54 protein-coding genes, 1 pseudogene and 1 riboswitch (2 of these 56 only partly in view) are annotated in these 55137 nt (G+C 74.0%); of the genes and pseudogenes, 30 read left to right on the forward strand and 25 right to left on the reverse strand.

Annotated features, from left to right (window positions below; genetic code table 11):
* Window positions 1-22 carry the 5' end (the start) of a type II toxin-antitoxin system Phd/YefM family antitoxin gene (locus IEZ04_RS27125; RefSeq protein ID WP_189219596.1) on the reverse strand. 254 nt of this gene lie to the left of the window's left edge, so the window shows 22 of its 276 coding nt (coding positions 1-22); the start codon lies at window positions 20-22; its stop codon lies off the left edge, out of view.
* A 93-nt stretch (window positions 23-115) separates the two neighbouring features.
* On the opposite strand from IEZ04_RS27125, the gene IEZ04_RS27130 reads away from it, so the two are divergent.
* From IEZ04_RS27130 to IEZ04_RS27145, 4 genes are all read left to right on the forward strand, one after another.
* On the forward strand, window positions 116-757 hold the full coding sequence (locus IEZ04_RS27130; protein ID WP_189219597.1) for an ATP-dependent Clp protease proteolytic subunit: 642 nt from the start codon (window positions 116-118) through the stop codon (window positions 755-757).
* A gap of 7 nt (window positions 758-764) precedes the next feature.
* On the forward strand, window positions 765-1073 hold the full coding sequence (locus IEZ04_RS27135) for a hypothetical protein (protein WP_189219598.1): 309 nt from the start codon (window positions 765-767) through the stop codon (window positions 1071-1073).
* A gap of 538 nt (window positions 1074-1611) precedes the next feature.
* Window positions 1612-2085 (forward strand): C40 family peptidase, encoded by a 474-nt coding sequence (locus tag IEZ04_RS27140; RefSeq protein ID WP_189219599.1) that lies wholly within the window; start codon window positions 1612-1614, stop codon window positions 2083-2085.
* Window positions 2086-2211: 126 nt separating this feature from the next.
* The gene (locus tag IEZ04_RS27145; RefSeq protein WP_189219600.1) at window positions 2212-2772 is read left to right on the forward strand and encodes a DUF6328 family protein; all 561 of its coding nucleotides are present in this window, start codon (window positions 2212-2214) and stop codon (window positions 2770-2772) included.
* 38 nt (window positions 2773-2810) lie between these two features.
* Here IEZ04_RS27145 and IEZ04_RS27150 read toward each other — a convergent pair whose 3' ends face one another.
* A complete protein-coding gene (locus tag IEZ04_RS27150; protein WP_189219601.1) occupies window positions 2811-3272 on the reverse strand; it encodes an ATP-binding protein in 462 nt (153 codons plus the stop codon).
* A gap of 249 nt (window positions 3273-3521) precedes the next feature.
* Here IEZ04_RS27150 and IEZ04_RS27155 point away from each other — a divergent pair, with 249 nt between their 5' ends.
* Complete coding sequence (locus IEZ04_RS27155; RefSeq protein WP_189219602.1) at window positions 3522-4382, forward strand: helix-turn-helix domain-containing protein; 861 nt, start codon at window positions 3522-3524, stop codon at window positions 4380-4382.
* Window positions 4383-4391: 9 nt separating this feature from the next.
* Window positions 4392-4616 (forward strand): DUF397 domain-containing protein, encoded by a 225-nt coding sequence (locus tag IEZ04_RS27160; RefSeq protein ID WP_189219603.1) that lies wholly within the window; start codon window positions 4392-4394, stop codon window positions 4614-4616.
* Between the two features lie 68 nt (window positions 4617-4684).
* Here the strand turns inward: IEZ04_RS27160 and IEZ04_RS27165 are convergent, their stop codons facing one another.
* Complete coding sequence (locus IEZ04_RS27165) at window positions 4685-5812, reverse strand: 8-amino-7-oxononanoate synthase (protein WP_189219604.1); 1128 nt, start codon at window positions 5810-5812, stop codon at window positions 4685-4687.
* 196 nt (window positions 5813-6008) lie between these two features.
* On the opposite strand from IEZ04_RS27165, the gene bioB reads away from it, so the two are divergent.
* The 12 genes from bioB (at window position 6009) to mug (ending at window position 18573) form a co-directional block, all read left to right on the forward strand.
* Window positions 6009-7070 carry a biotin synthase BioB gene (bioB, locus tag IEZ04_RS27170; protein WP_189219605.1) on the forward strand — a complete coding sequence of 354 codons (1062 nt, stop codon included), beginning with the start codon at window positions 6009-6011 and terminating at the stop codon, window positions 7068-7070.
* Complete coding sequence (locus IEZ04_RS27175) at window positions 7063-8343, forward strand: adenosylmethionine--8-amino-7-oxononanoate transaminase (protein ID WP_189219606.1); 1281 nt, start codon at window positions 7063-7065, stop codon at window positions 8341-8343. The genes bioB and IEZ04_RS27175 overlap by 8 nt, the downstream gene beginning before the upstream one ends.
* On the forward strand, window positions 8343-9059 hold the full coding sequence (gene bioD / locus IEZ04_RS27180) for a dethiobiotin synthase (RefSeq protein ID WP_189219607.1): 717 nt from the start codon (window positions 8343-8345) through the stop codon (window positions 9057-9059). The genes IEZ04_RS27175 and bioD overlap by 1 nt, the downstream gene beginning before the upstream one ends.
* Before the next feature lie 132 nt (window positions 9060-9191).
* The gene (locus IEZ04_RS27185; RefSeq protein ID WP_189219608.1) at window positions 9192-10079 is read left to right on the forward strand and encodes an LLM class F420-dependent oxidoreductase; all 888 of its coding nucleotides are present in this window, start codon (window positions 9192-9194) and stop codon (window positions 10077-10079) included.
* A gap of 57 nt (window positions 10080-10136) precedes the next feature.
* On the forward strand, window positions 10137-10562 hold the full coding sequence (locus tag IEZ04_RS27190) for a GNAT family N-acetyltransferase (protein WP_189219609.1): 426 nt from the start codon (window positions 10137-10139) through the stop codon (window positions 10560-10562).
* Window positions 10563-10638: 76 nt separating this feature from the next.
* On the forward strand, window positions 10639-12012 hold the full coding sequence (locus tag IEZ04_RS27195; protein ID WP_189219610.1) for a hemolysin family protein: 1374 nt from the start codon (window positions 10639-10641) through the stop codon (window positions 12010-12012).
* Window positions 12009-13031 (forward strand): hemolysin family protein, encoded by a 1023-nt coding sequence (locus IEZ04_RS27200; protein WP_189219611.1) that lies wholly within the window; start codon window positions 12009-12011, stop codon window positions 13029-13031. Before IEZ04_RS27195 ends, IEZ04_RS27200 begins: the two co-directional genes overlap by 4 nt.
* Window positions 13032-13109: 78 nt before the next feature.
* On the forward strand, window positions 13110-13949 hold the full coding sequence (locus tag IEZ04_RS27205; protein WP_189219612.1) for an SGNH/GDSL hydrolase family protein: 840 nt from the start codon (window positions 13110-13112) through the stop codon (window positions 13947-13949).
* A 320-nt stretch (window positions 13950-14269) separates the two neighbouring features.
* Complete coding sequence (locus IEZ04_RS27210) at window positions 14270-15178, forward strand: zinc-binding dehydrogenase (protein WP_189219613.1); 909 nt, start codon at window positions 14270-14272, stop codon at window positions 15176-15178.
* A 71-nt stretch (window positions 15179-15249) separates the two neighbouring features.
* Entirely contained in the window at window positions 15250-16167 is a 918-nt protein-coding gene (locus IEZ04_RS27215; RefSeq protein WP_189219614.1) for an AraC family transcriptional regulator, read from the forward strand.
* Between the two features lie 388 nt (window positions 16168-16555).
* Complete coding sequence (purB, locus tag IEZ04_RS27220; protein WP_189219615.1) at window positions 16556-17998, forward strand: adenylosuccinate lyase; 1443 nt, start codon at window positions 16556-16558, stop codon at window positions 17996-17998.
* Between the two features lie 62 nt (window positions 17999-18060).
* On the forward strand, window positions 18061-18573 hold the full coding sequence (gene mug / locus IEZ04_RS27225; protein WP_189219616.1) for a G/U mismatch-specific DNA glycosylase: 513 nt from the start codon (window positions 18061-18063) through the stop codon (window positions 18571-18573).
* A 13-nt stretch (window positions 18574-18586) separates the two neighbouring features.
* On the opposite strand, the gene IEZ04_RS27230 is transcribed toward mug, so the two are convergent.
* Window positions 18587-19030: a hypothetical protein gene (locus IEZ04_RS27230; RefSeq protein ID WP_189219617.1), complete on the reverse strand. Its 444-nt coding sequence runs from the start codon at window positions 19028-19030 to the stop codon at window positions 18587-18589.
* 167 nt (window positions 19031-19197) lie between these two features.
* On the opposite strand from IEZ04_RS27230, the gene IEZ04_RS27235 reads away from it, so the two are divergent.
* The gene (locus IEZ04_RS27235; protein ID WP_189219618.1) at window positions 19198-20355 is read left to right on the forward strand and encodes an ROK family transcriptional regulator; all 1158 of its coding nucleotides are present in this window, start codon (window positions 19198-19200) and stop codon (window positions 20353-20355) included.
* Window positions 20356-20377: 22 nt separating this feature from the next.
* Here IEZ04_RS27235 and IEZ04_RS27240 read toward each other — a convergent pair whose 3' ends face one another.
* On the reverse strand, window positions 20378-21163 hold the full coding sequence (locus tag IEZ04_RS27240) for a GntR family transcriptional regulator (RefSeq protein WP_189219619.1): 786 nt from the start codon (window positions 21161-21163) through the stop codon (window positions 20378-20380).
* A 272-nt stretch (window positions 21164-21435) separates the two neighbouring features.
* On the opposite strand from IEZ04_RS27240, the gene IEZ04_RS27245 reads away from it, so the two are divergent.
* The 3 genes from IEZ04_RS27245 to IEZ04_RS27255 all read left to right on the forward strand — a co-directional run bounded on the left by IEZ04_RS27245 (window position 21436) and on the right by IEZ04_RS27255 (window position 26555).
* Complete coding sequence (locus IEZ04_RS27245) at window positions 21436-23037, forward strand: alkaline phosphatase D family protein (protein WP_189219620.1); 1602 nt, start codon at window positions 21436-21438, stop codon at window positions 23035-23037.
* A gap of 214 nt (window positions 23038-23251) precedes the next feature.
* Window positions 23252-24724 (forward strand): GNAT family N-acetyltransferase, encoded by a 1473-nt coding sequence (locus tag IEZ04_RS27250; protein ID WP_189219621.1) that lies wholly within the window; start codon window positions 23252-23254, stop codon window positions 24722-24724.
* 139 nt (window positions 24725-24863) lie between these two features.
* Window positions 24864-26555 (forward strand): DUF885 domain-containing protein, encoded by a 1692-nt coding sequence (locus tag IEZ04_RS27255; RefSeq protein WP_189219622.1) that lies wholly within the window; start codon window positions 24864-24866, stop codon window positions 26553-26555.
* Window positions 26556-26621: 66 nt separating this feature from the next.
* On the opposite strand, the gene IEZ04_RS27260 is transcribed toward IEZ04_RS27255, so the two are convergent.
* From IEZ04_RS27260 to IEZ04_RS27305, 10 genes and pseudogenes are all read right to left on the reverse strand, one after another.
* Entirely contained in the window at window positions 26622-27467 is an 846-nt protein-coding gene (locus IEZ04_RS27260) for an SDR family oxidoreductase (RefSeq protein WP_189219623.1), read from the reverse strand.
* A gap of 47 nt (window positions 27468-27514) precedes the next feature.
* Window positions 27515-30514 carry an AAA family ATPase gene (locus tag IEZ04_RS27265; protein ID WP_189219624.1) on the reverse strand — a complete coding sequence of 1000 codons (3000 nt, stop codon included), beginning with the start codon at window positions 30512-30514 and terminating at the stop codon, window positions 27515-27517.
* A complete protein-coding gene (locus IEZ04_RS27270) occupies window positions 30511-31674 on the reverse strand; it encodes an exonuclease SbcCD subunit D (RefSeq protein ID WP_189219625.1) in 1164 nt (387 codons plus the stop codon). The genes IEZ04_RS27265 and IEZ04_RS27270 overlap by 4 nt, the downstream gene beginning before the upstream one ends.
* 85 nt (window positions 31675-31759) lie before the next feature.
* On the reverse strand, window positions 31760-32386 hold the full coding sequence (locus IEZ04_RS27275) for a YigZ family protein (RefSeq protein ID WP_189219626.1): 627 nt from the start codon (window positions 32384-32386) through the stop codon (window positions 31760-31762).
* Between the two features lie 21 nt (window positions 32387-32407).
* Window positions 32408-32956, reverse strand: coding sequence for a SixA phosphatase family protein (locus tag IEZ04_RS27280; RefSeq protein WP_189219627.1), 549 nt, complete (start codon window positions 32954-32956; stop codon window positions 32408-32410).
* Window positions 32953-33630 (reverse strand): hypothetical protein, encoded by a 678-nt coding sequence (locus IEZ04_RS27285; protein ID WP_189219628.1) that lies wholly within the window; start codon window positions 33628-33630, stop codon window positions 32953-32955. Before IEZ04_RS27285 ends, IEZ04_RS27280 begins: the two co-directional genes overlap by 4 nt.
* Window positions 33631-33772: 142 nt before the next feature.
* Window positions 33773-34603 carry an ABC transporter ATP-binding protein gene (locus IEZ04_RS27290; RefSeq protein ID WP_189219629.1) on the reverse strand — a complete coding sequence of 277 codons (831 nt, stop codon included), beginning with the start codon at window positions 34601-34603 and terminating at the stop codon, window positions 33773-33775.
* Window positions 34600-35634: a FecCD family ABC transporter permease gene (locus IEZ04_RS27295; RefSeq protein WP_373296371.1), complete on the reverse strand. Its 1035-nt coding sequence runs from the start codon at window positions 35632-35634 to the stop codon at window positions 34600-34602. The genes IEZ04_RS27290 and IEZ04_RS27295 overlap by 4 nt, the downstream gene beginning before the upstream one ends.
* 23 nt (window positions 35635-35657) lie before the next feature.
* Window positions 35658-36689 (reverse strand): ABC transporter substrate-binding protein, encoded by a 1032-nt coding sequence (locus tag IEZ04_RS27300; RefSeq protein ID WP_189219631.1) that lies wholly within the window; start codon window positions 36687-36689, stop codon window positions 35658-35660.
* 70 nt (window positions 36690-36759) lie between these two features.
* Window positions 36760-36944: riboswitch (cobalamin riboswitch) on the reverse strand.
* An 8-nt stretch (window positions 36945-36952) separates the two neighbouring features.
* Window positions 36953-37653: pseudogene (locus IEZ04_RS27305) on the reverse strand (LysR substrate-binding domain-containing protein); the annotation flags it as partial.
* 30 nt (window positions 37654-37683) lie between these two features.
* Between IEZ04_RS27305 and IEZ04_RS27310 the strand changes: the two are divergent.
* Window positions 37684-38007, forward strand: coding sequence for an EamA family transporter (locus tag IEZ04_RS27310; protein ID WP_373296368.1), 324 nt, complete (start codon window positions 37684-37686; stop codon window positions 38005-38007).
* Between the two features lie 22 nt (window positions 38008-38029).
* Here IEZ04_RS27310 and IEZ04_RS27315 read toward each other — a convergent pair whose 3' ends face one another.
* Complete coding sequence (locus IEZ04_RS27315; protein ID WP_189219632.1) at window positions 38030-38224, reverse strand: hypothetical protein; 195 nt, start codon at window positions 38222-38224, stop codon at window positions 38030-38032.
* Window positions 38225-38403: 179 nt separating this feature from the next.
* Between IEZ04_RS27315 and IEZ04_RS27320 the strand changes: the two genes are divergently transcribed.
* Window positions 38404-38811 carry a CoA-binding protein gene (locus IEZ04_RS27320; RefSeq protein WP_189219633.1) on the forward strand — a complete coding sequence of 136 codons (408 nt, stop codon included), beginning with the start codon at window positions 38404-38406 and terminating at the stop codon, window positions 38809-38811.
* 70 nt (window positions 38812-38881) lie between these two features.
* On the opposite strand, the gene IEZ04_RS27325 is transcribed toward IEZ04_RS27320, so the two are convergent.
* A complete protein-coding gene (locus tag IEZ04_RS27325) occupies window positions 38882-39358 on the reverse strand; it encodes a hypothetical protein (protein WP_189219634.1) in 477 nt (158 codons plus the stop codon).
* Between the two features lie 751 nt (window positions 39359-40109).
* Here IEZ04_RS27325 and IEZ04_RS27330 point away from each other — a divergent pair.
* The gene (locus tag IEZ04_RS27330; RefSeq protein ID WP_189219635.1) at window positions 40110-40568 is read left to right on the forward strand and encodes a MarR family winged helix-turn-helix transcriptional regulator; all 459 of its coding nucleotides are present in this window, start codon (window positions 40110-40112) and stop codon (window positions 40566-40568) included.
* 33 nt (window positions 40569-40601) lie between these two features.
* On the opposite strand, the gene IEZ04_RS27335 is transcribed toward IEZ04_RS27330, so the two are convergent.
* From IEZ04_RS27335 to IEZ04_RS27350, 4 genes are read right to left on the reverse strand one after another with little or no spacing between them, the layout of a single operon-like run.
* Window positions 40602-42065 (reverse strand): alpha/beta hydrolase, encoded by a 1464-nt coding sequence (locus IEZ04_RS27335; RefSeq protein ID WP_189219636.1) that lies wholly within the window; start codon window positions 42063-42065, stop codon window positions 40602-40604.
* A 54-nt stretch (window positions 42066-42119) separates the two neighbouring features.
* Complete coding sequence (locus IEZ04_RS27340) at window positions 42120-43628, reverse strand: tripartite tricarboxylate transporter permease (RefSeq protein ID WP_189219637.1); 1509 nt, start codon at window positions 43626-43628, stop codon at window positions 42120-42122.
* Between the two features lies 1 nt (window position 43629).
* Complete coding sequence (locus IEZ04_RS27345; RefSeq protein ID WP_189219638.1) at window positions 43630-44187, reverse strand: tripartite tricarboxylate transporter TctB family protein; 558 nt, start codon at window positions 44185-44187, stop codon at window positions 43630-43632.
* Complete coding sequence (locus IEZ04_RS27350; protein ID WP_189219639.1) at window positions 44184-45167, reverse strand: Bug family tripartite tricarboxylate transporter substrate binding protein; 984 nt, start codon at window positions 45165-45167, stop codon at window positions 44184-44186. The genes IEZ04_RS27345 and IEZ04_RS27350 overlap by 4 nt, the downstream gene beginning before the upstream one ends.
* A gap of 246 nt (window positions 45168-45413) precedes the next feature.
* Here IEZ04_RS27350 and IEZ04_RS27355 point away from each other — a divergent pair, with 246 nt between their 5' ends.
* A complete protein-coding gene (locus IEZ04_RS27355; protein WP_189219640.1) occupies window positions 45414-47063 on the forward strand; it encodes a sensor histidine kinase in 1650 nt (549 codons plus the stop codon).
* Window positions 47060-47764: a response regulator gene (locus IEZ04_RS27360; protein ID WP_189219641.1), complete on the forward strand. Its 705-nt coding sequence runs from the start codon at window positions 47060-47062 to the stop codon at window positions 47762-47764. Before IEZ04_RS27355 ends, IEZ04_RS27360 begins: the two co-directional genes overlap by 4 nt.
* A gap of 44 nt (window positions 47765-47808) precedes the next feature.
* Here the strand turns inward: IEZ04_RS27360 and IEZ04_RS27365 are convergent, their stop codons facing one another.
* A complete protein-coding gene (locus tag IEZ04_RS27365) occupies window positions 47809-50193 on the reverse strand; it encodes a phosphoketolase family protein (protein WP_189219642.1) in 2385 nt (794 codons plus the stop codon).
* Window positions 50194-50430: 237 nt separating this feature from the next.
* Window positions 50431-51351, reverse strand: a complete 921-nt coding sequence (locus tag IEZ04_RS27370) for a universal stress protein (RefSeq protein ID WP_189219643.1) — start codon at window positions 51349-51351, stop codon at window positions 50431-50433.
* A 237-nt stretch (window positions 51352-51588) separates the two neighbouring features.
* Between IEZ04_RS27370 and IEZ04_RS27375 the strand changes: the two genes are divergently transcribed.
* Window positions 51589-52053, forward strand: coding sequence for a Crp/Fnr family transcriptional regulator (locus IEZ04_RS27375; protein ID WP_189219644.1), 465 nt, complete (start codon window positions 51589-51591; stop codon window positions 52051-52053).
* Window positions 52054-52099: 46 nt separating this feature from the next.
* Here the strand turns inward: IEZ04_RS27375 and IEZ04_RS27380 are convergent, their stop codons facing one another.
* Window positions 52100-52777, reverse strand: a complete 678-nt coding sequence (locus IEZ04_RS27380) for a TetR/AcrR family transcriptional regulator (protein WP_189219645.1) — start codon at window positions 52775-52777, stop codon at window positions 52100-52102.
* A gap of 194 nt (window positions 52778-52971) precedes the next feature.
* Between IEZ04_RS27380 and IEZ04_RS27385 the strand changes: the two genes are divergently transcribed.
* Window positions 52972-53532 (forward strand): NAD(P)H-dependent oxidoreductase, encoded by a 561-nt coding sequence (locus IEZ04_RS27385; protein ID WP_189219646.1) that lies wholly within the window; start codon window positions 52972-52974, stop codon window positions 53530-53532.
* A gap of 164 nt (window positions 53533-53696) precedes the next feature.
* On the forward strand, window positions 53697-54683 hold the full coding sequence (locus tag IEZ04_RS27390) for a cation diffusion facilitator family transporter (protein WP_229821310.1): 987 nt from the start codon (window positions 53697-53699) through the stop codon (window positions 54681-54683).
* A gap of 41 nt (window positions 54684-54724) precedes the next feature.
* Here IEZ04_RS27390 and IEZ04_RS27395 read toward each other — a convergent pair whose 3' ends face one another.
* A protein-coding gene (locus tag IEZ04_RS27395) for a YbaK/EbsC family protein (RefSeq protein ID WP_189219648.1) crosses the window boundary here: on the reverse strand, window positions 54725-55137 show its 3' portion. The gene runs 145 nt beyond the window's last position; the window shows 413 of its 558 coding nt (coding positions 146-558); its start codon lies beyond the right edge, outside the window; the stop codon is at window positions 54725-54727.

The raw sequence follows: 55137 nt of genomic DNA on the forward strand, positions 1-55137 counted from the left end.
TCACCGGAATCTCGTAGGCCATGCCGTCCAGCTTAGTCCGGGGCACCCCTACCCGAACCCGACGTACGCTCTGTACATTCTTTACAGACGGCGGCACCGATGAGGAGCGTGACCCATGGACCTTGGCCGACCACTCGCCCGTTATGTCCTGCCCGAGTTCACCGAACGCACGAGCGCGGGACTGCGGACGCTGGATCCGTACGCGAAGCTGCTGGAGGAACGGATCGTGTTCCTCGGCACGGTGATCGACGACCGGTCGGCGAACGACGTGATCGTGCAGTTCATGCACCTCGAACACGCGGCACCGGAGCGGGACATCGCGCTCTACATCAACTCGCCCGGCGGCTCGTTCAGCGCGATGACGGCCGTGTACGACACGCTCCAGTACGTCTCCTGCGACGTGGAGACCGTCTGCCTCGGCCAGGCCGCCTCCGCCGCCGCGGTGCTGCTGGCCGGCGGGACCCCGGGCAAGCGGTCCGTCCTGCCCGGCGCCCGCGTGGTCGTGCACCAGCCGTCACTGGCCGGACCGGTGGAGGGGCAGGCGAGCGACCTGGCGATCCAGGCCGACGAGTTGCTGCGCAACCGCAGGACGCTGGAGGAGATGCTCGTCCGGCACACCGGCCAGGACCCGGAGCGGGTGCGGGCCGACATCGAGCGAGACAAGATCATGGACGCCGCGGAGGCCGTGGCGTACGGCCTGGCGGACCGGATCGTCCAGGGCCGCAAGGCCTCGCGCACCCTGCCCGGCGCCGGGTGAACCGCCGATGCTGCCACCCGAACTGCCGCCGCTGCCCGCGCTGACCCGGGCCGAGGCGGAGCTGATCGACCGTTACCTCGACGTGGTCGACCTGCTGGGACGGATCAACCCCGCCCGCCCGGGCGACACGTACGGCGCCCTGCGCGCCGCGCAGGCCCTGGCGGGAAAGGCGGTCGCCCTGCGCGCGGCGCTCGAACTGATGCACAAGCGGGGCGAGAGCGAGGTGCACGCCCCGACCCTCGCCCGCGCCCTGCGGGTACTGGACGGCGAACGGCGTACGGCCCGCGTCACCCTGCCACCGCAGTCCGGCAGTTGACCCGGGACGGCACGGGGCGCACGCCGCGCCGACGGCGCAATCGGCCCGGAACGCGAGCGGACCGGACTGCGTACCCACGAACGGCCTAGGGTCCCGTCATGCCCAAGGGTCCGCAGAAGTTGCGCACGCGTCTGCACCAGGGGGCGGGACGCATCGTCCCGTCCCTGGTGCGAAGGCCCCGGCCACGGCGCCCTGCGCCGACCCGAAGGGCTGTCCACTCGAACGGGTGAGTGGTGAGTAACCCCACAAAACTCCGATTCCGCTCGGCGATCGCGACACACGTGCGTCAAGATCCCTTCCGACGACAAGCCCCCGCCACAGCGGCGGGGCGGTCCGGGTGGACGCCGAGTCCTGCCACCGCCCGGATGACGGGTCGACAGAAGTGGATCGGCAGGAGTGGAGGACCCGAGCACGACGGGCCGCCGGGACGCTGCGTCCCGAGCGGTCCTTGGGGTGAAGCCGCATCGCGCGGCCGGGCAACTTCGCCAGCCCGAATCCGACAGGTCATCCTTCACAGGCGGCTGACGAAGGGTTGCGCATGACTGCGCTCAATCGTGTCCCGTCGCTGATCGGCCGGGCCGGCACCGCATCGGCCCTCACCCTCGCCGCGGTGGGCGCCGGCCTCGTGGTCCCGGGTGTGGCCACCCAGGCCGAGGCCGCGTCACCGGCCTCGAAGGCGCTGAAGGTCGCGGCGTCGAAGCAGGGCGCCCCGTACGCGTGGGGCGCCACCGGCCCGAACAGGTTCGACTGCTCCGGGCTGACGCTGTACGCGTACAAGAAGGCGGGCAAGAAGCTGCCCCGTACCGCCGCTCAGCAGTACAACAGGACGAAGCACGTCTCCGCCTCGAAGCGCAAGCCCGGGGACCTCGTCTTCTTCCACTCGGGGCGGAACGTGTACCACGTCGGCATATACGCCGGCGGCGGAAAGCTCTGGCACTCCCCGAAGAGCGGGGACGTCGTACGGAAGTCGAAGATCTGGACGAAGAGCGTCTGGTACGGCCGGGTGGCGTGATCCGCGCGGGGGCGACGGCCACGGACGCCGTCGCCCCTCCGGGCCCGCCCCGGCGCGTCCCGCGACATGCCTGGTGGGCGGCCTCCGCGGGGCGTGACGGAGCCCGGACGGGTTACACGTTCCCCCATGGCCGAACAGCATCGAAGTGCGCCCCCGGGGCGCAACGAGACACCGCTCGAGAGAGCCGACCGGAACTTCATCGAGCTGCTGCAGGAACTGCGGGTCACCCAGACCGGGGTCCAGGTCCTGTTCGCCTTCCTGCTGTCGATGGCGTTCACCGAGCGCTTCGAGTCGCTCGACACGTTCCAGCGCGCCACCTACGTGACCACACTGCTGCTGGCCCTGCTCTCGGCCATCATCTTCGTCGCGCCGGCCGCTCTGCACCGCTCCCTGTTCCAGCAGAACGCCAAGCCCCTGATCGTCCGGGTCTCCGACCGGCTGGCCAGTGTCGGCCTGGTGGTGCTGATGCTGGCGTTCACCGGCTCCGTGCTGCTTGTCGTGGACGTGGCGCTGAACCGCAGCGCCGGTATCGCCGCCGGGTCGGGCACCCTCGTCGCCTGCCTGGGCCTGTGGGGTGTGCTGCCCCGCCTGGTGTACCGGTCGGGAGGCCGCGGCGACACCGGGACCGCGGCCACCGGGACCCGGGAGACGGCGCCGTCCCGGGATGCGCGGGCACCGCTGCGGTGACCTGACCCGCCGCGACGGCCCTCCGGCCGATGGTCCGCTCAGGAGTCCTGTTGCCCTCCGGCCGCGGTGAACGGGTGCACCGGAGCCGCCCAGGGCAGTCGGATGGCCACCGTCTTGCCGCCCTCCCGGGTGGGTCTCACACTCAGCTTGCCCCCGCACTCCGCGGTCAGCCAGCGGATGATGACCATGCCGCGGCCGTTGTCCTGCTGCACGGCCGCGGGCAGCCGCTTCGGGAAGCGCGGGTGACTGTCGGTGACGCCGATGTGCAGGTGCTCGTCGCGGTCGAGGGCGAGGTCCACGGTGAACGTGGGCGACTGCCCGAAGGTGTGCTGCACGGCGTTGGTGGCGAGTTCGGAGACGATGAGCCGTACGGTGTCACCGATCTCGGTGTCGTTCGGCAGGCCCCATTCGGACAGGACGCCGGCGACGTATGTGCGGGCCGCGGAGACCGAGGCCGGGTCGCTCGGCAGAGTGACGGATGCTTCCTGGTGGTCTGCCATGGCCACGTCGTCCCTTTCCCACGGGACCGCCCGTCCGACACGGACGATTGGATTCGAGTACGGTCCCGGACCGGTGCTGCGCGCCAGACTGCCATTACCGAGGGCACCCGCGGTGCCGATCCACCAAGATATGCATATATCTGTCGCTCGAAGCGGTGAACTCTCCGACGACCGACCGTATTTGGACGGGCCGGCTGGTCCATCCTCTACCGTCACCCCACACCGCGGCCGGGCGGAAGGAGAGAAGCCATGCAATACGGTCCTGCGGTGCGCCGTCGCAAACTCGGTACCGAACTGCGCCTGCTGCGCTCCCGGGTCGGCCTCACCAGCATCGAGGCCGCCCGGCGCGTCGGCTGGCACCAGTCGAAGGTGAGCCGGATCGAGACGGGATCCAGCGGGGTGAAACCGGCCGACGTGCAGCGGCTGCTCGACGCGTACGAGGTGCGGGACGCCGAACTGCGCGAGCTGCTCCTCGCGTTGGCGGGCGGCGAGGACGGCGGCGGGCGTCAGAACTGGTGGCACGCCTACCGCGGCGTGCTGCCGCCCACGTACCGCGACTTCATCAGCCTGGAGTCACAGGCCGGCGGGATGTGCACGCTGGAGACCTCGGTGGTGCCGGGCCTGCTGCAGACGCCCGAGTACGCCCGCGCGGTGACCCGGGCCGCGCTGGAGGGAGTGGCGGACGACAAGCTGGACGCGCTGGTCGAGGTGCGCATCGCACGGCAGGACGTGCTGCGCGCGGACCCGCCGTTGCGGTTGCACGCGATCCTGGACGAGGCCGTGCTGCGCCGGCGCGTCGGCGGACCCGAGGTCATGGCACGGCAGCTGGCGCGGCTGAGCGACGCGGCCGCCCTGCCCCAGGTGCGGCTCCAGGTGCTGCCGTTCACCGCGGGCGAACACATCGGCCTCACCGGTCCTTTCGTCATCTTCTCCTTTCCGAACACGGCCGATCTGGACGTTGTCGTGCTCGACCACTTGACGAGTAGCCTCTACCTCGAACGGAAAGAAGACCTACAGGCCTATGTGGAAGCATTCAACGCCCTCCGGATCCACGCGCTTTCACCCGGGGAATCGTTGCATTACATCGCCGGGATAGCCGCCGGCGCATAAGGAGGCACCATGTCGTCCCTGCCTCGTCATGTCACTTCGAGCACCATGCTGCGTCCTGTCCGGTGGACGCGCAGCAGCCGCAGTACCGGAATGAACAACTGCGTCGAGACGGCGCGTCCGCACACCGGCCCCTGGGCCGGACAGGTGGCCGTCCGCGACTCGAAGAACACGCCGGGCCCCGCACTGCTGTTCACGCAGGAAAGCTGGGAGCAATTCGTCACCGCACTCCGGTGACCACGCCGGTGATCACCTCCTGGTGGTCACTCTCCGTCGATCCCGGCGCACGGCCGTGTCCCGCCGACTCACGGTCGCGTCTCGCGGATCACGTCCACGGCCCGGTCCAGCTGCCCGTCGGTGAGGTCCGCCCGGGCGGTCAGCCGCAGCCGTGACACCCCGTCGGGCACGGACGGCGGGCGGAAACAGCCGACGGCGAGACCCGCCGCCCGGCAGTCCGCCGCCCACCGCACGGCCCGCTCGGGCGAGGGAACGCGCACGGACACCACGGCGGCGTCGGGCCGCACCGCATCCAGGCCCGACGCCGTCAGCCGTGTGTACAGCTCCGCCGCCACCTCGCGCACCCGTGCCGCACGCTCCGGCTCCCGGCGCAGGCGCCGCAGCGCCGCGAGGGCCGCGCCCGCCGCAGCCGGGGCCAGACCCGTGTCGAAGATGAACGTCCGGGCCGTGTTGACCAGGTGGTCGATCACCCGGGCCGGGCCGAGCACGGCACCGCCCTGGCTGCCGAGCGACTTGGACAGGGTGAGGGTCACGACGACGTCCGGCGCGCCCGCGAGTCCGGCCGCGTGCGGGGCGCCCCGTCCGCCGGCGCCCAGGACGCCCAGCCCGTGCGCGTCGTCGGCGATCAGTCCGGCGCCGGACTCCCGGCAGGCCGCGGCCAGTTCGGCGAGGGGGGCCGCGTCCCCGTCCACCGAGAAGACCGAGTCGGACACGGCCACGGCCGGACCCGGGTGTGCGCCGAGTGCCTTGCGGACGGCCTCCGGATCGGCGTGCGGGACGACCTGGGTCGTGCCCCGGGCCAGCCGGCAACCGTCGATCAGCGAGGCGTGGTTGCCCGCGTCCGAGACGAGCAGCGAACCGTGCGGTGCCAGCGCGGTCACCGCGGCGAGGTTGGCCGCGTACCCGGAGGACAGCACGAGGGCCGCCTCGGCACCGCAGAAGCCGGCCAGCTCGCGCTCCAGCTCGCCGTGCAGTTCGGTCGTGCCGGTGACCAGCCGGGAGCCGGTGGCCCCGGCGCCCCACCGGCGGGCCGCGGCGGCGGCGCCCTCGACGACCTCCGGGTGCCGGGCGAGGCCCAGGTAGTCGTTGCTCGCGAGGTCCAGGAGCGGTGAGCCGGCGGAGCGCGGCCGAAGGGTCCGCACCAGTCCGGCGCGGTGGCGCTCGCGCGCCTGCTCGTCGATCCAGCCGAACGCCATGGAGGTCCTTTTCGGTCCGGTGGGACGGGCGACACGCCGGTGACCGAGGTGCCGACCTCGTTGTTTGTGGACAGTGCACAGACACTAGCGGCCCGGTGACCTGGCTCATCATGGGGTGACACGCACATATCGCACCGTTTCTGTTGTGCGATCCCTCCTTGGCCCGGGACGCTCCGGTACGCCAGGATCGGCTCCCATGGACCTGCTGAGCACGCTGGTGGACAAGGGACTTCGGCGCGTGCCGCCGACCCGTGAGGAGGCGCTGGCCGTGCTGGCCGGCCCCGACGACGACCTGCTGGATGTGGTGGCCGCGGCCGGCCGGGTGCGCCGGCACTGGTTCGGCCGCCGGGTGAAGCTCAACTACCTCGTCAGTCTCAAGTCGGGACTGTGCCCCGAGGACTGCTCCTACTGCTCCCAGCGTCTCGGCTCGAAGGCCGGCATCCTCAAGTACTCCTGGCTGAAACCGGAGGAGGCCGCGGAGGCCGCGGCCGCGGGGCTCGCGGGCGGCGCCAAGCGGGTCTGTCTGGTGGCCAGCGGCCGCGGCCCGACGGACCGGGACGTGGACCGGGTCGCCGAGACGGTCCGGACGATCAAGGAGCGGAACGGGGACGTCGAGGTGTGCGCGTGCCTCGGCCTGCTCTCCGACGGCCAGGCCGAACGGCTGCGCGCGGCGGGCGCCGACGCCTACAACCACAACCTCAACACCTCCGAGGCGGCGTACGGCGACATCACCACCACGCACACCTACGCCGACCGCGTCGACACGGTGCGCAAGGCGCACGCGGCCGGGCTGTCCGCCTGCTCGGGGCTGATCGCGGGGCTGGGCGAGACGGACGAGGACCTGGTCGACGTGGTGTTCGCGCTGCGGGAGCTGGACCCGGACTCGGTGCCCGTCAACTTCCTCATCCCGTTCGAGGGCACGCCGCTCGCCGAGGAGTGGAACCTCACCCCGCAGCGGTGCCTGCGCATCCTGGCGATGGTGCGGTTCGTGTGCCCGGACGCCGAGGTCCGCATCGCGGGCGGCCGCGAGGTGCACCTCCGTACGCTGCAGCCCCTCGCCCTGCACCTCGCGAACTCGATCTTCCTCGGCGACTACCTCACCAGCGAGGGCGGGGCGGGCCGGGCGGACCTGGAGATGATCGCCGACGCCGGGTTCGAGGTGGAGGGCACGGACCGGGTGACGCTGCCGGAGCACCGTACGGACCTGGTCGCCGTGCGCCGCCGGGGGGCCGGAACGGATCTCGCGCCCAATGCCTGACCTGTCCGTGGCGGAGCTGCTGGAGCTGGACGGCCGGCACGTGTGGCATCCGTACGCGCCGATGCCGGGACGTGCGGAACCGCTCGTCGTCGGCTCGGCGAGCGGGGTACGGCTCAGGCTCGCGGACGGCTCCGGCGAGCTGGTCGACGGGATGTCGTCCTGGTGGTCCGCGATCCACGGCTACAACCATCCGGTGCTCGACGCGGCGGCGCGCGGCCAGCTGGAGCGGATGAGCCACGTGATGTTCGGCGGGCTCACGCACGAGCCCGCCGTGCGCCTCGCGAAGCTCCTCGTCGACATCACGCCCGAGGGGCTGGAGCACGTCTTCCTCGCCGACTCCGGCTCGGTGTCGGTCGAGGTGGCGGTCAAGATGTGCCTGCAGTACTGGCGTTCCCTCGGCCGCCCGGCCAAGCGGCGCCTCATGACCTGGCGCGGCGGCTACCACGGCGACACCTGGCAGCCGATGTCGGTGTGCGACCCCGAGGGCGGGATGCACGGGCTGTGGGCCGGGCTGCTGCCGCGCCAGGTGTTCGTGGGTCCGCCGCCGGCCGGGTACGAGGAGTCGTACGCGCGGGAGCTGCGCGAGGCGGTCGAGCGGCACGCGGACGAGCTGGCCGCGGTGGTCGTCGAGCCGGTGGTGCAGGGCGCGGGCGGGATGCGGTTCCACTCCCCCGCGTACCTGCGCGACCTGCGCGAGGCGTGCGACACGCACGGCGTGCTGCTCGTGTTCGACGAGATCGCGACCGGGTTCGGGCGCACCGGGGCGCTGTTCGCGGCGGAGCACGCGGGGGTGGCGCCGGACGTGATGTGCGTGGGCAAGGCGCTCACCGGCGGCTATCTGAGCATGGCGGCGACGCTGTGCACCGGACGGGTGGCCGGGGGGATCTCGCGGGGCGAGGTCCCGGTGCTCGCCCACGGCCCGACCTTCATGGGCAACCCGCTGGCCGCGGCCGTCGCCCGCGCCTCGGTGGAGCTGCTGCTCGGCCAGGACTGGCGGGCGGAGGTGACGCGGATCGAGGCGGGGCTGCGGGCGGGGCTGGAGCCGGCCCTGCAGCTTCCCGGTGTGCGGGACGTCCGGGTCCTCGGCGCCGTCGGGGTCGTGCAGCTCGACCGTGCCGTCGACATCGGTGCGGCCACGGACGCGGCCGTGCGCGAGGGCGTGTGGCTCAGGCCGTTCCGCGACCTGGTCTACACGATGCCGCCGTACGTCACGGACGACGAGGACGTGGCACGGATCGCGCGCGCGGTGTGCGCGGCGGCGCGGGAGGGCTGATGCCGGTACTGGTGGTCACGGGGACCGGGACCGAGGTCGGGAAGACCGTCACGACCGCCGCGCTCGCCGCCGCCGCGCTCACCGCCGGCCGGTCGGTGGCCGTGCTGAAGGCCGCGCAGACGGGTGTGCGGCCGGACGAGCGCGGGGACGCCGACGAGGTGGCGCGGCTGGCGGGTGCCGTGACGACGGCCGAGCTGGCCCGTTACCCGGATCCGCTGGCCCCGGCGACGGCCGCGCGGCGGGCCGGGGCGGCGCCGGTGCGCCCGCGGGACGTCGCCAAGGCCGCCGCCGGACTGGCCGCCGGGCACGACCTCGTGCTGGTGGAGGGCGCGGGCGGCCTGCTCGTACGGTTCGACGAGGCGGGCGGCACACTGGCGGACGCGGCCCGCCTGCTGGACGCGCCCGTGCTGGTCGTCGCCGCGGCGGGCCTGGGCACGCTCAACACGACCGCGCTCACCGCACGGGAGCTGCGGGGGCGCGGGCTGGTGCCGGCCGGTGTGGTGATCGGGAGCTGGCCCGGTGCGCCGGACCTCGCGTGCCGCTGCAACCTGGCCGATCTGCCGGTGGCGGCCGGTGCGCCGCTGCTCGGCGCGGTGCCCGCGGGCGCCGGTGCGCTGGACCCGGCCGTCTTCCGCGCGCGGGCGGGAGGCTGGCTGGCGCCGGAGCTGGCGGGGGTGTGGGACGCGGGGGTGTTCGCCGCGGCGCATCCGGCGTGAGGGAGACGTGGAGGGGCGTGAGGGGAGGGACGGCGCACAGGCGCACCCCGTGCTGGTGACGCACGCGCACGGGTGATGTACTCACCTCCGACCGCTCGCGCCCCGTACGTCCCGTACCGGTGAGGAGAGTTCATGTCACGTCCCTTCCGCTTCGGCGTCAACCTGATCGATCCCGCTCCCGCCGACGAGTGGCGCGCGAAGTGCCGCAGAGCGGAGGAGCTCGGGTACGACGTGCTCCTGGTCCCCGACCACCTCGGGATGCCGGCCCCCTTCCCCGCCCTGGTCGCGGCGGCCGCGGCGACCAGCAGGCCACGGGTGGGCACGTTCGTGCTCAACGCGGGCTTCTGGAACCCGGCGCTGCTGGCCCGCGAGGTGGCCACCACGGACGCGCTGACGGGCGGGCGCCTGGAGCTCGGGCTCGGCACCGGCTACGTCCGGGCGGAGCACGAGAGCGCGGGGCTGCCGTGGGGGTCGCCGCGCGAGCGCGTGGACCACCTGCGGCACACCGTCGAGGAGCTGGAGCGCCTGCTCGGCTCCGCCGGGCAGCCGCACGTGCCGAGTCCCGTGCAGCGGCCCCGGGTACCGCTGCTGATCGGCGGGGGCGGCGACCGGATGCTGCGGCTCGCCGCCGGGCACGCGGACATCGCGGCGTTCACCGGGGCCCGCAGCCTGCCCGACGGCACCCTGGTACCGGTGACGGCCGAGGAGTTCGACGAGCGCGTCGCGCGGTACGCGGAGTTCGCCGCCGGACGCGGTGAACCGGCCGAGCGGAACCTGCTCGTCCAGCTTGTGGCCGTCACGGACGACCCGGGCGCGGCCGTGCGGGAGTGGCTGCCGTACGTCCCGCAGCTGACCGAGGAGGAGGTCCTCGGTCTGCCGACAGTGCTGGTGGGGCCCCTGGAGGAGATCGTCGGCCGGGTGCGGGCCCTGCGGGAGCGCTACGGGATCACCTACCTGACGGTCCTGGAGCCCAGCATGGAGGTCTTCGCGCCGGTCGTCGCGGCGCTGCGGGACGAGTGACCGTCCGGATCGTGGAATTGTGCGTCCGGCCACCGGCCGCGTGCTGTGATCACCCGCATGACCGACCTTCGTATCCGGGCCGCCGGGCCCGAGGACCTGGACACCGTGCTGGCCTTCTGGAAGACGGCCGCGGAGGGCACGAGCATCAGCGACGACCGGGAGGGCGTGGAGCGGCTGGTCGCCCGTGACCCCGGGGCGCTGCTCCTCGCCGAGCTGGACGGGGAGCTCGCCGGCACGGTGATCGCGGGCTTCGACGGCTGGCGCTGCCACCTGTACCGCCTCGCGGTGCACCCTCAGCGGCGCCGGCAGGGGATCGGCTCGGCACTGCTGACTGCCGCGGAGCAGCGGTTCACGGCGCTCGGCGGGCGGCGCGGGGACGCGATGGTCCTCCAGCGGAACGAGGCGGCGCATCATGCCTGGCGCGCCGCGGGGTACGCGCCGGAGGAGCAGTGGCGGCGGTGGGTGAAGCCGCTGGACGACTGACGGCGGGGCGGGCCGGGCGGCCCGCCCGCCGCGCGCGCCGTCCGCCCCTGCCGGATCATGGGACGGAGGTGACCAGATGACCGAAGTGCTCCTCCTGCTGGTGGCGGTGCTGCTCTCGCTGGCCTGCGGTGCCTTCGTGGCGGCGGAGTTCTCCCTGACCACGGTCGAGCGGAGCGAGCTCGAGCGGGCCGTCGAGCGGGGCGAACGGGGCGCGGCGGGCGCCCTCGCGGCCGTACGGAACCTGACGTTCCAGCTCTCCGGGGCGCAGCTCGGCATCACCGTGACGAACCTGGTGGTCGGCATGCTCGCCGAGCCGTCCGTCGCCGCGCTGATCTCCGGGCCGCTGGAGTCCGCGGGGGTGTCGCCCTCCGTGTCCGGCTCGATCGCGCTGGTCGTGGGCACGGCCCTGTCGACGGTGTTCCTGATGGTGGTCGGCGAGCTGGTGCCGAAGAACTGGGCGATCGCCTCGCCGGTCGGCGTCGCCCGTACGGTGGCGACCCCGATGCGCTGGTTCAGCACCGTGTTCCGCCCGTTCATCCGGCAGCTGAACGACACGGCCAACCGTGTCGTCCGCCTCCTCGGCGTCGAGCCCGCCGAGGAGCTGGCCTCCGCGCGCGGCCGCCAGGAGCTGGCCGCGCTCGCCCGGCACTCCGCCCGGGAGGGCGCCCTGGAGCCGGACACCGCGGAGCTGTTCGTGCGCACGCTGAACCTCGCCGACCTGACCGCGGAGAACGTGATGACCCCGCGGGTCCAGGTCATCGCGCTGGACGCGCAGGCCACCTGCGCGGACGTGGCGAACGCGACCCGGGCGACCGGCCTGTCCCGCTTCCCGGTGTACCGCGACGGCCTCGACTCGGTGATCGGCACCATCCACGTCAAGGACGTGCTGGCGGTGCCCGCCGAGCGGCGTGCCCTCGTGCCCGTGGCGGAGCTGGCGCGCGAGCCGCTGTTCGTCCCGGGGTCGCTCACCGTGGACCGCCTCCTGGACCGGCTGTCCGGCAAGCGCACGATGGCGGTGGTCATCGACGAGTACGGCGGCACGGCGGGCGTCGCGACGCTGGAGGACATCGTCGAGGAGGTCGTCGGCGAGGTCCGCGACGAGCACGACCCGCACGAGACGCCGGAGCTCGCCCCGGCGGGCGCGGACGACGAGGGCCGGGCGCTGTACTCGGCCGACGGCTCGGCCCGCACCGACCGGCTCGCGCGCGTGGGACTGCGGGCGCCGGACGGGCCGTACGAGACGCTCGCGGGCCTGGTGGCGACCGAGCTGGGCCGTATCCCGGAGGCCGGTGACGCCGTCGAGGTGGCCGGCTGGCGGCTCGAGGTGGTGGACGCCGCGGGCCACCGGGCCGCACGGGTCCTGCTGCACGCGCCGCTCGCCGAGGACGCGGCAGAGGGCGGGGGCGCCGCGGACGACGCGGCCGACGGAAAGGGAGGCGGGAGGCGATGACCGCCGTCCAGCTGCTGATCGGCCTGGCGACACTGGTCCTGAACGCCTTCTTCGTGGGCGCCGAGTTCGCGCTGATCTCCGTGCGCCGCAGCCAGATCGAGCGGTACGTCGAGGAGGGTGAACGGGGCGACCGGCGGGCGGAGCGCGTGCTGTGGGGGCTGGAGCACGTGTCCGCGCTGATGGCGGCGGCCCAGCTCGGCATCACCCTGTGCACGCTGGTCCTCGGTGTGGTGGCCGAGCCCGCGATCGCGCACCTGCTGGAGCCGGTGTTCCCCGCGGTGGGCGTGCCGGAGGGCGCCGGGCACGCGGTGTCGTTCGTGATCGCGCTGATCGCCGCCACGTACCTGCACATGCTGCTCGGCGAGATGGTCCCGAAGAACGTCGCCCTCGCGGAGCCGGTGCGCACCGCGCTGCTGCTGGGCCCGCCGCTGGTGGCGCTGTCCAGGGCGCTGCGTCCGGTGATCTTCGCCGTCAACGCCTTCGCGAACGGGCTGCTGAAACTGCTGCGGATCGAGACGAGGGACGAGGTCGCCGCCACCTTCTCGGACGCCGAGCTGGCCCGGATCGTGCAGGACTCCGGCGAGGCCGGGCTGCTCGACGACCGCGCGCGGGAACGGCTGCACGACGCGCTGGAGCTGGGCCGGCGGCCCGTGCGGGACGTGGTGCTGCCGCTGGAGCGCGTCGTGTACGCACGCGTGGGGGTCACCCCGGACGGGCTGGAACGGCTCACGGCCGAGTCCGGTTTCTCCCGGTTCCCCGTGGCGGACTCCGGCCGCCGGATCGTGGGCTACCTGCATGTGAAGGACGCGCTGGACGCCATGCCCCGCGACCTGCCGTTCCCGGTGCGGGACATGCGGCCGATCGCCCGGGTGCGGGAGACCACGCCTCTCGACGACGTGCTGACGGCGATGCGGCGCAGCCGGACGCACCTGGCGGCGGTCCTGGGCGCGGACGGCCGGCTGGCGGGTCTGGTGACCATGGAGGACGTGCTGCGGGAGCTGTTCGGCCGGCAGGTGTGAGGGCCCGCGCGCATGCCGCCCCTACCGCCGGGGCCGACCGACCGCTGGGTACGGCTCCGCGTTAGCATCGTCGACGCCATGCAGACGAACCCCACCTACACCAGCCTCGTCGCGGTCGGCGACTCCTTCACCGAGGGCATGTCGGACCTGCTGCCCGACGGTTCCTACCGTGGCTGGGCGGATCTCCTCGCGGCCCGGATGGCAGCGCGGACCCCCGGCTTCCGGTACGCCAACCTCGCGGTGCGCGGCAAGCTCATCGGACAGATCGTCGACGAGCAGGTGGACCTCGCGGCCGCGATGGGCGCGGACGTGATCACCCTCGTGGGCGGCCTGAACGACACCCTGCGGCCCAAGTGCGACATGGCACGGGTGCGCGGCCTCCTGGAGGAGGCCGTGGAACGGCTCGCACCGGCCTGCAAGCAGCTCGTGCTGATGCGCAGCCCGGGCCGGCGGGGTCCGGTGCTGGAGCGGTTCCGGCCCCGCATGGAGGAGCTGTTCGCGCACATCGACGCCCTCGCCGCGCGGCACGGGGCGCTCGTGGTGGACCTGTACGGGGCGCCCTCGCTCGCGGACCCGCGCATGTGGGACGTGGACCGGCTGCATCTGACGGCCGAGGGGCACCGCCGGGTCGCGGAGGCGGTCTGGCAGGGGCTCGGGTACGAGGCGGAGGACACCGGGTGGCGCACGCCCCTGGCGCTGACTCCGCCGCCCGCGTGGTTCGCGCGGCGGATCGCCGACGTCCGCTTCACCCGGCAGCACCTGCTGCCGTGGATAGGCCGCCGCCTGACCGGCCGCTCCTCGGGGGACGGCCGGACAGGCGCCCAGTTCAGCGCTGAGCTGGGCGCAGCCTTCTGGGTCACCCCTGCGGACCACATGAACCCCGGGCCTGTGACGGACTGGCGACGGGCGGAGCCGTAACCCGGAGCCCGCCCGACTGCCCCGTGCCGATGCGGTAAGTCTTGGGCGGGCTCGCGCCGAACCGAAGGGCTGACTCCTCAGGATCATTCGACTGCCGGGCATGTCCTCGCCCGTCACAGCGTCATCCGCCGGATGGTTGCGGGGCTCGACGCGCCGTGAGTCGCACTGACACAGAACGTCAACTGATTGATTCTCAGGGGACTGGTCGCTGTCCTGGTCCTGCGTAGGGTTTCAACAAGGCGGCAGTGCGGCATTCGCACACTCGATCTGCTGCCGCGCCGAGTGTTCCGGCGCTTCTGCGAGAGAAGGAAGCACACCCTATGCGCGCCCTTGTGGTCGCTCACGGCGAGGCCGGACCCATCCGGTTCGCCGATGTCGATGAACCCGTGCCGTCCACCGGTGAGGCGTTGGTGGAGATACGGCACATCGGTCTCAACTTCGGTGAGCTCAACTACGTGGACCAGTGGCCGGCCGGCGCTGTGCACGGTCACGACGCGGCCGGTGTCGTGGTGCGCGCCGCATCCGACGGCTCGGGGCCGTCCGAAGGCACACGCGTCGCGGTGGGGATGGCTCCCCACGCGTGGGCGGAGCGAGTGGCCGTCGGCCCCGCCTCGCTCGCCACCGTCCCCGAGGGCGTGGACCTGGCCGACGCAGCCGCGCTGGGGATCGCCGGAGTCACCGCACTCCGGGTGCTGCGCAAGCGTTCCCTGCTGGCGCGCAACGTCCTGGTCACCGGCGCAAGCGGGGGCGTGGGACACTTCGCCGTCCAGTTGGCGGCGCTGGCGGGCGCCCGGGTGACGGCACTCGTCGGTTCGCCGGACCGGGCCGCCGGACTCCGCGAACTCGGCGCCGACGAGGTCCTGACCGACCTGGCCGAGACCGAGCACCGGTTCGACCTCGTCCTGGACACGGTCGGCGGGCCGCTGGTGGCCCAGGCGTGGAGTGCCCTCGCCGAGGGCGGCACCATCCACCTGGTCGGTTATTCCTCGGGGCAGGGAACCACGTTCCCGGCAGAGGCCTTGTTCGGCTTCGGCGAACCCCGCAGCATCGCCACCTATGGCGACATGACGCCGACCGGCGGGGACCTGACGGACCTGCTGGGCCTCATGGCCGCCGGGAGGCTCTCGGCACCGGTCGGACTGCGAGGCGACTGGCGGGACGTGGACGACGCCGTCCAGGCACTGTTCGCGCGGAAGGTGCACGGGAAGATCGTTCTCGACGTGACCTGAAGCTCTTGAGGAGGGGACACACGCCGCCGCCCGCCGGTGGGCGGTTCGCGGCGGTGGACGAGAATGGGCCCATGGATGTGCTGGCGGAGGTTTTGCGTGTCTCAGGTGCGCGTGGGGCGCTCGGAGTCACGCTGAAGGCCGGAGGAACCTGGGGCCTGTGGCTGGACACCTTTCCAGGAGCGGCACTGCATGTGGTGTCCCACGGCACGATGTGGCTCCACGTCACAGGAGAGAAACCTCGTCAGGTGCAGGCCGGAGACGCCGTCCTGGTGCCGCCGGGCACCGCACACGGGATAGCCGGCAGGGCCGGCGTGACCATGGGTTCCTGCGACCGTGAGGCGGCGGCCCGGGCTTTCGGCGATGGCCGAGCCCTGCGTCTGGGCTCGGCACCGGTGCAGACAGAAGTGATCGTTCTGCACTATGAGCAGGACCCGGAGGTGAGCACACCGGTGCTTGCCTCCCTCGCCCGGCCGATGCACGTCACAGCCCGCCAGAACGCGCAGTTCGGAAGGACCGTCGAACTCCTCACGGCGGAACTCGCACAGCCCCAGATCGGCACCACCGCCGCCATCAACAGCATCGTCGACCTCCTGCTCGTCCAGTTCGTACGCGCCTGGCTGGCCCGCCACCCGGAGGAGCAGTCCGGCTCATGGCTGGGTGCCATGCGTGATCCGGTCGTTCGTGACGCCCTGGCACGTGTCCACGCCCGACCGGAACACCCCTGGACCACGGAGACCCTGGCCGCCGCGACGAGCGTCTCCCGGGCGACGCTGTCCAGGCATTTCCGGTCCGCCCTCGGACAGACGCCGGGCGCGTACGTGACGCAGTGGCGCATCGCCCTGGCATCGGTCCGGCTCCGCGACACCGATGAGCCGGTCGAGTCGATCTCGTACGCGGTCGGCTACGCCTCTCCGCACGCTTTCAACCGTGCCTTCCGACGTGCCCGAGGCATGCCCCCGGGCGAGTACCGTGCTCGACTTCGCAAGTGATCGCGGGCAGACGATCACCGGCAACACGTGAGCACGGGTGCGGTCCTGGCGGGCGGGTAAGGGCGACGGAGCCTGTGTGCAACGTCTCCGGGCTGCGTCCATGGCGGCTGACCGCGGTCCGCGGGGTAGCCAGGCAAGCTCCGAGCCGGCCGCTTCCCGAACCATTGGCCCAGCAGGTTCTCACACGCGGCCTGGCACTGCTCATCGTCGGGCGTGTGACCGGGGACGGCCGCCCGGCGAAACGACCGGACCTGCTGCCGTACGAGGGACCGGCGGGCGGGGCCGGCCCGCTGGGCGGGCCGGGGCCGACGGGCCGACGGGCTGACGGGCTGACGAGCCGCGACGCCCCCGGCCGGAGGCATCAGGTCCGCGGGTAAACTCCCTGCTCGTGACTTCTGCGCCTGCCAAGCCCCGCATTCCGAACGTCCTCGCCGGACGGTACGCCTCCGCCGAGCTCGCCACGCTCTGGTCCCCCGAGCACAAGGTGCGGCTGGAGCGGCAGCTCTGGCTGGCCGTGCTGCGGGCCCAGAAGGACCTGGGCATCGAGGTGCCGGACGCGGCGCTCGCCGACTACGAGCGGGTGCTGGACCAGGTCGACCTGGCCTCGATCGCCGAACGCGAGAAGGTCACCCGGCACGACGTGAAGGCGCGGATCGAGGAGTTCAACGACCTCGCCGGGCACGAGCACGTGCACAAGGGCATGACCTCCCGCGACCTCACCGAGAACGTGGAGCAGCTGCAGATCCGGCTCTCGCTGGAGCTGGTGCGCGACCGTACGGTGGCCGTGCTGGCGCGCCTCGGCAAGCTCGCGGGCGAGTACGGCGAGCTGGTCATGGCGGGCCGCTCGCACAACGTGGCCGCGCAGGCCACCACCCTCGGCAAGCGCTTCGCGACCGCCGCCGACGAGCTGCTCGTGGCGTACGGCCGGGTCGAGGAGCTGCTGGGCCGCTACCCGCTGCGCGGCATCAAGGGCCCGGTCGGCACCGCGCAGGACATGCTGGACCTGCTCGGCGGGGACGCCGCCAAGCTCGCCGAGCTGGAGAACCGTATCGCCGGGCACCTCGGCTTCGGGCAGGCGTTCACCTCGGTCGGCCAGGTCTACCCGCGCTCGCTGGACTACGAGGTCGTCACCGCGCTGGTGCAGCTCGCGGCGGCGCCCTCCTCGCTGGCGAAGACGATCCGGCTGATGGCCGGGCACGAGCTGGTGACCGAGGGCTTCAAGCCCGGCCAGGTCGGCTCCTCCGCGATGCCGCACAAGATGAACACCCGCTCCTGCGAGCGCGTCAACGGCCTGATGGTCGTCCTGCGCGGGTACGCCTCGATGACCGGCGAGCTGGCGGGCGACCAGTGGAACGAGGGCGACGTGTCCTGCTCGGTGGTGCGCCGGGTCGCGCTGCCGGACGCGTTCTTCGCGCTGGACGGCCTGCTGGAGACGTTCCTGACGGTGCTCGACGAGTTCGGCGCCTTCCCGGCGGTCGTCGCCCGCGAGCTGGACCGCTACCTGCCGTTCCTCGCCACCACCAAGGTCCTGATGGGTGCGGTGCGCGCGGGCGTCGGGCGCGAGGTCGCGCACGAGGCCATCAAGGAGCACGCCGTCGCCTCCGCCCTCGCCATGCGCGAGCAGGGCGCCGAGCGCAACGAGCTGCTCGACAAGCTGGCGGCGGACGAGCGCATTCCGCTGGACCGCGCCCAGCTCGACGCGCTGATGGCCGACAAGCTGTCGTTCACGGGCGCCGCCGCCGACCAGGTCGCCACCGTCGTGGGCCGGATCGAGGAGATCGTCAAGCAGCGTCCGGAGGCCGCGGGCTACACGCCGGGGGCGATCCTCTGACACCGCCCGCGCGTCCCGGGCGTCCCACGCCCGCGGAACTGGAGGCCGCCCGCGACCGTCTCGTGCCGGACGTCGTCGCGGACGGTCTCCACGTCCTGTTCTGCGGCATAAACCCCGGTCTGATGACGGCCGCGACCGGCCACCACTTCGCCCGTCCCGGCAACCGCTTCTGGCCGGTGCTGCACCTGTCCGGCTTCACGCCCCGGCTGCTGAGGCCGTGGGAGCAGGAGGAGCTGCTGTCGTACGGGCTGGGCATCACCAACGTGGTGGCGCGGGCCACCGCCCGGGCCGACGAGCTGACCGCCGAGGAGTACGCCGAGGGCGGGCGCCTGCTCACCGCCAAGGTGAAGCGGCTGCGGCCGCGGTGGCTCGCGGTGGTCGGCGTGACCGCGTACCGGGCGGCCTTCGCCGACAGGAAGGCCGCCGTCGGCCCGCAGGAGCGGACGATCGGGGACACGCGCGTGTGGGTGCTGCCCAACCCCAGCGGGCTGAACGCGCACTGGACGGCGCGGACGATGGCGGAGGAGTACGCCCGGCTGCGGGTGGCGGCGGAGGCCGACGCCGCCGGGGCCTAGGACCTGTCGCCGGTCACGGCGGATCCGTCTCCGTTATCACCGCGAGGAGCTGGAAGGGCAGTTCCTTGTCCCACTGGGAGACGCCCAGGGCGACCCAGCGCCCGCGACCGCCCTCCCGCCACGCGTGCACGTCCGGTACGTGCGACGCGAGCACTGCCCACGGCTCGGATATCTCCTCGCCCTCCATGGACCGCGCGAGGACGCTCCACAGGCTGAACACGTGCGGCGCGCCCCAGCGCCCGGCCAGCCGCTCGGAAAGGGCGTCGCGCTCCGCCTCGTACTGGGCCTCGGTCTCCGCCCGCTCCGTACCGTCGTCCTCCCAGAAGCCGGCGCTCGTCCGTAACTCGGCGATGTGGTACCCGGGACCCGCGCTGCCGGTGTCCGACCGGCCGTGCTCCGCGGGGAACGCGGCGGAGCACAGCCGGTCGATGGTGGCGAGGTGCTGTGCGATGTCCATGTGCTCCAGTAAAGCGGGCACCACTGACAGTTGGCGGCGCGTCAGCGGGCTCGCCCTCCCCCTGGCCGGGCGAATCGCCGGGTAACTCGCTGGTCTTGTGCCCTCGCCGGTCCCCGCCGTGCCGAGTACGATCCGGCAAACATGCGCACGACCTGGGAGGACGGACGGTGGGGCGGCTGACCGGCGGGGATCCCTCGCTGCTGCGGAGGATCAATTCGACGGTGGTGCTGCACGCGCTGCGCGCCACGGACTGCGCGACGCTCACCGAGATCACGCGCGTGACCGGGCTGTCCCGGCCGACGGTCGAGGGCGTGGTCGAGGGGCTGGTCGGGACGGGCCTCGTCGTCGAGCAGGCGGCCGAGGAGGGCGCGGCCCGCAGGCAGGGGCGGCCCGCGCGGAGGTTCCGGTTCCGGGCGGAGGCGGGCCATCTGCTGGGTCTCGACATCGGCGCGCACCGGGTGACGGCGGTCCTCTCCGATCTGGACGGCCGGGTGCTGGGCACGCTGTCCAAGGACGTCACCGAGACCGCCCCGGCGGAGATCCGGCTGGAGCGGCTGCGGTCGGCGGTCGCCGAGCTGCTGCGCCGCGCGGGCGTGGCCCGTTCCTCCCTGCGCGCGGTCGGCGCGGCCAGCCCCGGGATCGTCGGGGCCGACGGCACGGTGCGGCTGGGGACGGCGCTGCCCCAGTGGACGGGGCTGCGGCTGGGCGAGCGGCTGAGCCGCTCGTTCCGATGTCCCGTGATCGTGGAGAACGACGCCAACGCGGCGGCGGTCGCCGAGCACTGGAAGGGCTCGGCGACGGACTGCGACGACGTCGTGTTCGTCCTGGCGGGGCTCAGCCCGGGCGCCGGTTCGCTGATCGGCGGGCGGCTGCACCGCGGGTACGGGGGCGCGGCCGGGGAGATCGGCGCGCTGCACCTGCTGGGGCGGGAGGCCAAGCCGGAGGCGCTGCTGTCGACGACGGACGAGCCGTTGCCCCCGCTCGACGAGCGGGCCGTGACCGAGGTCTTCGCCGGTGCCCGGCGGGGGGACCGGCGGGCCCGTGCCGCCGTGGACCGCTTCGTCGAGCGGCTCGTCCACGACGTGGCGGCGCTCGTGCTGGCGCTCGACCCCGAGCTCGTCGTCATCGGCGGCTGGGCGGCCGGCCTGGAGGACGCGCTCGAACCGCTCCGACGGGAGCTGGCGCGCTACTGTCTGCGCCCGCCCCGGGTGGCGCTGTCCACGCTGGGCGAGGCGGTCGTGGCCACGGGGGCGCTGCGGCTCGCGCTCGACCACGTCGAGGAGGAGCTGTTCGCGGTGGAGAGCACGGTGACGGCGCGGCGCTGAGGCGCCCGCTCAAGGGACGGGTTCAGGTGACGGGTTCAGGAGACGTGTCCAGGGACGGGGCCCCCGCGCCGTGGTGGATCACGACGCCGTCGGGGTCGCCGAACGTCAGACGGCACGTGTCGGCGCGGTACGTGGCGACGGAGACCGCCGCGGTGCGTCCCCCGGCGAAGAAGCGGGTCGTGACGACCAGCACCGGTGCGCCGGGCAGCCGGTCGAGCTCCCGGGCGTCCTCCACCCGGGCCGAGCCGAGCTCCACCGCGCGGTCCTGTCCCTCCAGCTCCAGCCGCTGGAGTTCGCGCAGGACGGCACGCGCGCGGGCGGCGCCGGAGGGCGCGTCCGGGGCGGTGAGGCCGGGCACCGAGGTCTCGGGGACGTACAGCAGCTCGGCGGCGACGGGCTGCCCGTCGTTCACCCGGGAACGGCGCACCGTGTGCACCTGCGTGTCGGTGTCCGTTCCCAGGAGGCCGGCGATCCCGGCGGGCGGGACCGCGGCCGTGCAGTCGGCGGGCTGCCAGGCGTCGCCGGCCGTGCCGGGCCAGCTGTGCTGTTCGGTACCGACGGCCACGCCCATGCGGGGCGGGGCGACGGTGGTGCCGACGCCGCGGCGGCGCTGTAACCGGCCCTCCAGTTCGAGCTGCTCCAGCGCCTGGCGGAGCGTGGCGCGGGCGACGCCGAAGCGGGCCGCGAGGTCGCGCTCGTTGGGCAGGATCTCGCCCACCGAGAACTCGGAGTCCAGTGCCTCACTGAGCACCGTCTTCAAGTGCCAGTACTTCGGCTCCGGCACCGTTTCGAGCTGCGTGGTCCCCACCCTGTCCTCCGCGATCGCCGTGGCCGGCGGCGTTTTGGGCCCTTGTTTATTAAAGGTTGTTGCACTTCTCTGCGACCATAGGACGCCCCCCACCCTTGGTCAAGACCAATCCTCCCTCGTACAGGTGCCCGACGGGCGCGGTGCGACACGGTGTTCACGGCACCGCGTACCCGGCAGTCCGCTGTTCACTTCGGGTTCGCGTGGGCGCCGCGGGGCGGCAGTAGGTGTTGCGGTGCACATTGGCCATTGGCCGGATCCGTCCTGGAGGCTCCATGTCACACCGTCCGCCGATCCACCTGCCCGCTCGCCGCAGTGTGCTGCGCGGTTCCCTCGCCGCGTCGGCGGCGCTCGCCCTGCCCGTCACCGCTCCGGGCGGCGCGGCGCCCGCCTTCGCCCGGTCGGGGCGGCCCGCGGCACGGTGGGGGGTGCAGGCCGGGGACGTGACCGCGGACTCCGGTCTGGTCTGGGTGCGCTCCGACCGCCCCGCCCGGATGATCGTCGAGACGTCCGCCACCGAGTCCTTCCGCAACCCGCGCAGGTGGCGCGGCCCGCTGCTCGGCCCCGGCACCGACTTCACCGGGACGACCCGGCTGCACGGCCTCCCGGCGGGCGAGCAGATCCACTACCGGGTGCTGCTCGCCGACCCGGACGACTACCGCCGCACCGGCGAGCCGGTGACCGGCACCTTCCGCACCGCCCCCGCGAAACGGCGCTCCGGGGTGCGGTTCGTGTGGTCCGGTGACCTGGCCGGGCAGGGCTGGGGCATCAACCCGGACATCGGCGGCTACCGCATCTTCGACGCGATGGGCCGGCTCGACCCGGACTTCTTCCTGTTCAGCGGCGACACCGTCTACGCCGACGGGCCGATCTCCGAGTCGGCGGCCCTGCCCGACGGCAGCCTGTACCGGAACATCACCACCGAGGAGAAGGCGAAGGTCGCCGAGACCCTCGCGGAGTTCCGCGGCAACCACCGGTACAACCTGCTGGACGAGGCGCTGCGAAGGTTCAACGCGCAGGTGCCGTCGATCGTCCAGTGGGACGACCACGAGGTGCGCAACAACTGGTACCCGGGCCAGGTGATCGGGGACTCGGACACCCGTTACACCGTCAAGAGCGTCGACCTGCTGGCCGAGCGCGCCACCCGCGCCTTCGCCGAGTACTACCCGGTCTCCACCCTGCCGACGGGCGCCCGGGAGGGCCGTATGCACCGGGTGGTGCGGCACGGACCGCTGCTGGACGTCTTCGTGCTGGACATGCGTACCTACCGCAACGCCAACTCGCCCGGCCTTCAGAAGACCGACCCGCAGGGCATCCTCGGCCGCGAACAGCTCCAGTGGCTGAAGCGGGAGCTGTCACGCTCGCGCGCGGTGTGGAAGGTGATCGCCTCCGACATGCCGCTGGGCCTGGTGGTGCCCGACGCCACCGAGGGCGAGCCGAACATCGAGGCCGTCGCGCAGGGCGACCCGGGCGCGCCGCTCGGGCGCGAGCTGCAGATCGCCGAGCTGCTGCGGTACGTCAAGCACCGCCGGATCACCGGCACGGTGTGGCTGACCGCCGACGTGCACCACACCTCGGCCCAGCACTACCAGCCGTCGCGGGCGGCCTTCGGCGACTTCGCGCCGTTCTGGGAGTTCGTCTCCGGGCCGCTCAACGCCGGCGCGTTCCCGGCCAGCGAGCTGGACGCGACCTTCGGTCCCGAGCGGGTCTTCGTGAAGGCCCCGGCCGCCTCCAACGTCTCCCCCGCCGAGGGCTACCAGTTCTTCGGCGAGGTCGACATCGACGGCGGCAGCGGGGAGATGACCGTACGGCTGCGGGAGCAGGACGGGACCGTGCTCTACACGAAGGTGCTGCAGCCCGGACTCGTCGGACAGTGATCACCCGGCCCGCCGGGCACACCACCTGACGTACCCTCATTTCTGCGCCGTGCCGCGCACCGGAGTCATCCCCCGGTGCGCGGCGCCGCGCGGGACAGGCGGGCGAGCCGTGCAAAACGCAACGAAACACGCCAAACGCGGCTTAACCCATCGGTCACAGAGTGTTTGTGATCGCGCAACACCAGCCCTTCACAGTGGCTGTATGAATCCACAGATGTCTCAAGTGACGCGGGCGCGCAACGGCCGCCCGGTGCACCACTGGCGGCGGGACGTGGTCGAGCTCGCCGCCCTCTTCACGGCGGTGGCCGTGGCCGACGCCGTGGCCAACCTGATCGGGCACGGCCCCGACGGCCCGGCGCTGCTGCTGGTCTCGGCGGCGGTCCTCGTCGCCACGGCCGGTTTCCACACCTGGTGGGCACGGCGCCACGGGCACGCCTCGCCGGTGGACGATACCGGCGGTCCCGGTGCCGCCGGTGATACCGGTGCCCGGCCGCTCGCCGAGGGCGGGCAGGCCGGGCCGTCCGACGCGGAGCAGGACCCCGGGGCGACCGTGCTGTGGCGCATGCGGACGACGGTGCGGGACGAGCCGGGTTCGCTGGCCGCCCTGTGCGTGGCGCTCGCCCGGCACGGGGTGGACATACTGAGCCTCCAGACGCATCCGCTGGCCGAGGGCACGGTGGACGAGTTCCTGCTGCGGTCGTCCGAGGAACTGGCCACCTCCCGGATCACCCGCGCGGTCGCGGAGGCCGGCGGCACCGACACCTGGATCGAGCGGGCCGACGCCCACGACCTGGTGGACGTGCCGACCAGGATGCTGGGCCTCGCCACGCGCACCGCCCTGGACGCCGCCGAACTCCCCCTCGCACTGCGCCAGCTGCTCGGCCGCTGCGCCATCCGCTCCCTGCCGGCCCGCGACCCCGGCCCGGCCCCGGAGGGCGCCCCGGTCGAGGGGACGCTGGAGGAGACGGTGATGCGGCTGCGAGCGCCGGAGGGCGGGGTGATCGAGGTGGAACGGCCGTACCTGCCGTTCACGCCGACGGAGTTCGCGCGGGCGCGGGCGCTGGTGGAGCTGGACACGCGGCTCGGCCCGCGCATCCCCCGCGGCCGGGACGTGCTGACGCTGCCGGAGGGCGAGGACATCACCGTACGCCGCGCCGGCACCGACGACCTGGCGGCGGCCAAGGCCCTGCACGCCCGCTGCTCGCCGGGCACGCTCCGCATGCGCTACCACGGACCGCTCGCCGACGCCGACCGTTACCTGAACCACCTGCTCAGCCCCCGGTTCGGCCGCACCCTCGCCGTGCAGACGGACTCGGGCCGGATCGTCGGCCTCGGCCACCTCCTGTGGGACGGCGACGAGACGGAGGTCGCGCTGCTGGTCGAGGACGCGTGGCAGCGGCGCGGCATCGGCGGTGAACTCCTCCGCCGGCTGGTCGCCATGGCGGCCGAGGCGGGCTGCGAGCACGTGTACGCCGTCACCCAGTCCTCCAACACCGGCATGGTCGCCGCGATGCGCGGCCTGGGCCTGCCCCTCGACTACCAGATCGAGGAGGGCACCCTCGTCGTCACGGCCCACCTGGACACGGCACCGGCCGTCTCGCCCCTGCCGTACGGCCGGGCGCGGCACGAGGACGGGTTCGGGCACGGGGACGGGTTCGGGCACGGGGACGGGTACGGGCACGACTAGCCGTTCGCACACGACTGGTGACGTGCCCGCCCGGCGCGCGTGACGGCAGGTCACGCTCTCGGCGAAATCCGGCCGGGCCGGGGGCGGCCCCACGGTGACCGGGCTGACGCGGCGGCCGTGTCCGTACGAGGATGACCACATGTCGAACATCACCAGCCCGCTGCCCCGCGAGGTCGCCGACGCCTACGTCGACGAGCTCATCGCCCTCGACCCGGTGACCGGTACGTTCCTCGGCGTGAAGGAGAGTTCGAGCAGGCTGCCCGACACCTCGCCCGCGGGCCAGGAGGCCGTGGCGGAACTGCTGCGGACGACGCTCGCGCGGCTCGACGAGGCGGAGCGGCAGCCCGGCGCGGACAGCGACGCCGAGCGCCGGTGCGCGCGCCTGCTGCGCGAGCGGCTCACCGCCGAACTCGCCGTGCACGACGCCGAGGAGGGTCTGCGCGCGGTCGGCAACCTGAGCACGCCGCCGCACTCGATCCGCGAGGTGTTCGCCATCACCCCCGCCGACACGGAGGAGGACTGGGCGGCGATCGCCGAGCGGCTGCGGGCGGTGCCGGCGGCGCTGGCGGGCTACCGCGAGTCCCTCGCCCTCGGCCTGGAGCGCAAGCTGTACGCGGCACCGCGCCCGACGGCGACGTTCGTGGGGCAGCTCACCGAGTGGGCGGACACGGACGGCACGGGCCGCGGCTGGTTCGAGGACTTCGCCTCGGCGGGCCCCGACGCGCTGCGCCCGGAGCTGGACGGGGCCGCCCGTGCGGCGACCGCGGCCGTCGTGGAGCTGCGGGACTGGATGCGCGACGTGTACGCGCCCACGATCGAGGGCGCCCCGGAGGTCGTGGGCCGCGAGCGCTACGCCCGCTTCGCCCGCTACTTCAACGGCACCGACCTGGACCTCGACGAGGCGTACGCGTACGGCTGGTCCGAGTACCACCGGCTGCTCGCCGAGATGAAGGCGGAGGCGGAGAAGATCCTGCCCGGCGCCGCGACGCCGTGGGTGGCGCTCGCGCACCTCGACGAGCACGGCCGTCACATCGAGGGCGTCGACGAGGTGCGGGACTGGCTCCAGAAGCTGATGGACGAGGCCATCGAGGCGCTCGACGGCACCCACTTCGAACTCGCCGAGCGGGTGCGGAGGGTGGAGTCGCGCATCGCCCCGCCGGGCGGCGCCGCGGCCCCGTACTACACCTCCCCGTCGGAGGACTTCTCCCGTCCGGGCCGCACCTGGCTGCCGACGATGGGGCTGACCCGCTTCCCCGTGTACGACCTGGTGTCGACCTGGTACCACGAGGGCGTCCCCGGGCATCACCTCCAGCTCGCGCAGTGGGTGCACGTCGCGGAGGACCTCTCCCGCTACCAGGCCACCGTCGGCATGGTCAGCGCCAACGCCGAGGGCTGGGCGCTGTACGCGGAACGCCTCATGGACGAGCTGGGCTTCCTGCGGGACGCGGAGGAGCGGCTCGGCTACCTGGACGCGCAGATGATGCGCGCCGCCCGGGTCATCGTCGACATCGGGATGCACCTGGAGCTGGAGATCCCGGCGGACTCCCCGTTCCACCCGGGCGAGCGCTGGACGCCGGAGCTGGCGCAGGAGTTCTTCGGCGCGCACAGCAGCCGTCCGGCGGACTTCGTGGAGAGCGAGCTGACCCGCTACCTGACCATCCCGGGCCAGGCCATCGGCTACAAACTGGGCGAGCGCGCCTGGCTGCTCGGCCGCGAGAAGGCCCGCGAGCGGCACGGTGACGCCTTCGACGCCAAGGCCTGGCACATGGCGGCGCTGTCGCAGGGGTCGCTCGGCCTGGACGACCTGGTGGACGAGCTGTCGCGGCTCTGACAGGTCACGCCCGTGCGGCACGGGGCGGCGGACCGGTGTTCCGGCCCCCCGCCCCGTGCGCTGCGCTCAGCGCCGGAACCCGCCCTCCGAGTCGACGACCTGCCCGGTGACCCACTCCGCCTCGTCCGTGGCGAGCCAGGCGATGAGCCGGGCGGGGTCGTCGGGCATCCCCCAGCGGCCCGCCGGGAACCGGGCGGCGATCTCCTCGTACGCCTCGCCCTCCATGTAGTCGGTGTCCACCGGGCCCGGGTTGACGGTGTTCACGGTGACGGCCAGGTCGGCGAGCGCCGTCGCCAGCGAGCGGGTGACCGAGGCGAGGGCGCCCTTCTGCAGGGCGTACGCGAGCTCGCCGGGCATGCCGCCGGCGATGTCCTGGCCCGAGGTCATCATCATGACGCGCCCGCCCGGCGTACGGGGCGGCAGGGCGGCCCGCAGCCGTGCGTACGCCTGCACCAGCAGGAGCACCGACCGGGTGTCCACCGCCCAGTGGGCGTCGAGCTTCGCGGTGTCGATCGTGTCGAGGGTGCCGTCGAAGCCGGAGAGCGCGTGGTTGGCGACGAGGATGTCGAGCCGCCCGCCGAGCGCGTCCGCGGCCGTCGCGATCAGCTCGGCGGGCGCGGCCGGGTCGGAGAGGTCCGCGGGGCCGTGGGACACGCGCGCGTCCGGGTCGCCGAGCGCCTCGCGCACCCCGGCGGCGACGTCCTCTGGGCGGTCGGCGCCCCAGGGCCGTTCGGCGTCGTGCGGCACGTGGTGGTGGAGGTGGACGCTCGCGCCGTACGCGGCGAGGCGGCGGGCCACGGCGTACCCGATGCCGCCGCGCCGGCTCGCGCCGGTGACGAGGGCGGTGCGGCCGCGCAGGGGCAGCGGGTCACGGCGCAGGTCTTCGGGGGCGGGGTGCGGAAGTCGGGGCATGGGGGCCATGGTGCACGGGGCGCGCCCGGGGCGCACGGAGATTTCCGTCAGCGCGCTCCCCGCAGCCGTACCGTCGATCCCGACCTGCCCTTCACCACCTCCAGCTGGGCGTGTATGCGGCGCCGCAGGTCCGGGACGTGACTGACGATGCCCACGCTGCGGTCGCGTTCGCGCAGGGAGTCGAGGACGTCCAGGACCTCGTCGAGCGTCTGGTCGTCCAGGCTGCCGAAGCCCTCGTCGATGAAGAGGGTGTCCAGGCGGACGCCGCCCGCCTCGTCGGTGACGACGTCCGCGAGGCCGAGGGCGAGGGCGAGCGAGGCGAAGAACGTCTCGCCGCCGGATAGCGTCGCCGTGTCGCGTTCGCGTCCGGTCCAGGCGTCGACGACGTGCAGCCCGAGCCCGCTGCGGCCGCGTCCCGCGCGGTCGTCGGAGTGGACGAGGGTGTAGCGCCCGGACGACATGCGCCGCAGCCGTACGGTCGCCGCCGCGGCCACCTGTTCCAGGCGGGCGGCGAGCACGTACGCCTCCAGGCGCATCCGGCGTTCGTTGTCCGCGGAGGTGCCCGCGGCGAGCCCGGCCATGCGGGCGACGCGGTCGTGCTCGGTGCGCAGCGGCGCGAGGCGCCGGACGGAGGCGGCGGCCCGCGCGGAGAGCCGGTCGAGCTCGGCGCAGCGGCGGACGGCCGCGTCGTAGACGGACACCGCCTGCTGGAGCCGCCGCGTGGCCGCCTCGGCGGCGCGCTCGGCCGCGGCCGGGTCGGCGAGCGGCTGCCGGGCCGCGGCCGCGGTGTCGGGCTCGGCCAGCACCGCCCGCACGGCGGCCTCCTCCGACTGCCGGGCGTCGAGCCGTCGTTGCAGGTCACGGTGGGCGGCGTCGTCGAGGAGGGCGGCCGCGGCGGCCTGCGGGGTGTCGAAGCCGGCGCGGAACGCGGCGTCGGCGAGCCGGGCGTCGGCGTCCTTGAGCCGCTGGGCGGCCTCCTCGGCCGCGCGGACGGCGTCGGCTGCCTCCGTGAGCCGGGCCGCCTGCCGCTCCAGCTGGGCGGCACGCTCGGCGACGCTGCCGGCCGTGCTCCGCGCAGCGGCCAGTTCCGCCTCCAGGGCGGCCTTCTCCCGGTCGAGCGCGTCGCGGTGGGCGGCGCGGGAGGCGACGCGGTGGGCGGCCTCCTGCCGGTCGGCGAGCCTGCGCTCGCGCTCCTGCTCGGCCTGCCGGAGCTCCTCGGTGGCGGTGTGCAGGCCGGACGCGGCGGTCCGCGCCTCGGCGTGCCCCCGCTCCAGTTCGTCCGCCTCGGCGGCGAGCCGGTCCGTGGGCGCGTCGCCCGCCTCGGCGGTGGCGGCCGCCAGTGCCTCGCGGGCGACGGCGAGCCGCCGTTCGTCCTCGGCGCGTTCCTCGTCGGCGCGCTGGTGGGCGGCGAGGGCCGTCTCCTCGGCCTCGCGGCCGACGTGCCCGGCGACCTTCCGGGCGGGTGCCGGGTGGTCGGTGGCGCCGCAGACGGCGCAGGGTTCGCCGTCGACGAGGCCGGCGGCGAGCTCCGCGGCGATGCCCGCGAGCCGCTGTTCCTTGAGGTCGAGCCAGTGGGCGCGCGCTTCGGCGGCCCGCTCGCGGGAGGCGAGCGCACGGGCCCGGGACCGCTCGGTGTCCCGGGCGAGCCGGTCGCGCAGGCGCGCGGCGTCCAGCCGCTTGCGGGCGGCTTCGAGCCGTACGGCCAGCTGCTCGGCGCGTGCGGCGGCCTCCTGGGCGGACTCGATGCGGGCGCGGAGGTCCGCGCGCGTCGCCTCCCAGCCGGCCAGCCAGCCCTCGGCGTCCTGGAGGATCTCCTCGTCGGCGCGCTCCTGGCGGTCGAGGCCGGCGCGCTCGGCGACGATGCCGGCCAGCCGCCGCTCGGCGCGCCGGGCCGACTCCAGGCCGCCCAGTTCCTCGGCGGCCCGGCGCGCGGCGGCGGCGAGCCCGGCCGCGCCCGCCTCACCGTGTTCCGGAGGCAGCAGCGCACGCGCGCGTGCCTCCTCGGCCGTCGCGCGGCGGTGCTCCGCCTCGGCCTCCTCGCGCAGCTCCAGCGCGGGCGCCACCGCCTCGGCCTTGCGGGCGCGCTCCATCCGCGTCCACGCCTCCTCGTGGGCGGCGGACCGCTCCTGGAGCCGGACGGCCCGCTCCCGGGCCTCCGCGAACCGGCGTTGCAGCCGGGCCCGTTCGCGTACGTCGGCGAGGGCGCGCTCGGCGGCGGCCCGCGCGGACTCGGCGGCCGACCGCGCGCAGTGGGCGACGGTGAGCCGCTCGCGCGCGGTGCTGCGGGCCACGGCGGCCCACGCGAGGACGGCGTCGGCGAGCCCGGGATCGCCCGGCTGCGGCGCGGGCGGCTCGGTCCCGTCGCCCGCGGCCTGCTGCATCCGGTGCGCGTCGGCGAGCAGCTCGGCGTCGCCCGCGCGTACCTGGGCCTCGGTCGCGCGGCGCCGCTCGGCGAGGCGCTTCTCCACCTCGGCGAAGCGGTGGGTGTCGAAGAGCCGGCCGAGCAGCCTGCCCCGGGCCTCGGCGTCGGCGCGCAGGAACCGCGCGAAGTCGCCCTGGGGCAGCAGCACCACCTGGCAGAACTGCTCCCGGCTCATGCCGAGGAGCTGGGTGATCTCCTCGCCGATCTCCTGGTGGGAGCGGCTGAGGTCCTTCCAGGTGCCCGCCGCCGCGTCGTACTCGCGCAGCCAGGTCTGCGCCTTGTCGACCGTCGTGCCCGTGCCGCGCCTCTTGGGGCGCTCCCAGGGCGGCTGCCGGGTGATCTCCAGGCGGCGCCCCGAGACGGTGAGGTCGAGCCGGACCTCGGTGCGCGTGGCGGGCGCCGCGTGGTCGCTGCGCAGGGTGAGGCCCTGTCCGGTGCCGCTCTGCCGGGCGCCGGGGACGCTGCCGTACAGCGCGTAGCAGACGGCGTCCAGGACGGAGGTCTTGCCGGCGCCGGTCGGTCCGTGCAGCAGGAACAGCCCGGCGGCCGACAGTGCGTCGAAGTCGACGGTCTGGGTGCCGCCGAAGGGCCCGAAGGCGGTGATGTCGAGTCGGTGCAGCCTCACCGGACGGCCTCCCGCGCGGTCTCGTCGGCGCGGACCGCGTCGAACGCGTCCCGCAGCACGGCCCGTTCGTGCTCGTCCGGCCCGGCGCCGCGCACATGGGCCACGAAGTCCTCCGCGATCTGCTGCTCGCCGCGCCCGGCCAGCCGCCCGGCGTACGACGCGTCCGGGCCGTCCGGTGCCCGTTCGGGGGCGAAGACGAGGCTGAGCGTGTGCGGGAAGCGCTCGGCGAGGCGGGCCATGGGGTCGGCGGGGCGTACCGCGTCGGTGAGCGTCGCCTCCACCCACGCGTCCTCGTGCCGGGTCAGCCCGGGGTCGGCGAGGAGGTCCTCCAGCTCGCCCCGGATGCGGGCGAGCGGGCGCGGCACCGGGCAGTCGACGCGTTCGGCGGTGACCGCCCCGTCGGCCGCGAGGTCGACGAGCCACATGCTCTTGCGGTGGCCGGCCTCGGAGAAGGAGTACGCCAGCGGGGAGCCGGAGTAGCGCACGCGCTCGGTGAGGGTCTGGCAGCCGTGCAGGTGGCCGAGGGCCACGTAGTCCACGCCGTCGAAGACCCCGGCGGGGACGGCGGAGACCCCGCCGACGGAGATGTCCCGCTCGCTGTCGCTGGCCTCGCCGCCGGTGACGAAGGCGTGGGCGAGGACGACGGACCGCGTGCCCTCCGCGCGCGTGGCGAGGTCGGCGCGGACCCGGTCCATGGCGGCGGCGAGCACCGCCTCGTGGCCCGCCCTCTCCACCCCGAGCACGTCCTTGACCAGCGCGGGCTCCAGGTAGGGCAGCCCGTAGAAGGCGACGTCGCCGTGGGCGTCCCGCAGCACCACGGGCGTGCCGCACGCCGCGGCGTCGGTCCGCAGGTGGATGCCCGCGCGGCCGATGAGCCCGGCGCCGACGCCGAGCCTGCGGGCCGAGTCGTGGTTCCCGGAGATCATCACCGTGGGCACGCCGAGGTCGGCGAGGCGGTGCAGGGCGTCGTCGAACAGCTCGACCGCCGCCAGCGGGGGCACCGCCCGGTCGTACACGTCCCCCGACACGACGACGGCGTCCACGTCGCGTTCGCGCACGGTCGTGACGAGGTGGCCGATGAACTCGGCCTGCGCCCCGAGCATGCCGACGCGGTGGAACGCCCGGCCCAGGTGCCAGTCGGAAGTGTGCAGCAGCCTCATGATCCCGGAAGACTAACGGTGGGGTCTGACATCACGGGTGGATACTCCCGTTCGCGCCCGGCCGGAACGGTGGGGCGGCTCCGGCTCACGCGTCCCCGTACGCCTCTCCCCCGAGCTCGAACTCCGCGGTGCCCGCCGTGGCGTCGGCGAGCCAGCGCCGGAACGCCTCCACGTCGGAGTCCGGCAGACCGATCTCGATCGTGACCTTCTCCGCGTACCGCACGTCCCGGACCTCCCGCCCGGTGGACCGCAGGTCGTTCTGCACCTTGCCGGCCCGCTGGTGGTCCACGGTCACCGTGGCGAGCCGGAAGCGCCTGCGGGTGACCGTGCCGAGGGCGTCCAGGGCCTCGCCGACCACGCCCCCGTACGCCCTGATGAGTCCGCCCGCGCCGAGCTTGATCCCGCCGTAGTAGCGGGTGACGACGGCGACGACGTACCGCATGTCGCGGCGCAGCAGCATCTGGAGCATGGGGACGCCCGCGGTGCCGCCCGGTTCGCCGTCGTCGCTCGCCTTCTGGATGCCCGCGTCGGCGCCGATGACGTACGCGGAGCAGTTGTGCGTGGCGGTCGCGTGCTCCTTGCGGACGGCGGCGATGAACTCCTGGGCCTCCTGCTCGGTGGCGGCCGGGGCGAGCGCGCACAGGAAGCGGGAGCGGTTGATCTCGACCTCGTGCACACCCGCGCGCGCGACGGTGCGGTACTCGTCCTGCATCCGCCCAGCCTATGCGTGCCGTCAGGAGCCGCCCTTCCGGCCCCTCGGCACCATCACCTCCGTCAGCAGCGCCGCGCCGGGGGCGAGCTCCCGCCAGGTGCGGCCGTGCCAGGCGAGGACCGCGATCGCGGAGGTGGGGAACTTGGTGCGGACGGCCCGCAGTGTGTCGTCGAGACCGTCCCCGGCCAGGTCCAGGACGAGGTCCTGCAGTCCCGGGTTGTGCCCGACGAGCAGCAGCGTCCCGACCTCCTCGGGCGCGGCCCGCACGACGTTCAGGAGGTCGGACACGGACGCGTCGTACAGCTCGGCGTCGAACCGTACAGGCGGTGGGGTGCCCCACTGTGCGGCGGTGAGTTCCCAGGTCTCCCGCGCGCGGGTGGCGGTGGAGCACAGGGCGAGGTCGGGCAGGCGGCCCGCGTCGGCGAGGGCGCGCCCGGCGGCGGGGGCGTCGCGCCGGCCGCGCTTTCCGAGGGGCCGGTCGTGGTCGGCGACGCCCTCGGGCCAGGCCGACTTGGCGTGCCGCAGGACGACGAGGCGGCGCAGCGGGCGCGCACCGGTGCGCTCCGTCACACCGGCGCTCCGACGTCCCGGGTGAGCTCGAGCCCGAGGAGGCGGTCCGCGTAGACGTACGTCTCGAAGCGGGCGCCGTCGGGCAGGTCGTCCGCGTGCTCCACCCGGCGCAGGACGGCGAGCACGGCGGGCACGTCGAGGTCGTCCTCCCAGGCGGTGCGCAGTTCGCGGCGTACCGCTTCGGGGACGGGCCGGGAGGGACGGGTGGCCCAGACCGCGACCGCCCGGCGCCAGCGCGCGAGGGTGTCGCGGGCCTCGTCGGCGAGGGCCGGCAGATCGGCCGGATCGCGGCGGGGCCGGGCCAGCAGGGCGTACCGCACCAGGGACTCGTCGATCTCGCCGCCGGCCGGGGCGACCGCGACCCGGACGCCGTCCCCGGGCACGGGGGCGTCCGGGGCCGCCACGTGCAGGGCTGCCCGTCCGACGGGCGGTGTGGTGCCCCCGGCGGTCAGCCGGATGCCGAGGGCGGCGGCACGCGCCGCCAGCTCCGGGGGCGGGGAGGCGACGGTGAGGACGGACGCGCCGTCCAGTTCCAGGGCCCTGGCGAGCACGTCGGCGACCAGCAGCACGCGCAGGGCCGAGGTGTCGGCGCCGGTCACGTGGGCGTGGACGCGGGTGAGGGTCCGGCGCACCTCGGTGGGCTCGCCGGTGCGGGCGTCGGTGATGCGCAGCACGGGGCGAGCCTAGGGCGCCGGGCGGCGCGGGCGCAGGAGGGCCACGGGAGTATGGCCGACGGGACGCACCCGCCCGGCCCCCTCCCCCGGCCTCCCGGCTTCCCGGCTTCCCGGCTTCCTCCGGCTTCTCCCGGACCGGGTCTCAGCCCACCGTCCCCAGGAACCGCACGTGCGGCCGTCCGTCGGGATGGGTGACCGTCGCGCGCACCCGGTACACCTCGGCGATCAGTTCCTCGGTGAGGACCTCGCGCGGTGCGCCCCGGGCCACCACGCGGCCTTCGCGCAGCACCACCAGTTCGTCGCAGTACCCGGCCGCGAGGTTGAGGTCGTGCAGGGCGATCACGGTGGTGACGGACAGGTTCGTGACGAGGTGGAGCAGGTCGAGCTGGTGCTGGATGTCGAGGTGGTTGGTGGGCTCGTCCAGGAGGAGTTCGCGGGGTTCCTGGGCGAGGGCGCGGGCGATCTGCACGCGCTGCCGTTCACCGCCGGACAGGGTGTGCCAGGACTGGCCGGCGCGGCCGGTGAGACCGGTGCGCTCCAGTGCCTCCCGGACGGCCTCCTCGTCCCGTGCGGAGGCGGGCGCCCACGCCCGGCGGTGCGGGATGCGGCCGAGCCGTACGACGTCGCGGACGGTCAGGTCCACCTGGGTGTCGGCCTGCTGCTCGACCACGGCGAGCCGGCGGGCGACGTCGCGGCGGCTCAGTCCGGCGAGCGGGTCGCCGTCGAGGGTCACGACGCCGGAGGCGGGCGCGAGCACCCCGGCGAGCAGCCGCAGGAGAGTGGACTTGCCGGAGCCGTTGGGACCCAGGAGGCCGACGGTGGAGCCGGGGGCCGGGGCCAGGCTGACGCCGTCGAGGACGAGGCGGCCGTCGGCGGAGCGGGAGACGCGCTCGGCGCGCAGCCCCTCGCCGGCGGGCGGCGGAGCGGCGCCTGTGTCCGGGGACTGCGGTGGCACCCGCAGGTCCGGGGTCATCGCGTCCTCCTCGTGCGGTACAGCACCAGGACGAACGCGGGCACCCCGATCAGCGAGGTCACGACGCCGACCGGCACCTCCTGCGGATCGAGCACCGTACGGGCCAGGGTGTCGACCCACACCAGGAAGACGGCCCCGGCCAGCGCGGTGACGGGCAGCAGGCGCGCGTGGCCCGGGCCGGCCAGCGCGCGGGCGGCGTGCGGCAGCACGAGACCGACGAAGCCGATGGCGCCGGCGGCGGCGACCAGCGCCGCCGTCAGCAGGGCCGTCACGCACAGCAGGACGATCCGGGTGCGGGCGACGGACACGCCGAGGGCGGCGGCCGCGTCCTGCCCGAAGGCGAAGGCGTCGAGCGTACGGGCGTGGCCCAGGCAGACCACCAGGGCGAGGACGAGCACGGACAGGCAGATCCACACGTCGGTCCAGCCCGCCCCGCCGAGCGAGCCGAGCAGCCAGAACAGCACCCCGCGCGTGGTCTCGGCGTCCCCCGAGGTCATGACGACGAAGGAGGTCAGCGCGGAGAACAACTGCATCGCGGCCACGCCGGACAGCACCACGCGGTCGGTGCTGCCGCCGAGCGTCTGGCTGAGCAGCAGCACCAGGCCGAACGAGAGCACCGCGCCCACGAAGGCGCCCGCCGACAGCGACACCGCGCCGCCGCCGACGCCGAGCACGACCACGACCACGGCGCCCGTGGACGCGCCGGAGGACACGCCCAGTACGAACGGGTCGGCGAGCGGGTTGCGCAGCAGCGACTGCATCACCGCCCCGCAGACGGCGAGCCCGGCCCCGCAGACGGCGGCCAGCAGGGTGCGCGGCAGCCGCAGCTCCCACACGATGCCGTCCCGGACGGGGCTCACGTCCGCGGTGCCCCACCCGAGGTGGGCCATGACGACGGACCACACGTCGCCCACGCGGATGGCGGCCGGACCGATGGTGATCGCGACGGCGACCGACCCGCAGAGCAGGGCGAGCCCGGCCACCGCGAACAGGACGCGGCGCGCCGGACGGGCGGCGCCCGCCCCGGACACGGTGGGCACGGTGGTGGGGGCGGTCACCCGGCCAGCCCGTACTCGCGCAGCGCGGCGGCGATGCGCTCCACGCCCTCGACGGTACGGATGGTCGGGTTCAGGGCCTGCCCGCTGAGCAGCACGTACCGCTTGTTCCGCACGGCCGTCATGTTCTTGGTGGCCGCGTTGGACTCCAGGAACTCGATCTTCTTCTCGGCGGTCTCGGCGGTCTGCGACTTGCGGGTGAGGTCGCCGATGACGAGGACGTCGGGGTCGCGGTCGGCGACGGTCTCCCAGTTGATCTGGGGCCATTCCTCGTGGCTGTCGTCGAAGGAGTTCTTCGCGCCGAGGGCACGGGTCATGATGCCGGGTGAGCCGCAGCAGCCCGCCACGTAGGGCGACCCGGAGTTGGCGAACCAGTACATGAGGGTGACACCGGAGGCGTCGATGCCCTTCGTGGCCTCGCTCATGCGCTTCTCCAGGGAGGCGACGAGCTCCTCGCCGCGCTCCTCCTCGCCGAACACCTGGGCCAGGTCGCGCACCTCTCCGTACACGGCGTCCATGGTCAGCGGCTCCTCCCGCGACCCGTCGCCGTTGCCGTGGTTCTTCTTGCCGGAGCAGTCGAACGGGGAGACGTACGTGGGCACGCCGAGCTTCTCGAACTGCTCGCGGGTGGCGACGCCGCCCTTGCCGAGCGTGGAGACGAACGAGGCGGCGACGAAGTCGGGGTCCTCGTCGAGGACGCGCTCGAAGGAGGGCGCGTTGTCGGCGAGCCGCTTCACCTTCCGGTTCTCGTCCTCCAGCCCCTCCAGCACCGGGTCGGTCCAGGTCGCGGTGCCCACCATGCGGTCGGCGAGCCCGAGGGAGAGCATGATCTCCGTGGTGCCCTGGTTGAGGGACACGGCCCGCTCGGGGGGCGCGTCGACGCGGACGGTGTGCCCGCAGTTGGTGAGGGAGACCGCGGCGGTGTCCGCCGGATCGGCGGCTTCTCCCGATCCGCACGCGCTCAGGACGAGCGCCGCGAGAGCGAGCAGGGCGGCGGAACGTACAGCGCGTACGGGGCGTGCGAACGGCACGGAGGTGCATCCTTGATCGTCGAGGGCTCGAACGCGGAGCCCGGTCGTACGGTGCTCCCCCGCCGTCGTACGACCGCGGGGGCCGCCAGCAGGTCTTCGGACTCGGGATCGTCCGGACGCGGCGCCTTCCCGGACCCGCTCGGGTCCAGTGGCCGATGCCCCGCCCGTCCCCCTCACCGCTGCGCGTCAGCTCCGGATTCGCACCGGATTCCCTGACCCACGCACGTGGGTTCGACTGGCTCGGGAAAGCTATCACGACACGCTCAGGGCGAAGCGGAAGGCGCTGCGCGGTCCGCCCCGGGTCCGTCGCCGGCGCCGGCGGCCGTCGCCGCCTCCCGCAGCGCGTCCAGCAGTCCGCGCAGGTCGGGCCGGTCAAGGGCGGTCTTCCGTACGGCCGCCGAGATCACGCGGACCGTACGGGATTGCGGACCGGGCGCACCACGACACCGGGATGACGGCTGCGCAGCCCCAGCTCCGGCATCAGGCCGACGCCGAGACCGGCCGCGACGAACCCCTGGGCGGTGGCGTGGTCCTCGCTCTGGATGACGAAGTCGGGGCTGAAGCCGGCCGCCGCACAGGAGTCGATCACCGGCTCCAGGCACGGTCCGGGCGGCTCGCTGCCGACCCACTGCTCACCGGAGAGCTCGTGCAGGTCGGCGCATCCCCGGGCGGCGAGCGGATGGCCGAGGGGCAGCACGGCGGCGTACGGGTCGTCGAGGAGGTGGACGAGCCGGAAGCCGTCACCGGCACGGCCGGGCGCCTGGACCACCACGGCCAGGTCGGCCCGGCCCCGCGCCACCTCCTCGAAGGGGTCCTCCGGATCGGTCAGCCGGAGATCGACACGGACGCCGGGATGCGCGGCGCGGAGCCGGGCCAGGGCGGGGGCCACCAGGGTGGACCCCACGGTGGCGAAGTACCGGACCGACAGCCGGCCGGTGCGTCCGGCGCGCAGGTCGGCGAGCGCCTGGAGGCGATCGACCCCGGCCCGGCGGTCGTGACCGCCGCCGTCGTCCTCGGCGTCTTCTGCACCGCGATCACGTTCCACCTCACCTACCGCATCATCAACGACGAGGGCGCCACGAACGCGGCCGTGGTCGGCTATCTGCTCCCGGTGGTCTCCGTCCTCCTCGGCGCGGTCGTCCTGGGCGAGGAGCTGAGCGTCCGGGTGGTGCTGGGCATGGCCGTGGTGGTCGCGGGTGTGGGGATGACCCGGCGCGCCGGGACGAAGGCGTCGCCGGCGCCCGCGGACGCGGCCGACGGGGCCGCCGACGTCCCGGCCGCCGGCCGGGACGTGGTGACTCCGGAGAGGACGCGCTGAACCACGGGTGCTCCGGCCGACCTCAGCTGCCGGAACCCACCACCCCGCCGTCCGCCTGCTGCGGCTCCGCCGTCCTGCCCGGCACCAGGACGGCGAGGGTGCTGCGCGCTTCCCGCCGCAGGGTGCGGCGCCGGGCGAAGGTCGCGGTCAGCGCGAGGATCGAGACCGTGCCGGCGTAGAGCACCGCAGCAATCGTGGAAAAGAGCCCGATCGCCATCGGGCACGCACCTTTCTTCCCCCGTTCGGCCCGCCGGGCTCCAGGCCCGACGCGGGCGGTGATGCGTCTCCCCTCCACCATACGCACGCCGTCCACCCGGAAATAGCCCATGGCGCCCCCGCGTTCCGACCGAGAGGACCGACAGGCCTGACACGTGGCAGAACCGATGGAGGCACGGCATGTACGGCGACGAAGCGACCGTCCGCAGGATCCTGACCGAGCGTGGTGACACCTGGGCCGTCGTCGGTCTCTCCTCGAACCGGCGGCGCGCGGCGTACGGGGTGGCGGCCGTCCTCCAGCGTTTCGGCAAGCGGGTCGTCCCCGTGCACCCGAAGGCCGAGACGGTGCACGGGGAGCAGGGGTACCCGTCCCTCGACGCCGTCCCGTTCGACGTCGACGTCGTGGACGTCTTCGTGAACAGCGCGCTCGCCGGCGCGGTCGCCGACGAAGCCGTGGCGAAGGGGGCGAAGGCGGTGTGGTTCCAGCTCGGTGTCGTCGACGAGGCGGCGTACGAGCGGACGCGTGCCGCGGGGCTGGACATGGTCATGGACCGCTGCCCGGCGATCGAGATCCCGCGCCTGGGGTGAGGGCGCCCGGCCGGTCACGGTTCCGGCGTCCCGCGGAAGCCGGGGGTCCGTACTGCGTGGGCGCGTCTCGTCAGGACGTGATGCGGGGTGGCCGAGGTGTCGGACGGCCGTCCCCGAGGACCCATACCGTGACCGCGGTGCCCGTGGGGCAGCACGTGGCCTCCCGGGGCCGGTACCACAGTTCCCCGACCTCTGTCCGGCCGCGTTCCATCCGCACCTCGGACAGCAGTGTCGGACGCTGCCCGGGCGGTTGCTGTCGCGGCGTGATCGATTGCAGAACCGTGAGCCTGCCCCGGTCGCCGGCGAAGATCACCGAGCCGAATGCCAGCTGCCCGGCTGCGGTTCCTCCGCCGTTGTTGCACTCCACGCCGAGGGCGGCCTCAGGGCGGCGGTCCCCGCCGATGTCCCCATAGGTCGGTTCCGGCTCACGGGAGAGGTCGACCTGTCCCCAGGTGCGGGAGGTCGCCGTCGCCCGGTCGCCGTGGAAAGTGATCAGGCCGGGGATGTCGCAGAAGGTGCCGGGGACCCGGACGTCCCGCCAGTCCACCTTGCGCAGATCCCCGGGGGCCGGTCCCAGATCGACGGCACCGGGCGAGGCGGAGGCGGGGCCGGCCGCGGTCGGCGGACCACCGGTGTCGGGGGCGGAGGTCGGCGTACGCGTGATCCGCGGGCCACTGCCGGGCGTACCTCAGGCCGGCAGGACGAGCGTCGGGCCCAGCAAGGCGGCACCGCACCAGCTCGACGTCCTTCGCACGTCCGTCCGTTTCTCCCTTGCTCGCCCCGTTCAGGCGCACGGGGGCCCGTACGGTTCCTCGGGCAGGTACTCCCGCCACTGAGCCGGTGTCATCGCGGGTGATTCGGCGCACAGCCGCTGCGGGATGTCCATGATCGCGACGTCCCACAGCTGGACCGCCTGTGCCGTCGCAGCGGCCAGGGTGCGCCCGCGCCGGTCAGGTAGTGGAACTGCTCGATCACGACGACCGCCCCGTCGACCAGGGCAGCCACGCGCACCAGATCCGGTACGTCCACCCAGTCGTAGTGATCCGCCCGGCCGTCCGGACGGGTGACGACATCGCGCCGTACGACAAGCCGAGGCGTCGCACAGAGCGATCGACGGGCATGACGTGTCCAGGGCCCACGACGGTCCACGTCTTCACGTTGGACCGCTTCACGCACGTCGGGAGGAGCGGCTCGGCGCCGCGCTTGACCTCAAGTCAGGTCGAGTTCCTACGGTCGTCCCGTCGCACCGGATCGGACCGTCCGCGGAGCATCCGCGGACCCTCGTGGAGAGGCCTGCCATGAAGTACTCGCACAGCGACGCCGAACTGCTCCAGCAGCCCATCGGCTACTGGAGCTGGGCGGCCCACAAGGCCGTCGTCACCCGCACCCGGGCCGCCCTCGCCGGGATCGGCCTCACCCAGCCGCAGTGGTGGGTGCTGGCGCAGGTCTCCGGCGCCGACACCGCGAAGAGCCGTGACGAGGTGTCCCGGCTCCTCCGTGACTACCTCGACACAGGTGCGGAGACGCTGGAGTCGGAGATCGACGGGGCCGTCGTCCAGGGCTGGATCACCGAGGACTCCGCGGGGCGCCTAAGCCTCACGGCCGAGGGCGGGGCGCTGCACGCCAAGGCCGCGGCCCTCCAGCGCGAGCTGTGGGAGGAACGGCACGCGGGCATCTCCGACGAGGAGTACCTGACGTGCCTCAAGGTGCTGCAGCGCTTCATCCACAACACGGGCGGGCGCGCCTGGCACCACTAGGGAACAGCCCCGCGGCGCCGGCCGGACAGTTCCTCAGCCGCAGCGCACATCGCGTCGCGGCCGCTCCCCCGTCGCCAGGAAACGGCTGACGGTGCGGTCGCCGCAGGCGTTGCCGTTGTCCAGGTAGGCGCCGTGGCCGGTGGAGTCGACGGTCACCATGACGGCGCGCCGGCCGAGGGCGGCGCGCATCTTCAGGGCGCCGCTCAACGGGGTCACCACGTCCCGCTCGTTCTGGACCAGCAGGACCGTGGCGGGGCCGTCGTCGGTGATGCGGACCGGGGGCTCCTTCGGCTGCCAGGGCCAGACGGCGCAGGGCATGACGTTGCGCGGCATGCCGGCGGTCAGCGGGTGCTCGGCGCGGCTGACGGCCACCTCCTTCTCGTACCGGGCCGACGGGGCGGGCCATGAGACGTCGTTGCACATGGTGCCGACACTGGCCGCGACGGTGTTCCGCATGTCCTGTCCGGGGGGCGGGGCCGGCACGGTGCCCTCGCGGGCGGCCAGCACGAGCCGGGCGAGGACGTCGAAGCCGTCGGGGTCGTAGAAGCTGTCCAGCACGGTCTGGCGCAGGACGTTGCCGTTGAGCTCCTCCGGGTTGGCGCCCGGCCAGGGGATCGGCTCGCGGTCGAGGCGTGCGGCCAGGCCCAGGACGAGCGGGCGCACCTCGGCCGCCGTCCGCGCCAGCCGGTGCGGGTTCCCGGGCCGGGACGCCCAGGCCGCGAACGCGGGGAAGGTGTCCTCGACGCCCTTCTCGAACCCGGCGAGCCAGGCGCGTCCCACCCGGGTGGGGTCGGGGTCACCGCTGCTGTCCAGCACGATGCGGTCGGTGCGGTGCGGGAACAGTTCGCTGTAGACGGCGCCGACGTACGCACCGTAGGAGACGCTCCACGCGGAGACCCTGCGCTCGCCGAGGGCCGCGCGGAAGCGGTCGAGGTCGCGGGCCTCGTTCGCGGTGCTGAGGTGCTGCATCAGGTCGCCGCCGTTGCGGGCACAGGCGTCCGTCATGCGCTGGGCGGTGGCCAGGTTCCCGGTGATGGAGCCGTCCGGGGCGGGCCAGGGGCGCAGTTTGGTGAGGGCGAGGTCGTCGCGGTCCAGGCCGCAGTCGACCGGAGCCGACCTGCCGACGCCCCGCGGATCGAAGCCGATCAGGTCGTAGGCGTCCCGCACGTCCTGCGGCAGGTCCTGGCCCTCGCCGGACGGCTGGTCCAGGCTGCTTCCGCCCGGTCCGCCGGGGACGAGCAGGAGGATTCCGCGCCGCTTCGCCGGGTCCTCCGCCGGGATGCGGGAGAACGCCACGCCGATCTTCCTGCCGTCGGGGTCCGTGTAGTCCATCGGCACGTCGAGGGTGGTGCACTCCTGGCGGGGGTCGAGCCCGCTCTCCTCGCACGTGGACCAGTCGAGGGGAGCGGGCTGCGCGGTCGCGGTCAGTGGGGCGGTGAGGGTCAGGACGCCGGCCGCGGCGGCGAGCAGGGCCGTGTTCCGTCTGAGCTTCGTCATACGGAAGAGCCTCGTGCGTTTCCGCGCCCGCCGACATCCGGCCAACAGGTGGGCTCAGGAGGGGGTCTGCCCCCTCTTGCGGACGGCCGCGGCCACCGGCTTCCGCAGCAGCGGCCACGCCAGCAGCAGCGCCACGATCACGTACACCGTCACCGAGAACGGCGTGTTCACCAGGCCGGTGACGCTGCCGTCGCTGATCTGGAGGGCGCGGCGGAGCTGTTGCTCGGCGTTCGGGCCGAGGATGACGCCGATGACCGCGGGGAGCACCGGCAGGCCGTACCGGCGCATGCCGAAGCCGATCAGGCCGATGATCAGCAGGATCACCAGGTCGATCGCCTCGCCGCCGACCGCGTACGCGCCCACCGCCGCGAAGAACAGGATGCCGGCGTAGAGGTACGGGCGCGGGATCCGCAGCAGCTTGGCCCAGAGGGGGGCCAGCGGCAGGTTGAGCGCGAGGAGCAGCACCATGCCGACGAAGAGGGAGGCGATCAGGCCCCAGACCAGTTCGGGTTCGCGTTCGAAGAGGAGCGGGCCGGGCTGGATGCCGTACTGCTGGAAGGCGGCCAGCATGACGGCCGCGACCGCCGTGGTGGGCAGGCCGAGGGTGAGCATGGAGACGAGCGTGCCCGCCGCCGACGCCGACGCCGCCGCCTCCGGTCCCGCGACGCCCTCGATGGCGCCCTTGCCGAACTCGTCCCTGTGCTTGGAGAGGCGTTTCTCGGTGACGTAGGAGAGGAAGGTGGGGATCTCCGCGCCGCCCGCCGGGATAGCGCCGAACGGGAAGCCGATGAACGGGCCGCGCAGCCACGGTTTCCAGGTCCGCTTCACGTCGCCGCCGTCCAGCCAGGGGCGGCCCACCGGGATCGCCTCGCCGGATGTGCGGCGCAGGTGGGCGGCCACCCACAGGGCCTCGCCGATCGCGAAGAGGCCGACCGCGACGATCACCACGTCGATGCCGTCGGCGAGGTGCAGCGAGCCGAAGGTCAGCCGCTGCTGGCCGGTCATCTGGTCCAGGCCCACCAGGCCGAGGGTGAGGCCGATGAGGAGGGAGGCCAGGCCGCGGATGCGGGAGGAGCCGAGCACGGACGTGACCGCGATGAAGGCGAGGACCATGATGGCGAAGTAGTCGGGGGCGCCGATGTCGACCGCGAGGTCCGCGACGGTCGGCGCGAGCGCCACCAGCAGGGTGGTGCCGATCATGCCGCCCGCGAAGTGGCCGATGGCGGCGGCCGCGAGCGCCTGGGCGCCGCGCCCGGCCTTGGCCATCGGGTTGCCCTCCATCGCGGCGACCACGGCGGCGCTCTCACCGGGCGTGTTGAGGAGGATCGAGGTCGTCGAGCCGCCGAACATGGCGCCGTAGTAGATGCCCGCGAACATGATGAAGGCGCCGGTCGGCTGGAGTCCGTACGTCACCGGCAGCAGCAGGGCGACCGCCATGGCCGGGCCGATGCCGGGGAGCACGCCGATGGCCGTGCCGAGCAGCACGCCGAGGGCCGCCCAGAGCAGGTTGACCGGGGTCAGGGCCGTGCCGAAGCCGTCCAGCAGGGAGTTGAGGGCATCCATGTCACAGCACTCCCATCAGCGGGCCGCCGGGCAGCGGTACTCCGAGCAGGTTGTTGAAGACGGCGTAGGCGACGACGGAGAGGACGGCCGCGATGAGCGGGTCGCGGTCGAAACGGCGGCTGCCGAGGGCGAAGGCGGCGCCCCAGAAGAGCAGGGCCCCCGCGACGGGGAAGCCGAGCGGCTCGATGAGGACGGCCGCGCCGAGGAAGACCCCGGCGAGCAGCAGTACCGTACGCCAGTCGGCGGGCTCGGACAGGTCGACGTCCTCGCCGGCCTCCGCCTCGCCGCGGCCGCCGCGCAGCACGTCGACGGCGAGCAGGGCGGCGATGACCAGCAGCCCGGCGCCGACCACGATCGGCACGGTGCGCGGTCCGACCGGTCCGCGCTGGGTCAGGTCGACGTCCATGGTGATCGCGTCGGTGAGGACGAGCACGCCGAGGACGAGGAGCAGGGCGCTGACGCCTAGTTCGGAGTGCTCGCGCAGCCACCGCCGCCGGGAGGGGCGTTCCGTGTCCGCGGCGTCCGCGACGACGTCGGTGCTCTCGGTCCGCTTCGTCACAGTCCCAGCTCCTTCAGCACCGACACCACACGCTTGTCCTGGGCGTCCAGGAAGTCGCCGAACTCCTCACCGGTGAGGAAGGCGTCGTCCCAGCCGTTCCGCTCCATGGACTGCCGCCACTCGTCGGAGGCGTGCAGTTCCTCGAACAGCCGGACGAGCTTGTCGCGTTCGGCGTCGGAGAGTCCGGGCGGGGCGACGACGCCGCGCCAGTTGGTGAAGTTCACGTCGTAGCCCGACTCCTTCAGGGTGGGCGCGTCGAGTCCGGCGACGCGCTCGGGGCCGGTGACGGCGAGCAGCCGCAGCTCCCCCGACTTGATCTGGTCGAGGTACTCGCCGACGCCGGAGACGCCGAAGGCGACCTTGTTGCCGAGGATCGAGGCGAGCAGTTCGCCGCCGCCGTCGAACGGCACGTAGTTGACCTGGCGGGGTGCGATCCCCGCGGCCTCGGCCATCAGCATCGGCGCGAGGTGGTCGGGTCCGCCGGGCGAGGAGCCGCCGCCCACCGGGAGCTTGCCGGGGGACTTCTTCCAGGCGTCGACGAGCTGGCCGATCGTCTCGTACGGGGAGTCCTTGGCGACCACGACGACGTCCTGCTCCTCGGTGAGCCGGGCGATCGGGGTGGTCTCGGCGAGGGTGGTGGGCGCGTCGTTGGAACGGGCGGCGCCCACCACGCCGAGCCCCATCGACATGGCGAGCTTGCCGTTGCCGTGCTCGCTCACCAGCCGGGTGAGCCCGACCGTGCCGCCGGCGCCGGGCAGGTTGAACACCTCGATGCCGTGGGTGAGCCCGGCGTCCTCGGCGTTCTTCGCGGCCGTACGGGCCGTGATGTCGTAGCCGCCGCCGGGCGTGTTGGGAACCATGAAGCGCAGGCCCGGGATCTGCGTGCCGGTCTCGGGGCCGCTGCCGGGGGTGAGCAGCGGCGGTCCCACGAGCACGAGCAGGGCGGCGCCGAGCAGGGCGAGGAGGGCGCGCAGGCGCACGAGCCACCACCTGTCTGGACGTCGGTACGGGGAGGGAGTGATGCGCGCCACATCGTGCCCGGTGCGTCCGGCGCTGTCTGCCTTGCGCAACCAATGGAGGTTGTGGTCATTGCGGTCACCACGCAGTCGGTGATCGGCACATCTCTTCCCAACGCCGCAGGTCGGGGTCAAGATGGTGCGGCTCGGCACCCGAGCCGCACCCACCCGAGCCGCACCCCGTCGTGCCGGTAGAGAGATGACCCTGCTGTGAGTCCCACGTTCCGTCGCCACACCCTCGCGGGCCAGATGCTGGTGCTCCAGCTCGCCCTCGTCGTGGTGGTGCTGCTGGCGGTCGCCGCGGTCTCGCTCGCCCAGTCGCAGGCGACCTTCCACCGGGTCGAGGGCCGCCGGGTCGGCGCGCTGGCCGAACAGCTGGCCGCCGCTCCCCTGATGCGCGGCCAGCTCACCCGCCCGGCGCAGGACGACGCCCTGGACACCCTGGTGCAGTCGACGCACGTGCAGTCCGGGGTGACCTCGGTGACGGTGGCCGACCGCACGGGCCGCATCGTCGCGTCCACGGACCCGACCGCGGTCGGCCACCGGCTGCCCCTCGGGGCCGGGGTGTCCCGGGGCCGCGGCTGGTCCGGGCGGCTGGTCTGGTCCGGCGGCCAGGAGCTGGTGGCGCAGGTGCCGGTGCTCGGGGACACGGAGCGGGATGTCGGACGCAGGCTGGGCACGGTGATGGTCGGCGAGGCGTACCCCACGGTGTGGCAGCGGATCAGCGGGGCCTCCTCGTACCTGCTCGCCTACCTGGGCGTCGCCAGCGGACTGGGGGTGGCGGGTTCCTGGCTGCTCTCCCGGCGGGTGAAGCGGCAGACCCTCGGGCTGGAGCCGCGCGAGATCGCGGGGCTCGCCGAGCACCGGGAGGCGATGCTGTACGGCATCGCGGAGGGCGTGGTCGCGCTGGACCCGCAGGGCCGGATCACCCTGGTGAACGACGTGGGCCGGCGGCTGCTCGGCCTGCCGGCGGACTGTGTGGGCGCGAGCCTCGCCGACCTCGGCATCGAGGGGCGGCTGCGGGACGTGCTGGCGGGCGCCCACGGCCCCGCGGCGGACGTGGACCGCCAGGACCAGGTCGTGGTCCGGGACGGCCGCGTGCTGGTGATGAACCGGATGACGGTCGCCAAGGACGGCCGTCCGCTCGGTTCGGTGACGACGCTGCGGGACCGCACCGAACTGGCCCGTCTGGAGCGGGAGATCGGCTCCTTCCGCAGTTCGTCGGAGCTGCTGCGCGCGCAGGCCCACGAGTTCGCCAACCAGCTGCACACCATCTCCGGGCTGATCCAGATCGGCGAGCAGGAGGAGGTGGTGCGGTACATCCGCGCGCTGAACCAGCGCCGCCAGTCGCTGGACATGACCCTCGCCCGCCGCGTCCGGGACACGGCCGTGGCCGCCCTGCTGATGGCGAAGTCCGCGCAGGCGGCGGAGCGGAGGGTGACGCTGCGGATCTCCGACGACACGGCGCTGGACCGGCTGGCACCGGAGGACGCCGCCGACGTGGCGACCGTGGTGGGCAATCTCATCGACAACGCCGTCGACGCCGTCGACGGCCGTACCGGGGCGGACGCGTGGGTGGAGGTCGGGCTGCGGCAGGACGCCGCCAGTGTGGAGATCGAGGTCCGGGACTCCGGTCCCGGTGTCGCGCCCGAACTGGCCCACGAGGTCTTCGCCCACGGTTTCACCACCAAGGCCGCCGAGGGCGGTGAGCGCGGGATCGGCCTGGCGCTCACCCGGCTGGTCTGCGAGCGCCACGGCGGGGAGGTCGCGGTGACCAACACGCCCGACGGCGCGATGTTCACCGCCCGCATGTCCGTGAGCCACCCCGCGCGTGCGGTGGCGGAAGGAGCGTCCCGATGAGCACGACCACGAACACGAGCACCCGCACCATCGACGTGCTCGTCGTCGACGACGACTTCATGGTGACGCGGGTGCACCGTACGTTCGTCGAGCGCGTCGCGCCGTTCCGGGTCGTCGGCACGGCGGGCACCGCGGGCGAGGCGGTCGCGGCCGTCGACGCGCTGCGCCCGGACCTGGTCCTGCTCGACCTGTACCTGCCGGACGGCTTCGGTCTCGACGTCATCCCCCGGCTGCGCGCCGCCGGGCACGACTGCGACGTCATGGCCATCACCGCGGCCCGGGAGGCGGACGCGGTGCGCGGCGCCGTGCGCCACGGTGTCGTCGACTACCTGCTCAAACCGTTCGAGTACGAGGACCTGCGGCCCCGTCTGGAGCGGTACGCCGCGCAGCGCGGCCGGCTGCTGACCACCGTCGTACGAGGGCAGGCGGACGTGGACCGCGTGCTGGCCGGGGCGTTCGCGACCGCGCCGGGCACCGCGCTGCCCAAGGGGCTGAGCGTGGAGACCGCCGGCCTGGTCGAACGGGTGCTGCGCACGGCGGAGGGCACCCTCTCCGCCGCCGAGTGCGCGGCCGCCACCGGCGTCTCGCGGGTCAGCGCCCGGCGTTACCTGGAGTACTTCCACGCCGTCGGCAGCGCGGAGGTGACCCTTCGGTACGGGGCCGCCGGGCGCCCGGAGCGCCGGTACCACTGGCGGGGGTGAACGGGCCGGACCCGCTCACCCCCGTACCGTCGCCCGCCTCCCGCTCAGCCCGTCCACGTCCAGTCCGCGACCTCCGGCAGGTCGGTGCCGTGGGCGCGGATCCAGGCGTGGTGCCGGGTCCGGGCGTCGGCCATGCGCTGGCGTACGGCGGCGGCGCGGACGGCGAGGCCGGGCACGCGGTCGATGACGTCCATGACCAGCCGGTAGCGGTCGAGGTCGTTGCGGACCACCATGTCGAACGGGGTGGTCGTGGTGCCCATCTCCTTGTAGCCGCGCACATGGAGGTCCGGGTGGCCGGTGCGGCGGTAGGCGAGGCGGTGGATCAGCCACGGATAACCGTGGTAGGCGAAGATCACCGGCTTGTCGGTGGTGAACAGGCCGTCGTACTCGAAGTCGCTCATCCCGTGCGGATGCTCGCCCTGGGGCATGAGCCGGGCGATGTCCACGACGTTGACCACCCGTACCGCCAGCTCCGGCAGATGGCGGCGCAGGAGCTGGGCGGCGGCCAGCACCTCCTGGGTGGGCACGTCTCCGGCACAGGCCAGGACCACGTCCGGCTCCCGGTCCCCGGTCTCCGTCCCCGCCCAGTCCCAGGTGCCCGCGCCGCGCGCGCAGTGCGCGCGGGCCTGGTCCATGGACAGCCAGTCGAAGCAGGGCTGCTTGCCGGCCACGATCACGTTGACGTAGTCGCGGGTGCGCAGCACGTGGTCCGTCACGGACAGCAGGGTGTTGGCGTCCGGCGGCAGGTAGACCCGTACGACCTCGGGGCTGCGGTTGAGGACGTGGTCGACGAAGCCGGGGTCCTGGTGGGAGAAGCCGTTGTGGTCCTGGCGCCAGACGTGCGAGGTGAGCAGGTAGTTGAGGGACGGGACGGGGGCCCGCCAGTGCAGCTCGCGGGCGGTCCTCAGCCACTTGACGTGCTGGTTGACCATCGAGTCGACGATGTGGACGAACGCCTCGTAGCAGGAGAACAGCCCGTGCCGTCCGGTGAGCAGGTACCCCTCCAGCCAGCCCTGGCAGAGGTGTTCGGAGAGCACCTCCATCACCCGTCCGTGCCGGTCGAGGTGCTCGTCGACCTGGAGGATCTGCGCCTGCCAGGCCTTGCCGCTCGACTCGTAGACGGCGTCCAGGCGGTTGGAGGCGGTCTCGTCGGGGCCGACCAGACGGAAGTTCCGGCGGGCCGCGGTGTCCCGCACGACCTCTTCGAGGTAGTCGCCGAGGACGCGGGTGGGTTCGTGCGTGCTCCCGCCGGGTCTGTCGACGGCCACGGCGAAGCGGTCGGGGTCCGGCAGCGGCAGGGCGCGGGTGAGCAGGCCGCCGTTGGCGTGCGGGCCGGCGCCGAGCCGCCGGGGGCCCTCGGGGACGCAGGAGAGGACGTCCGCGGTGGGCCGGCCCTCGGCGTCGAACAGCTCCTCCGGCCGGTACGAGCGCAGCCAGGCCTCCAGCTGCCGCAGGTGCTCCGGGTCGTCCCGGACGCCGGACAGCGGCACCTGGTGGGCGCGCCAGGTGCCCGCCACCGGCTTCCCGTCGACCTCGGCCGGGCCGGTGAAGCCCTTGGGCGTGCGGAGCACGATCACGGGCCAGCGGGGCCGTTCGCCCGCCCCGCCCTCGCGGGCCGCGCGCTGGATGCCGGCGATACGGTCCAGGGCGCGGTCGAACGCCTCGGCGAGGGCCCGGTGGGTCTGGACCGGGTCGTCGCCGGTGACGTGGATCGGGTCGTGGCCGTATCCGCGGAGCAGGGCGTCGAGTTCGGGTTCCGGGATGCGGGCCAGCACGGCCGGGTTGGCGATCTTGTAGCCGTTGAGGTGCAGGATCGGCAGCACCGCGCCGTCGTGCACCGGGTCGAGGAACTTGTTGGAGTGCCAGGACGCGGCCAGCGGCCCGGTCTCCGCCTCCCCGTCCCCGATCACGCACGCCACCAGCAGGTCCGGGTTGTCGAACGCGGCCCCGTAGGCGTGCGCCAGCGAATACCCCAGCTCCCCGCCCTCGTGAACGGAGCCCGGCACGTCCGGCGCGACATGGCTCGGCACCCCGCCGGGGAAGGAGAACTGCCGGAACAGCCGCCCCATCCCCGCCGCGTCCCGGGACACGTCCGGGTAGATCTCGCTGTAGCTGCCCTCCAGCCAGGAGTTGGCCAGCACGGACGGCCCGCCGTGCCCCGGCCCCCACACGCACAGCGCGTCCAGCCCCCGCGCCTTGATCACCCGGTTGAGGTGCGTGTACACGAGGTTCAGCCCCGGCGAGGTGCCCCAGTGGCCGAGCAGCCGCGGCTTGATGTGCTCGGGGCTGAGCGGCTCGGTCAGCAGGGGGTTCGCGAGCAGGTAGATCTGGCCCGCCGCCAGATAGTTCGCGGCCCGCCAGTGGGCGTCCAGGCCGCGCAGTTCGTCGTCGGTCAGCACGGCGCTGGCCTGCTGGTCGTCCTGGGGCATGTGTGACTCCCGTGATAGGTCGGGGGTGTTCCGTCGTCGCCGGCTTCCGCCTCAGGAAGGAGTACCGCCCCTTTCCGCACCGATGTCCGGCGGTGCCCGGCCGGCGTCCCGCGCGGGGGCCGTGCATCCGCTCGGCCACGATGGGCCATCCGGCGGACGCGCCCGGGCGGACGCGCCCCCGGGTGCCGCTCCGGCGCCCGCGGTCCCTGGTCCCGGACGGTCGGTGCGGGGCGCCGCTCATCCGTACGGGACGACGGCGACCGGGCAGGCGACGTGGTGCAGCACGGCGTGCGTGACCGGGCCGATGTGGCCGCCGCCACCGCTCCCCCGGTCGCGGCGGCCCACGACGACGAGCCCCGCGCCGGCCGCGGCGCGCACCAGTTCGTCGGCGGCCCGGTCCTCGGTCACGGTCTCCGCCACCGTGATCCGCGGCCATTTCTCCCGCCAGGGGTGCAGTGCCGCGACCACGGCGCGCGCGTGCTCCGCGAGCGGCTCCGCGCCCGCGCCCGGCGGCGCGCCCGTCCGGTCCGCTCCGTCGCCGCCGAAGGCATGGACCACCCGCAGCGGGGCGCCGCGCAGGTGCGCCGCCTCGAAGGCGAAACCGACCAGCTCGTCGGGGGGTACGTGCTCGTCACCGGCGGCGCCGACGTCGAGACCGAGCACCACGTCGCGGTACGGCACCTCCGGGATCTCCTCCGGGGAGACCCCGTCGACGACCGGCAGGTGCTCGGACGCGGCACCCACACCCGCGCGGACGATCACCACGGGGCGCGGCGACCGGGCCACGACCCGCTGGGACACCGAGCCGACGAGGAACCCGGCGGCGGCGCTGAGCCCCCGGGAGCCGAGCACCACCGCTTCGGCCCCGTCGGCCACCGACAGCAGGACGGTGACCGGGTCCTCGGCGACCAGCCGCTCCTCGACCTCGAGGCCCGGGTGCGCGGTGCGCACGCCGGCGGCCGTCCGGGCGAGGGCGCGCTCGGCCCAGTCCTGCGGCGACACACCGGCGGACCCGGGCACCGACGGGTGCGGGCGCCACTGCCAGGCGTGCACGAGGAGGAGCGGGCTGCCGCGGCGGACCGCCTCGCGGGCCGCCCAGTGCGCGGCCGCGAGGCTCTCGGGAGATCCGTCGATTCCCGCGGCGACGTGTCGCACCATGATCCACACCTCCTGCGGCCGCACCCGGCCCGGTCCTCGGCCCCTGCTCCGAGCCTGGTGGGAGCGCGGGTTCCGGGCAAGTGCGGGCCGGCCCCGGCGGTCCTTTCCGGCCTCGGCCGCGGCCCACGGTGACGCGCCGGGCGCGGGCACGCATCCGTCCTGCCGACTTATGGCGGCGACGGTGCCGGAGAGCGACGCTGGAGGTGGCAGCTTCGTACGCGCCCGGGAGGCACCGCCATGAACGCTCCGTCAGCCGGTCCGATGCTCCGCGCGCTCCCCGCCGCTCACCGGCAGCGGCTGATGCGCATCGCCGACGAGGTGTCGTTCCCGCAGGGCGCCCGGCTCTTCGAGGAGGACAGGACCGCCGACCGGTTCTGGGTGATCCGCACCGGGACCGTCGACCTCGACATGCGGGTGCCGGGGCGGCGCGCGGCCGTGATCGAGACCCTGGGGATGAACGAACTCGTCGGCTGGTCCTGGCTCTTCGCCCCGCACACCTGGCACCTGGGCGCCGAGGCGACGAGCCCCGTACGGGCGTACGAGTTCGACGCCGCGAGGGCACGGGAGCTGTGCCGGGAGGATCCCGTGTTCGGGCTGGCGGTCGCCGAGTGGATCGGCGGCATCCTCGCCCACCGGCTGCGGGCGGCCCGCAGCCGGCTGCTCGACCTGTACGCCCCGCACGGCGGCGTCGGCTTCCTCTGACCCCGGGCCGCGGACGGGGATCGCGCCAGGGCGGTGCCGGGCGCGGTCATCCCTTTCCCGCCAGCCTCCCGACCAGATGGGTCCAGCCGTCCTCCAGCCGCTCCAGCGTCATGCCCCGCCGGGCCACCAGATGGTCGACGAGGCTGACGTCCAGGTATCCCAGCAGGGTCTGGGCGAGGAGTTCGACGTCGCCCGGCGCCTCGGCCCGGCGCAGCAGCATGCAGAGGTGGCTCAGCCGCAGGAGCCCCGCCGGGCTGGTGTGCCGGCGGGAGGCGTCGGCATGGGCGGCCAGGTAGAGGTCGCGGTGGGCGTGGTCGTGCCGGATGACGGCCGCGCCGAACGCCCGCAGCCGCTCGACCGGCGGCGCGTCCGGCCCGAGCGGCGGCGGGCCGGTGAGGAAGGCCGCCTGGAGCTCCCGCTCGTGGTGGTCGAGCAGGGCGATCAGCAGCCCGGTGCGGTCGCCGAACCGCCGGAAGACGGTGCCCTTGCCGACCTGGGCGGCGTTCGCCACCGCCTCCATGGTCAGCCTGGCCGCCCCGCCCTCGTCCGCCAGCCGGGCGGCGACCTCCAGCAGACGGGTGCGGTTGCGCGCCGCGTCCGCGCGCAGCCGGGGCGGTTCGCCGGGGGCAGGGACGACCTCCGGCAGGGCGTTGAGCTTCTTCAGGTCGTCCAGGAGGTCGTCGTGTCCCTCGGGCACGGGGAAGGGCGGCAGCGGCTCGGTCATGGGTCGAGCGTAGCGCTCATCACACAGACAAGCGGACCACGGTCCGGATAGACTCGGAGGGCAACCGGACCCTGGTCCGGATAGCGGGTGGACCCTCACCCCGAAGAAGTGGTACAACTTTCAACGGACCTCGGTCCGCTTGGCTTTCCCCACCGTCCTCAGCCCAGGACGACCGTTTTCTGAGGAGACAGCTCATGTCCGTACGCATTCTCGCGCTCGTCGGCAGCCTGCGCGCCGGTTCGCACAACCGCCAGCTCGCCGAGGCCGCCGTCAAGCACGCCCCCGAGGGCGTCACGATCGAGCTGTTCGAGGGCCTCGCCGACGTGCCCTTCTACAACGAGGACATCGACGTCGAGGGCGGCGTCCCCGCCGCCGCGGCCCGCCTGCGCGAGGCCGCCGGCTCGGCCGACGCCTTCCTGCTCTTCTCCCCCGAGTACAACGGCTCCATCCCGGCCGTCCTGAAGAACGCCATCGACTGGCTGTCCCGCCCGTACGGCGCCGGCGCCTTCACCGGCAAGCCGGCCGCCGTCGTCGGCACCGCCTTCGGCCAGTACGGCGGCGTGTGGGCGCAGGACGAGACCCGCAAGGCCGTGGGCATCGCGGGCGCCTCCGTCCTGCAGGACGCCAAGCTGTCCATCCCCGAGTCCGTGGTCCGCTTCGCCGAGACCCACCCGGGCGACGACACCGAGGTCGTCGAGGGCCTGACCAAGGTCGTCGAGGCGCTCGCCCACGCGGGCTCGGCCGCCGCCGCCTGACCGGGCACCCGGTAGCACGCGAACGGTGCCGGGCGGGGCAGTACGCCCCCGCCCGGCACCGTTCTCGCGTTCTCGCACGGTCCGGCGCGTACGCACATAATGACCGCGTGGACGCGAACGCGTCCGGAGCCCCGTCCGTCTCCGCCCTCCGGAAGGGGAGCGACGTGAGCGACCTGCACCACGGTCACCGGCACCCCCGTCTCCACTCCCACACCGCGGCCGACAAGGTCGACGCCGCCCTGGAGTCCTCCGCGCGCGGTATGCGGGCGCTGTGGGTCTCGCTGGCCGTGCTCGGCGCGACGGCCGTGGCGCAGGCGGCCGTGGCCGTGGCCTCGGGGTCGGTCGCACTGCTGGGCGACACCGTGCACAACGCGGCCGACGCGCTCACCGCCGTGCCGCTGGCCGTCGCCTTCGTGCTCGGCCGCCGCGCGGCGACGCGCCGGTTCACGTACGGCTACGGCAGGGCCGAGGACCTGGCGGGCCTCGTCGTCGTGCTGACGATCGCCGCCTCGGCGGCCTTCGCGGGCTGGACCGCGGTCACCCGGCTGCTCGATCCGCGGCCGGTGGACCATGTGCCCGTCGTCGCCGCGGCGGCGGTCGTCGGCTTCCTCGGCAACGAGTGGGTGGCCCGCCACCGCGTCCGCGTCGGCCGGGAGATCGGCTCCGCCGCGCTCGTCGCCGACGGACTGCACGCACGCACGGACGCCCTCACCTCACTGGCGGTCCTGGCGGGCGCGGGCGGCGCCGCCCTCGGCTGGGAGCTCGCCGACCCGCTGGTCGGGCTGGCGATCACGGCGGCGATCCTGCTGGTGCTGCGCGACGCCGCGCGCGAGGTGTTCGGGCGGGTCCTGGACGCCGTCGACCCGGCGCTGGTGGACCGGGCCGAGCAGGCGCTCGGCGAGGTGCCGGGCGTGTGCGGGGTGGGCGAGCTGCGGCTGCGCTGGATCGGGCACCGGCTGCGGGCCGAGGTGGCGGTCGTGGTGGACGGGGAGGCGAGCGTCCGTCGGGCGCACGGCGTCGCGGTCGCGGCCGAGCACGCCCTGCTGCACGCCGTCCCCGGGCTCACCGCGGCCCTGGTGCACGCGGACCCGGCGCCGGTACCGGGCGAGGCGGACCCCCATCTGCCCCTCGCCCACCACACGGCCGCCTGAGCGGCACCTGAGCGACGGGCCTACCGGCGCCGCGACCGCCGTCAGGCGATCCCCAGCCCCTCCAGCACCACCGCGTTCGGCAGTTCCGCGAACGCCTTGCCCGGCACGAGCAGCTTCCCGCGCCGCCGGCCGCTGCCCACCAGCACGTACGGCAGGTCGACCACCGCCGAGTCGACCAGCAGGGGCCATCCGTCCGGCAGCCCGATCGGGGTGACGCCCCCGTACTCCATCCCGGTCTCCCCGGTCGCGGTGTCCATCGAGGCGAACGACGCCTTGCGGGCGCCGAGCCGGCGCCGGACCACGCCGTTGACGTCGACGCGGGTCGTGGACAGGACGAGACACGCGGCGAGCGTGGTCTCCCCGCCCCGCTTGCCCGCGACGACCACGCAGTTCGCGGACTGTTCGAGCAGTTCCTGCCCGTAGTGCTGCACGAAGGTCGCGGTGTCCGCCCACT

The organism is Streptomyces ruber, assembly GCF_014648075.1.
Lineage (GTDB): Bacteria > Actinomycetota > Actinomycetes > Streptomycetales > Streptomycetaceae > Streptomyces > Streptomyces ruber.

Bases quoted from the DNA above. Each gene is read 5' to 3' on its own strand.
- IEZ04_RS27130 (WP_189219597.1), top strand. From the start codon at position 116: ATGGACCTTGGCCGACCACTCGCCCGTTATGTCCTGCCCGAGTTCACC.
- IEZ04_RS27135 (WP_189219598.1), top strand. From the start codon at position 765: ATGCTGCCACCCGAACTGCCGCCGCTGCCCGCGCTGACCCGGGCCGAG.
- IEZ04_RS27140 (WP_189219599.1), top strand. From the start codon at position 1,612: ATGACTGCGCTCAATCGTGTCCCGTCGCTGATCGGCCGGGCCGGCACC.
- IEZ04_RS27145 (WP_189219600.1), top strand. From the start codon at position 2,212: ATGGCCGAACAGCATCGAAGTGCGCCCCCGGGGCGCAACGAGACACCG.
- IEZ04_RS27150 (WP_189219601.1), bottom strand. From the start codon at position 3,272: ATGGCAGACCACCAGGAAGCATCCGTCACTCTGCCGAGCGACCCGGCC.
- IEZ04_RS27155 (WP_189219602.1), top strand. From the start codon at position 3,522: ATGCAATACGGTCCTGCGGTGCGCCGTCGCAAACTCGGTACCGAACTG.
- IEZ04_RS27160 (WP_189219603.1), top strand. From the start codon at position 4,392: ATGTCGTCCCTGCCTCGTCATGTCACTTCGAGCACCATGCTGCGTCCT.
- IEZ04_RS27165 (WP_189219604.1), bottom strand. From the start codon at position 5,812: ATGGCGTTCGGCTGGATCGACGAGCAGGCGCGCGAGCGCCACCGCGCC.
- bioB (WP_189219605.1), top strand. From the start codon at position 6,009: ATGGACCTGCTGAGCACGCTGGTGGACAAGGGACTTCGGCGCGTGCCG.
- IEZ04_RS27175 (WP_189219606.1), top strand. From the start codon at position 7,063: ATGCCTGACCTGTCCGTGGCGGAGCTGCTGGAGCTGGACGGCCGGCAC.
- bioD (WP_189219607.1), top strand. From the start codon at position 8,343: ATGCCGGTACTGGTGGTCACGGGGACCGGGACCGAGGTCGGGAAGACC.
- IEZ04_RS27185 (WP_189219608.1), top strand. From the start codon at position 9,192: ATGTCACGTCCCTTCCGCTTCGGCGTCAACCTGATCGATCCCGCTCCC.
- IEZ04_RS27190 (WP_189219609.1), top strand. From the start codon at position 10,137: ATGACCGACCTTCGTATCCGGGCCGCCGGGCCCGAGGACCTGGACACC.
- IEZ04_RS27195 (WP_189219610.1), top strand. From the start codon at position 10,639: ATGACCGAAGTGCTCCTCCTGCTGGTGGCGGTGCTGCTCTCGCTGGCC.
- IEZ04_RS27200 (WP_189219611.1), top strand. From the start codon at position 12,009: ATGACCGCCGTCCAGCTGCTGATCGGCCTGGCGACACTGGTCCTGAAC.
- IEZ04_RS27205 (WP_189219612.1), top strand. From the start codon at position 13,110: ATGCAGACGAACCCCACCTACACCAGCCTCGTCGCGGTCGGCGACTCC.
- IEZ04_RS27210 (WP_189219613.1), top strand. From the start codon at position 14,270: ATGCGCGCCCTTGTGGTCGCTCACGGCGAGGCCGGACCCATCCGGTTC.
- IEZ04_RS27215 (WP_189219614.1), top strand. From the start codon at position 15,250: ATGGATGTGCTGGCGGAGGTTTTGCGTGTCTCAGGTGCGCGTGGGGCG.
- IEZ04_RS27230 (WP_189219617.1), bottom strand. From the start codon at position 19,030: ATGGACATCGCACAGCACCTCGCCACCATCGACCGGCTGTGCTCCGCC.
- IEZ04_RS27245 (WP_189219620.1), top strand. From the start codon at position 21,436: ATGTCACACCGTCCGCCGATCCACCTGCCCGCTCGCCGCAGTGTGCTG.
- IEZ04_RS27250 (WP_189219621.1), top strand. From the start codon at position 23,252: ATGTCTCAAGTGACGCGGGCGCGCAACGGCCGCCCGGTGCACCACTGG.
- IEZ04_RS27255 (WP_189219622.1), top strand. From the start codon at position 24,864: ATGTCGAACATCACCAGCCCGCTGCCCCGCGAGGTCGCCGACGCCTAC.
- IEZ04_RS27260 (WP_189219623.1), bottom strand. From the start codon at position 27,467: ATGCCCCGACTTCCGCACCCCGCCCCCGAAGACCTGCGCCGTGACCCG.
- IEZ04_RS27270 (WP_189219625.1), bottom strand. From the start codon at position 31,674: ATGAGGCTGCTGCACACTTCCGACTGGCACCTGGGCCGGGCGTTCCAC.
- IEZ04_RS27275 (WP_189219626.1), bottom strand. From the start codon at position 32,386: ATGCAGGACGAGTACCGCACCGTCGCGCGCGCGGGTGTGCACGAGGTC.
- IEZ04_RS27290 (WP_189219629.1), bottom strand. From the start codon at position 34,603: ATGACCCCGGACCTGCGGGTGCCACCGCAGTCCCCGGACACAGGCGCC.
- IEZ04_RS27315 (WP_189219632.1), bottom strand. From the start codon at position 38,224: ATGGCGATCGGGCTCTTTTCCACGATTGCTGCGGTGCTCTACGCCGGC.
- IEZ04_RS27320 (WP_189219633.1), top strand. From the start codon at position 38,404: ATGTACGGCGACGAAGCGACCGTCCGCAGGATCCTGACCGAGCGTGGT.
- IEZ04_RS27330 (WP_189219635.1), top strand. From the start codon at position 40,110: ATGAAGTACTCGCACAGCGACGCCGAACTGCTCCAGCAGCCCATCGGC.
- IEZ04_RS27335 (WP_189219636.1), bottom strand. From the start codon at position 42,065: ATGACGAAGCTCAGACGGAACACGGCCCTGCTCGCCGCCGCGGCCGGC.
- IEZ04_RS27340 (WP_189219637.1), bottom strand. From the start codon at position 43,628: ATGGATGCCCTCAACTCCCTGCTGGACGGCTTCGGCACGGCCCTGACC.
- IEZ04_RS27360 (WP_189219641.1), top strand. From the start codon at position 47,060: ATGAGCACGACCACGAACACGAGCACCCGCACCATCGACGTGCTCGTC.
- IEZ04_RS27365 (WP_189219642.1), bottom strand. From the start codon at position 50,193: ATGCCCCAGGACGACCAGCAGGCCAGCGCCGTGCTGACCGACGACGAA.
- IEZ04_RS27370 (WP_189219643.1), bottom strand. From the start codon at position 51,351: ATGGTGCGACACGTCGCCGCGGGAATCGACGGATCTCCCGAGAGCCTC.
- IEZ04_RS27375 (WP_189219644.1), top strand. From the start codon at position 51,589: ATGAACGCTCCGTCAGCCGGTCCGATGCTCCGCGCGCTCCCCGCCGCT.
- IEZ04_RS27380 (WP_189219645.1), bottom strand. From the start codon at position 52,777: ATGACCGAGCCGCTGCCGCCCTTCCCCGTGCCCGAGGGACACGACGAC.
- IEZ04_RS27385 (WP_189219646.1), top strand. From the start codon at position 52,972: ATGTCCGTACGCATTCTCGCGCTCGTCGGCAGCCTGCGCGCCGGTTCG.